Annotated in this window: 49 protein-coding genes (1 of these 49 running past the window's edge); 26 read left to right on the plus strand and 23 right to left on the minus strand. The window is 33.0% G+C overall.

The annotated features are described in order from the left end of the window. Positions 1–54 precede the first annotated feature (54 nt). A complete protein-coding gene (locus tag F0000_RS06350) occupies positions 55–1,296 on the minus strand; it encodes an IS256 family transposase (RefSeq protein ID WP_149623878.1) in 1,242 nt (413 codons plus the stop codon). Between the two features lie 1,273 nt (positions 1,297–2,569). Between F0000_RS06350 and F0000_RS06355 the strand changes: the two genes are divergently transcribed. Further along, positions 2,570–3,205, plus strand: coding sequence for a hypothetical protein (locus F0000_RS06355; RefSeq protein WP_149623879.1), 636 nt, complete (start codon positions 2,570–2,572; stop codon positions 3,203–3,205). An 84-nt stretch (positions 3,206–3,289) separates the two neighbouring features. Here the strand turns inward: F0000_RS06355 and F0000_RS06360 are convergent, their stop codons facing one another. Next, a complete protein-coding gene (locus tag F0000_RS06360) occupies positions 3,290–3,637 on the minus strand; it encodes a DUF6249 domain-containing protein (protein WP_149623880.1) in 348 nt (115 codons plus the stop codon). Positions 3,638–3,766: 129 nt separating this feature from the next. Between F0000_RS06360 and F0000_RS06365 the strand changes: the two genes are divergently transcribed. The 3 genes from F0000_RS06365 (at position 3,767) to F0000_RS06375 (ending at position 5,502) form a co-directional block, all read left to right on the plus strand. Further along, positions 3,767–4,375, plus strand: a complete 609-nt coding sequence (locus tag F0000_RS06365) for an RNA polymerase sigma factor (protein ID WP_255452652.1) — start codon at positions 3,767–3,769, stop codon at positions 4,373–4,375. Next, the gene (locus F0000_RS06370) at positions 4,359–4,748 is read left to right on the plus strand and encodes a hypothetical protein (protein WP_149623881.1); all 390 of its coding nucleotides are present in this window, start codon (positions 4,359–4,361) and stop codon (positions 4,746–4,748) included. Before F0000_RS06365 ends, F0000_RS06370 begins: the two co-directional genes overlap by 17 nt. A 70-nt stretch (positions 4,749–4,818) precedes the next feature. Next, entirely contained in the window at positions 4,819–5,502 is a 684-nt protein-coding gene (locus F0000_RS06375; protein WP_149623964.1) for a peptidoglycan DD-metalloendopeptidase family protein, read from the plus strand. Between the two features lie 10 nt (positions 5,503–5,512). Here F0000_RS06375 and F0000_RS06380 read toward each other — a convergent pair whose 3' ends face one another. The 4 genes from F0000_RS06380 to F0000_RS06395 form a co-directional block, all read right to left on the minus strand. After that, on the minus strand, positions 5,513–6,115 hold the full coding sequence (locus F0000_RS06380; RefSeq protein ID WP_149623882.1) for a DUF4377 domain-containing protein: 603 nt from the start codon (positions 6,113–6,115) through the stop codon (positions 5,513–5,515). A 205-nt stretch (positions 6,116–6,320) separates the two neighbouring features. Then, complete coding sequence (gene secA / locus F0000_RS06385) at positions 6,321–9,677, minus strand: preprotein translocase subunit SecA (RefSeq protein WP_149623883.1); 3,357 nt, start codon at positions 9,675–9,677, stop codon at positions 6,321–6,323. A gap of 233 nt (positions 9,678–9,910) precedes the next feature. Then, complete coding sequence (locus tag F0000_RS06390) at positions 9,911–10,132, minus strand: DUF2795 domain-containing protein (RefSeq protein WP_006989959.1); 222 nt, start codon at positions 10,130–10,132, stop codon at positions 9,911–9,913. A 142-nt stretch (positions 10,133–10,274) separates the two neighbouring features. After that, positions 10,275–10,850, minus strand: a complete 576-nt coding sequence (locus F0000_RS06395; protein WP_149623884.1) for a cob(I)yrinic acid a,c-diamide adenosyltransferase — start codon at positions 10,848–10,850, stop codon at positions 10,275–10,277. Between the two features lie 294 nt (positions 10,851–11,144). Between F0000_RS06395 and F0000_RS06400 the strand changes: the two genes are divergently transcribed. The 5 genes from F0000_RS06400 to F0000_RS06420 all read left to right on the plus strand — a co-directional run bounded on the left by F0000_RS06400 (position 11,145) and on the right by F0000_RS06420 (position 16,409). After that, complete coding sequence (locus F0000_RS06400) at positions 11,145–11,861, plus strand: Ig domain-containing protein (protein ID WP_149623885.1); 717 nt, start codon at positions 11,145–11,147, stop codon at positions 11,859–11,861. A 612-nt stretch (positions 11,862–12,473) separates the two neighbouring features. After that, positions 12,474–13,094, plus strand: coding sequence for a recombination mediator RecR (recR, locus tag F0000_RS06405; RefSeq protein WP_149623886.1), 621 nt, complete (start codon positions 12,474–12,476; stop codon positions 13,092–13,094). A gap of 94 nt (positions 13,095–13,188) precedes the next feature. After that, a complete protein-coding gene (locus tag F0000_RS06410) occupies positions 13,189–14,298 on the plus strand; it encodes a glycosyltransferase family 2 protein (protein ID WP_368668075.1) in 1,110 nt (369 codons plus the stop codon). A 90-nt stretch (positions 14,299–14,388) separates the two neighbouring features. Further along, on the plus strand, positions 14,389–15,741 hold the full coding sequence (locus F0000_RS06415) for a dihydrolipoamide acetyltransferase family protein (protein WP_149623888.1): 1,353 nt from the start codon (positions 14,389–14,391) through the stop codon (positions 15,739–15,741). A gap of 278 nt (positions 15,742–16,019) precedes the next feature. After that, the gene (locus F0000_RS06420; protein WP_149623889.1) at positions 16,020–16,409 is read left to right on the plus strand and encodes a hypothetical protein; all 390 of its coding nucleotides are present in this window, start codon (positions 16,020–16,022) and stop codon (positions 16,407–16,409) included. A gap of 32 nt (positions 16,410–16,441) precedes the next feature. Here F0000_RS06420 and F0000_RS28560 read toward each other — a convergent pair whose 3' ends face one another. The 7 genes from F0000_RS28560 to F0000_RS06455 form a co-directional block, all read right to left on the minus strand. Further along, the gene (locus F0000_RS28560; protein WP_149623890.1) at positions 16,442–16,906 is read right to left on the minus strand and encodes a GtrA family protein; all 465 of its coding nucleotides are present in this window, start codon (positions 16,904–16,906) and stop codon (positions 16,442–16,444) included. Between the two features lie 578 nt (positions 16,907–17,484). Beyond that, positions 17,485–17,823 (minus strand): hypothetical protein, encoded by a 339-nt coding sequence (locus tag F0000_RS06430; protein WP_149623891.1) that lies wholly within the window; start codon positions 17,821–17,823, stop codon positions 17,485–17,487. A gap of 258 nt (positions 17,824–18,081) precedes the next feature. Next, positions 18,082–18,498 carry a hypothetical protein gene (locus F0000_RS06435; RefSeq protein ID WP_149623892.1) on the minus strand — a complete coding sequence of 139 codons (417 nt, stop codon included), beginning with the start codon at positions 18,496–18,498 and terminating at the stop codon, positions 18,082–18,084. A gap of 70 nt (positions 18,499–18,568) precedes the next feature. Further along, the gene (locus tag F0000_RS06440; RefSeq protein WP_149623893.1) at positions 18,569–19,732 is read right to left on the minus strand and encodes a metal ABC transporter permease; all 1,164 of its coding nucleotides are present in this window, start codon (positions 19,730–19,732) and stop codon (positions 18,569–18,571) included. After that, positions 19,725–20,855 (minus strand): metal ABC transporter permease, encoded by a 1,131-nt coding sequence (locus F0000_RS06445; protein ID WP_149623894.1) that lies wholly within the window; start codon positions 20,853–20,855, stop codon positions 19,725–19,727. The genes F0000_RS06440 and F0000_RS06445 overlap by 8 nt, the downstream gene beginning before the upstream one ends. A gap of 42 nt (positions 20,856–20,897) precedes the next feature. Further along, on the minus strand, positions 20,898–21,635 hold the full coding sequence (locus F0000_RS06450) for a metal ABC transporter ATP-binding protein (protein WP_149623895.1): 738 nt from the start codon (positions 21,633–21,635) through the stop codon (positions 20,898–20,900). Beyond that, entirely contained in the window at positions 21,635–22,549 is a 915-nt protein-coding gene (locus tag F0000_RS06455) for a metal ABC transporter solute-binding protein, Zn/Mn family (RefSeq protein WP_149623896.1), read from the minus strand. Before F0000_RS06455 ends, F0000_RS06450 begins: the two co-directional genes overlap by 1 nt. A gap of 397 nt (positions 22,550–22,946) precedes the next feature. Between F0000_RS06455 and F0000_RS06460 the strand changes: the two genes are divergently transcribed. The 5 genes from F0000_RS06460 (at position 22,947) to F0000_RS06480 (ending at position 26,719) form a co-directional block, all read left to right on the plus strand. Further along, positions 22,947–23,633, plus strand: a complete 687-nt coding sequence (locus tag F0000_RS06460) for a metal-dependent transcriptional regulator (RefSeq protein WP_149623897.1) — start codon at positions 22,947–22,949, stop codon at positions 23,631–23,633. A gap of 80 nt (positions 23,634–23,713) precedes the next feature. Further along, positions 23,714–24,493 (plus strand): 3'-5' exonuclease, encoded by a 780-nt coding sequence (locus tag F0000_RS06465; protein WP_149623898.1) that lies wholly within the window; start codon positions 23,714–23,716, stop codon positions 24,491–24,493. Positions 24,494–24,506: 13 nt separating this feature from the next. Further along, positions 24,507–25,118 (plus strand): fumarylacetoacetate hydrolase family protein, encoded by a 612-nt coding sequence (locus tag F0000_RS06470; RefSeq protein WP_149623899.1) that lies wholly within the window; start codon positions 24,507–24,509, stop codon positions 25,116–25,118. Next, a complete protein-coding gene (locus F0000_RS06475; RefSeq protein ID WP_149623900.1) occupies positions 25,119–25,457 on the plus strand; it encodes an Hpt domain-containing protein in 339 nt (112 codons plus the stop codon). Positions 25,458–25,459: 2 nt separating this feature from the next. Then, positions 25,460–26,719 carry a competence/damage-inducible protein A gene (locus tag F0000_RS06480; RefSeq protein ID WP_149623901.1) on the plus strand — a complete coding sequence of 420 codons (1,260 nt, stop codon included), beginning with the start codon at positions 25,460–25,462 and terminating at the stop codon, positions 26,717–26,719. Here the strand turns inward: F0000_RS06480 and F0000_RS06485 are convergent. Next, a complete protein-coding gene (locus F0000_RS06485) occupies positions 26,703–27,110 on the minus strand; it encodes a hypothetical protein (RefSeq protein ID WP_149623902.1) in 408 nt (135 codons plus the stop codon). The two genes, F0000_RS06480 and F0000_RS06485, sit on opposite strands and share 17 nt — an antisense overlap. 869 nt (positions 27,111–27,979) lie before the next feature. On the opposite strand from F0000_RS06485, the gene rpmB reads away from it, so the two are divergent. From rpmB to F0000_RS06510, 5 genes are all read left to right on the plus strand, one after another. Then, complete coding sequence (gene rpmB / locus F0000_RS06490) at positions 27,980–28,219, plus strand: 50S ribosomal protein L28 (protein WP_149623903.1); 240 nt, start codon at positions 27,980–27,982, stop codon at positions 28,217–28,219. 24 nt (positions 28,220–28,243) lie between these two features. Then, a complete protein-coding gene (gene rpmG / locus F0000_RS06495) occupies positions 28,244–28,426 on the plus strand; it encodes a 50S ribosomal protein L33 (protein ID WP_027395522.1) in 183 nt (60 codons plus the stop codon). Positions 28,427–28,433: 7 nt separating this feature from the next. Then, positions 28,434–28,586, plus strand: coding sequence for a DUF4295 domain-containing protein (locus F0000_RS06500; RefSeq protein WP_149623904.1), 153 nt, complete (start codon positions 28,434–28,436; stop codon positions 28,584–28,586). A 130-nt stretch (positions 28,587–28,716) separates the two neighbouring features. After that, the gene (gene ftsY, locus F0000_RS06505; protein ID WP_149623905.1) at positions 28,717–29,670 is read left to right on the plus strand and encodes a signal recognition particle-docking protein FtsY; all 954 of its coding nucleotides are present in this window, start codon (positions 28,717–28,719) and stop codon (positions 29,668–29,670) included. A gap of 458 nt (positions 29,671–30,128) precedes the next feature. Then, positions 30,129–31,796 carry an amidase family protein gene (locus F0000_RS06510; RefSeq protein ID WP_149623906.1) on the plus strand — a complete coding sequence of 556 codons (1,668 nt, stop codon included), beginning with the start codon at positions 30,129–30,131 and terminating at the stop codon, positions 31,794–31,796. An 8-nt stretch (positions 31,797–31,804) separates the two neighbouring features. Here F0000_RS06510 and F0000_RS06515 read toward each other — a convergent pair whose 3' ends face one another. After that, a complete protein-coding gene (locus tag F0000_RS06515; RefSeq protein ID WP_149623907.1) occupies positions 31,805–32,908 on the minus strand; it encodes a serine hydrolase in 1,104 nt (367 codons plus the stop codon). Positions 32,909–33,322: 414 nt separating this feature from the next. Here F0000_RS06515 and rimO point away from each other — a divergent pair, with 414 nt between their 5' ends. Continuing rightward, positions 33,323–34,624: a 30S ribosomal protein S12 methylthiotransferase RimO gene (rimO, locus tag F0000_RS06520; protein WP_149623908.1), complete on the plus strand. Its 1,302-nt coding sequence runs from the start codon at positions 33,323–33,325 to the stop codon at positions 34,622–34,624. A gap of 356 nt (positions 34,625–34,980) precedes the next feature. Here the strand turns inward: rimO and F0000_RS06525 are convergent, their stop codons facing one another. From F0000_RS06525 to F0000_RS06545, 5 genes are all read right to left on the minus strand, one after another. Further along, positions 34,981–35,424 (minus strand): fibronectin type III domain-containing protein, encoded by a 444-nt coding sequence (locus F0000_RS06525; protein WP_149623909.1) that lies wholly within the window; start codon positions 35,422–35,424, stop codon positions 34,981–34,983. 915 nt (positions 35,425–36,339) lie between these two features. Then, positions 36,340–36,786: a tRNA (cytidine(34)-2'-O)-methyltransferase gene (locus F0000_RS06530; protein ID WP_149623910.1), complete on the minus strand. Its 447-nt coding sequence runs from the start codon at positions 36,784–36,786 to the stop codon at positions 36,340–36,342. Positions 36,787–37,232: 446 nt separating this feature from the next. Then, positions 37,233–37,793 (minus strand): isochorismatase family protein, encoded by a 561-nt coding sequence (locus tag F0000_RS06535; RefSeq protein ID WP_149623911.1) that lies wholly within the window; start codon positions 37,791–37,793, stop codon positions 37,233–37,235. A gap of 190 nt (positions 37,794–37,983) precedes the next feature. Then, complete coding sequence (locus F0000_RS06540; protein WP_149623912.1) at positions 37,984–40,155, minus strand: M3 family metallopeptidase; 2,172 nt, start codon at positions 40,153–40,155, stop codon at positions 37,984–37,986. A gap of 212 nt (positions 40,156–40,367) precedes the next feature. Then, entirely contained in the window at positions 40,368–42,848 is a 2,481-nt protein-coding gene (locus F0000_RS06545) for a M14 family metallopeptidase (RefSeq protein WP_149623913.1), read from the minus strand. Positions 42,849–43,315: 467 nt separating this feature from the next. Here F0000_RS06545 and bshC point away from each other — a divergent pair, with 467 nt between their 5' ends. Then, positions 43,316–44,920, plus strand: coding sequence for a bacillithiol biosynthesis cysteine-adding enzyme BshC (gene bshC / locus F0000_RS06550; RefSeq protein ID WP_149623914.1), 1,605 nt, complete (start codon positions 43,316–43,318; stop codon positions 44,918–44,920). Positions 44,921–45,022: 102 nt separating this feature from the next. Here the strand turns inward: bshC and katG are convergent, their stop codons facing one another. From katG to F0000_RS06565, 3 genes are all read right to left on the minus strand, one after another. Further along, on the minus strand, positions 45,023–47,326 hold the full coding sequence (katG, locus tag F0000_RS06555; protein ID WP_149623915.1) for a catalase/peroxidase HPI: 2,304 nt from the start codon (positions 47,324–47,326) through the stop codon (positions 45,023–45,025). 120 nt (positions 47,327–47,446) lie between these two features. Then, positions 47,447–47,959 (minus strand): hypothetical protein, encoded by a 513-nt coding sequence (locus tag F0000_RS06560; protein ID WP_149623916.1) that lies wholly within the window; start codon positions 47,957–47,959, stop codon positions 47,447–47,449. A 1,352-nt stretch (positions 47,960–49,311) separates the two neighbouring features. Further along, on the minus strand, positions 49,312–50,334 hold the full coding sequence (locus tag F0000_RS06565; RefSeq protein WP_149623917.1) for a glutamine synthetase beta-grasp domain-containing protein: 1,023 nt from the start codon (positions 50,332–50,334) through the stop codon (positions 49,312–49,314). Between the two features lie 221 nt (positions 50,335–50,555). On the opposite strand from F0000_RS06565, the gene F0000_RS06570 reads away from it, so the two are divergent. The 5 genes from F0000_RS06570 to F0000_RS06590 all read left to right on the plus strand — a co-directional run. Further along, positions 50,556–52,742 carry a glutamine synthetase III gene (locus F0000_RS06570; RefSeq protein WP_149623918.1) on the plus strand — a complete coding sequence of 729 codons (2,187 nt, stop codon included), beginning with the start codon at positions 50,556–50,558 and terminating at the stop codon, positions 52,740–52,742. Between the two features lie 675 nt (positions 52,743–53,417). Then, complete coding sequence (locus tag F0000_RS06575) at positions 53,418–54,599, plus strand: hypothetical protein (RefSeq protein WP_149623919.1); 1,182 nt, start codon at positions 53,418–53,420, stop codon at positions 54,597–54,599. Between the two features lie 943 nt (positions 54,600–55,542). Then, positions 55,543–56,733: a hypothetical protein gene (locus F0000_RS06580; protein ID WP_149623920.1), complete on the plus strand. Its 1,191-nt coding sequence runs from the start codon at positions 55,543–55,545 to the stop codon at positions 56,731–56,733. 96 nt (positions 56,734–56,829) lie between these two features. Then, positions 56,830–57,345, plus strand: coding sequence for a hypothetical protein (locus F0000_RS06585; protein ID WP_149623921.1), 516 nt, complete (start codon positions 56,830–56,832; stop codon positions 57,343–57,345). Between the two features lie 6 nt (positions 57,346–57,351). Next, positions 57,352–57,671 carry the 5' end (the start) of a CsgE family curli-type amyloid fiber assembly protein gene (locus F0000_RS06590; RefSeq protein WP_149623922.1) on the plus strand. The gene runs 406 nt beyond the window's last position, so the window shows 320 of its 726 coding nt (coding positions 1–320); it begins with the start codon at positions 57,352–57,354; its stop codon lies off the right edge, out of view.

Genomic DNA, 57,671 nt, shown 5'->3' on the forward strand with positions numbered 1-57,671 from the left:
GGAAGTGTAATTATAACCCTGTCTCAGGGTTAAGCCCCAGGAGGGCTCTGGAAGCTAGCTTCCAGAGCCCTCCTGGGGCTTGGTCGCTAAATCGAGTGCTATCCGATCCCCAAATTTAATATATAATTGTTGGATAATCAAGCTCCAATTGTGTAAAGGGGCTGTCCATTTCTTCTGAATATTTTTAGTGGCTAAGTATACTAGCTTTAGCAATGCCATATCATTGGTAAATGCTCCCTTTGTTTTTGTTACTTTGCGTACTTGGCGATGAAAGCCTTCTACCGCATTAGTGGTATAGATCATTTTTCGGATTGGAGCGCTAAATTCAAAATACTGTGAGAGCTCCTCCCAGTTATTTTGCCAACTATCAATCACCACTGGGTATTTACTGCCCCATTTCTCTTCTAAGTTCAAAAGTTCATCCTCTGCTATTTCTTTGTTAACAGCCCGATATACCTTTTTTAAATCCTTTAAAAATTCCTTCTGATCCTTAGAGGCTACATATTTTAGGGAATTACGAATTTGATGGACAATACAAAGCTGAGTGATTGCCTTTGGAAAAACACTTACAATAGCATTGGTGAATCCTTTGAGATTATCTGTACAGGCAATTAAAACATCTTGCAAGCCTCTATTTTGAAGATCCGTAAGTACTTGCAACCAAAAATTAGCACCCTCACTCTCTGAAACATACATTCCTAGTACTTCTTTATATCCTGCCTTATTAATGCCTAAAATATTATAAAGAGCTCTATGCACTACTTTACCATCAACTCGGACTTTATAATGCATAGCGTCTAACCAAACAATGCAGTACATCGACTCTAAAGGACGGCTCTGCCAAGCCTTGATATCAGGGATGATCTTATCGGTAATCTGACTTAGTACCGTATGGGAGATATCAGTATCATATATCTCTTTAATATGAGATGATATGTCCCGTAAACCCATCCCTAGACCGTATAAACCAATGATTTTATCAGATAAGTTGTCTGCTAAAATTGTTTGACGTTTTTTAACCAAGGAGGGCTCAAAACTGCTCTGGCGATCTGTAGGGACTTCTAATTCAAAAGTCCCTTCATTACTCTTTATCGTCTTTCTAGATTTGCCATTACGCTTATTACCTTTTGATCGCTCACTATCGCTTAAATGAGATTCCATCTCCGCTTCTAAGGCTTTTTCTATAAAACTCTTTAGCATAGGTGCGAAAGCGCCATCTTTGCCAAATAAACTCTTGCCAGTCATAAACTGTTCTAGAGCTTTCTTTTCTAATTCTTGCTGTTCTGTCTTTGTCATCTTATCTGAATAATGTATAAATTAAAAATTTAGTATTCAGACAAGGTTATATTTACACTCTCAAATAGAAGTTTAAACCACTTCATGATTATATAGAAAAGCTTTACCTCATTTGGTAAAGCTTTCTTTATTCTAATATAGTGGTTTTGGGTATAAGAAAATACGCTGTCAGATGTTCTAATTCTCTTCGATACTACCTTTCACTACATCTATCGTCTCTCATCTAGTACTGCTACCTGTGCATTAGTATATCTAGATGTAAGTAATGTTATCCACTTTGATAAAGTTTTAGTACAACTTTTCTCTATTCCATCTTATACGATTTATAACTAAAAATTTCGCATATTCATCGTTTCTTTCTCCTTTCTACTTCGTTTAAAAAATAAACCGTAGCTATAGCTATGCTTGATTTTTTTGCCTTGCATAAAGAAAAAATAATTCAATGAATTTATACGAATTTTTTAATCACAAATCGTATTACTATATAGATAATCGAACTCACATTTATTTTTCTTCGAGCTTTTATACTTATGTAAGTATTAGATTACTATGTGTTAAGAATATTCTTATATAGAATGTAAAACCGATGTATTATATAATCTTATATTTATTAACATTTTTTTAGTATTTAATTTTTAGTTTAGAATAAAATATTGATTGAGATAATATGAGTAAGGGTTGTTAATAGTAAAGGCTGTCTGTTTTATTGAGACTTTGAAGGGGTAATTGAAAATGTGGTAATTAGATGCAAGTATTTTATTCTAGACTAAAATGTATTTTACTTGTAATTATTTGTAATTATGAGGTTTATGTGATATCGATTAATGGTGTAAATAACTAATAATGATTACTGAATTGATTGATAGTGTTGTTTTAAAATGTTAGAATAACTGAAAAATGAGTAGTTGAAGAATTGGGTTTATTAGATAATGAAGAACTGATTATATTCTAAATAAAATGTTAATTTTTTTAAATCTGATTCATTAAATATTAATATTTTATTTGTAATTAGTAAAAGTGAGTTTATTGCTTTTTTAGTTGTTTTGACGTATTATTATGCTTTTAATCTATGCAATTTTAATTTTATACAAATAAAATGTTGATTATTAGACAATTATGTTTTTAAATCAACTGAAAACTAGATTTTCGTGTTATTTGTCGAGAATAAAAAACATTTTGTCTAAAAGTTCTGTTTTTTTTTCGGGGAATGATAATTTAACGATATTATTGTGTGGTAATCACGTAATTATATTACGATTTAAAAACCTGGATAATGAAAAATTTAGCATTTGTTTTCGGCTTACTTTTCTTCACAAATCTTAATGCTCGAACAGAAAGTGATAATTTGCAGGTAGTTAAAGATGGTTTGGTAATCGTAATTGTAAATTTTAAGGAAGGTGATAAAATAAAGTTATTTGAGGTAGAAACAGGTGATCATATTTTATCTAAAACAAGAGGTCAGATAGATCTTAGTCAACTACCATCAGGAAAATATTTATTAGAAAATAATTATGGTAGTTCTACTGTAATAGAGAAAACAGAATTTGAGATAGTTGTAGAAGAAGTATTAGGAATGGATTATATGGTTGATGTTGATAGTGAGTCAATGTCGTCTAATCTAACGACTGTTGAAGAAGAATTAGAAAACTATTATTATATATCTGAAAAAGATCCATTGTTTATTACTAGAGATGGAGATCTGATTACGGTAACTGATTTTCAGGAAGGTGATAAAATAAAATTATTCGAATTAAAAAATATAGTGCATATATTATCAAAAACAGTAGGGACTGTTGATTTATCGCAACTACCTGTTGGCAAATATGTACTGGAAAATAATAAAGGACAATCTGTAGTTGTAGAAAAAATTGAAACTGAAGAAGAAGAATATGCAGTAGCTTATAATTAGAAAAATTGAAAATTCATTTATATAGGGTAAATAGAATTTAGGGGAAAGACCTATCATATGTTTGATAGGTCTTTTATTATGTTCTTATTTTTCAAGATTTTTGGTCATTGTAAAACCTGTAAATAACCCTACTCCTGCCATTAAGAAAATAGTGCCAGGGTATGCTATTTCTTCTTCAACTCCTAATGTGTAGTGCAGGATTCCTGCAATAAAAATTCCAATCCCAACTCCCATTAGCAGTAATGATAGATTTAATATTAAAACCTTCCATATAGGAGTGACTCTTTTTTCTTTGCTACTATAAAAAATAGAAGCATCAGCTCCTTTTTCTATTAAAGCCATTCGTTCTCTATTTCTTGATGAAATAAATAAATAAAAGATTCCGAAAATTACTCCAAAAATGGCAGGTAAAATAATTACTTCTGATCCCATGTTTTTTAATTTAAATGATTAATACTGTTCGTTTTTTTTATTATGACGGTATGTGTCTATATCCGGTTACAAAAAATATTGAAAAAAATATTTTTATATTTTTAATATAAAGATGTAACCAGTAATAACATGGTGTCGTCTTATGGTTACATGAACCATCAATCAGATCAATATTATATTGCTCGGGTGTTAGCGGGTGAAACTAATGCTTTTTCTTTTTTGGTAGCTCGCTATCAGAATTTGGTGTATACTGTTGTGTATCGTGTAGTAAGGAATAGAGAAGTAGCAGAAGAGGTGGCTCAGGACACGTTCATTAAGGCTTATAAATCATTAAGCAGCTATAGAGGAGAAGCAAAATTTTCTACCTGGTTGTATACAATAGCGTATCGCAAAAGTTTGGATGCTATCAAGAAAGAGAAACATGTTATGTCTACAACACTTATAGAAGAAATAAGTGAAGGAGAAGTAGGATTAGTCAATGACGCATTAAGTAATTTGCAGGCTAAAGAAAGAAAAAAAATCATATCTGATAGTATTATGCAGCTTCCGGAAGACGAAGCTGTGATTGTAACCTTGTATTATTTTGAAGAGAAAAGTATAAAGGAAATCACAAAAATAGTTGGTTTGACAATGGATAATGTGAAAATTAAATTGTTTCGAAGTAGAAAAAAACTATATTCGATGTTAAAACACCATATTTTACCAGAAATAAATAGTAATAATGGAAGAGCAATTTGAAGATATTAAAAAAATAATTAAAGAATCAGGTGTAGATACTCCATCTGCTGATTTTATGCATAAAGTGATGAAAGAAATAGTAGTTGTTTCTGGTGAAAACTCGCAAGTGTATCAACCTTTAATTTCTAAAAACGCCTGGGTGGTTTTAAGTTTTGGGTTTATAATATTCATAGCTGCACTTACTTTTTTATATGATAGTGATACCTCGATCTTTGATCTATATAGTCTTTCTGTATTCAAGCCGGATAGTATTGATTTTGCTTTTTCAGGGTTTAAGTTTCATCAAACGACCACCTATGGTGTATTGTTTTTGGCATTATTGTTTTTGATTCAGGTTACGGTGATTAAGCGTGGCTTAGATAAAGATGTATAGTTTAAACCACTTCGACAAGTAGGTTTGTAATAGATAAAGTAATTTCAAAAAAAAATAATAGATAATGACAATGCATTCATTTTCTAAGTATATTGAGGGGTTATCTCAAAATTTTGTTCCAGTAATATCTTCAGAATTTTCTAATAAAGAATATATAGCTATTGATCTGTCCAAAAACAGTGCAGTATTAGAAAATATAGATGTGTCTTCTTCTCAGGCTTTTGAGGAGTGTATACATCAGTATTTATTAGTAAATAAGGCAAAAGTTGCTTATGGAGGTTATCATGAAGTACGTGGGATTTATAGCAGAAGTATGCATTTTAATCAGCAGGATCCAATGACTGAGCGCTCTATTCATTTAGGATTGGATATTTGGTGTAATGCAGCAACAGCAGTTATTGCACCATTAAACGGGAAAGTCCATAGTTTTAAGAATAATAATAATTTTGGAGATTACGGACCTACTATTATTCTGGAACATACCATTGGAGGTGTCTCTTTTTATACGTTGTATGGTCATCTAAGTGTAACATCGATTCATGCTATTAAAATAGGTCAGGAATTTGATAGAGGTGCTATTATCGGTAATTTAGGAGATTCTTCGGTGAATGGTGACTATGCGCCACATCTTCATTTTCAGATCATAAAAGATATGCAAGGAAATTTTGGGGATTATCCTGGTGTTTCTAATAAGATGGATATGCCCTATTATATAGAAAATTGCCCTGATCCTAATTTGTTGTTGAAAATATAGTTAAATTATATTATTTAGTTATAAGTTCCTGAAGGATATAGGTGTTCTCTTCACCATGGGTAAAAACACCTGTTACTTCCTCTTGATTTTCAATTTTTGTAACCAATTCGTTGCATAGACTATTGCAATCGATAGAAATCGTAGAATTTATGATATAGAAAGTGCTAGTGTCATTATGTACCCAGTTTACAAAGGTATCAGTATTTTCCTTTTGAGTTAATCTTATATTGAATGTAGTTTCGGGAGAAACTGAGGTTTTGGATATGAATTCTATCACCGTAGCTATTGTACTCGATCCATCAGCGCGAGGGTTTTCTAGATCGGTAACTTTTACTTTGATGTCTTGAATAAGACCTTGCTGAAATTCAAAACCTTCTATGGGATATGGATACGCCTGGAATTCTCTGTCACTGCCAATATCACTCCCTTCTTGTACTGTTATCTCAACTCCCGGATCACCTATCGTAAATGAAGAAGAAATTGTAGTGTTTTGATAATGATTTACTCTAAGATTAGAAATAGAAATTACAGGTCCATCATCACCATCCTTATTGTAATAACAGGATGAAAGTGTGCATAGTACATAGAATAAAAGAAAGGACGTGTTTTTCATAATGAATTCTTTCTATAAAGATCAAAAAAACCTGAAAGGTTGCTTCAGGTTTTTGTTGATTACTAATGTAATTATTTTTTTGCTTTCCTCGATAATCGAGATTTAAATGTTATGGGACTTGTCTCGAAATCAAACTGTTTTTTCTTATAAATGCCTCGCGGTACTTTATTAGATGTCTTCGTTGACTTGCTTCGAGGTAGTTTACTCACCCCACAAGTACCCATTCGCCTTTTTCTATTAATGGGATGGCTTGTTTGTATTTCAGGGTTTTATTCTCTCCGCTCATTACGTGTTTTATGGTTACCTTATCATTACGACCGATTTTTGGTTGCTCACGTACAATGGTTTCTGTTACAGGTTGCTGTTGTTGCTGTGTTTGTCCTGTAGCTCTGTTTTGAGCAGCACGCTCATCCATATTAGGGATCTCTTCTTTAGAGGTTTCCAGGTTTTCTTTTTTGCGTACCTGACGTGCTTCAGAAATATCTTGTGTGTCACCTGTAGGTAATTCTCCTTTAAACAGGAAGGATATTACGTCTTTATTTACCTCCTGGATCATAACTTTAAATAATTCAAAAGCTTCAAATTTATAAATTAATAAAGGATCTTTTTGTTCGTGGACAGCTAGCTGCACACTTTGTTTTAGCTCATCCATCTTACGTAAATGTGTTTTCCAGGCATCATCGATAATGGCTAAAGTGATATTTTTTTCGAAATCCGTAATGAGTTGCTTTCCTTCGGTTTCATATGCTTTCTCGAGGTTGGTGGCAACATTTAAGCTTTTTACACCATCTGTAAAAGGTACTAAGATGCGTTCGTATTTACTTGACGGATCTTCGTAGACTTGTTTGATTACCGGGTATGCCGCTTCTGCATTGCGTCTCATTTTATCCTGATAGTGTTCGTATGCAGCTTTATAAACTTCTCCGGCAATAGTAAGTATATCTTTCTTTTCAAAATCGCTTTCGGTAACCGGACTGCTCATAGAGAAATAACGGATCAGCTCAAATTCAAAGTTTTTAAAATCTACCGAGCCTTTATTTCCTTCGGTAATCACTTCGGCTGTTTCATAAATCATGTTTGCAATATCTACACGCAGACGTTCTCCAAAAAGTGCGTGGTACCTTCTTTTGTATACCACTTCACGCTGTGCATTCATTACATCATCATACTCAAGTAATCGCTTACGAACACCAAAATTGTTTTCTTCTACTTTTTTCTGTGCTCTTTCAATGGATTTAGAAATCATAGAATGTTGGATTACTTCTCCTTCTTTTAGTCCCATTCTGTCCATCATTTTAGCAATACGTTCAGATCCGAATAGACGCATCAGGTTATCTTCTAGCGATACATAAAACTGAGAACTTCCCGGATCTCCCTGACGACCAGCACGACCTCGTAACTGCCTGTCTACACGACGGGAATCGTGACGTTCTGTACCTACAATCGCCAGACCTCCCGCTGCTTTTACGGCATCGGTTAATTTGATATCTGTACCACGACCAGCCATATTGGTTGCGATTGTTACTACTCCGGGATTCCCTGCTTCTGCAACAATATCAGCTTCCTTTTTATGGAGCTTTGCATTCAGTACATTGTGAGGTACTTTTCTTATGGTAAGCATTCTACCGAGTAATTCTGAGATTTCTACAGAAGTTGTACCAATTAGAACGGGTCTTCCTGCATTAGAAAGTTCGGTTACCTGCTCAATAACAGCATTGTATTTTTCACGCTTAGTTTTGTAAACTAAATCTTCTTTATCTTGTCTTGCGATAGGTCTGTTTGTTGGTATTTCGACAACGTCCAGTTTGTAAATTTCCCAAAGCTCTCCTGCTTCTGTAACTGCAGTTCCTGTCATCCCTGATAATTTACCATACATACGGAAATAATTCTGTAATGTTACGGTGGCAAATGTTTGGGTAGCGTCTTCAATCTTGACATTCTCTTTGGCTTCTATGGCCTGATGTAATCCATCACTATAGCGCCTACCATCCATAATACGTCCGGTCTGTTCATCAACAATTTTCACCTTGTTATCCATCACTACGTATTCTACATCTTTCTCGAATAATGAATAAGCTTTTAATAGCTGGCGTAAGGTGTGTATGCGTTCGCTTTTTACACTATATTCTCTAAATAGTTCTTCTTTCTTTTCGGCTTCTTCTTCTTTGGATAAACCTAGTTTTTCAATTTTGGCGATTTCCATTCCTATTTGCGGTAGTACAAAGAAATCAGGATCGTCTTTACCAGAAAGGTAATCTACACCTTTGTCAGTAAGATCAATTTGGTTATTTTTTTCTTCAATTACATAATAGAGATCTGCATCAATCTTATGCATCTCACGATTATTATCCTGCATATAGAAGTTCTCTGTCTTCTGAAGTAACATTTTTACTCCTTCTTCACTTAAAAACTTAATCAGGGCCTTGTTTTTAGGAATCCCTCGGTATACTTGTAGTAATTTAAACCCACCATCTTTGGTATTTCCTTCTTTAATAAGTTTTTTGGCTTCTGCAAATACTGTGGTAAGATATTTTTGTTGTACCGAAACGATATCTGAAATCTTTGGTTTTAATTCATCAAATTCATGGATGTCTCCTTTAGGAATAGGACCAGAGATAATTAAGGGTGTTCTGGCATCATCAATTAATACAGAATCTACTTCATCAATAATAGCATAGTTGTGCGGACGTTGAACTAAATCCTCAGGTGCGTGAGACATATTATCACGTAGATAGTCGAAACCGAATTCATTATTAGTTCCATAGGTGATATCTGCATTATAAGCGGCTCTACGTTCAGAAGAGTTAGGTCTGTGATTGTCTATACAGTCTACTGTTAATCCGTGGAACTGAAAAATAGGTGCCATCCACTCACTATCACGACGAGCCAAGTAATCATTTACGGTAACCAGATGTACTCCATTTCCCGAAAGAGCATTTAGATATACGGGAAGTGTGGCAACTAATGTTTTACCTTCTCCTGTTTGCATTTCTGCTACTTTTCCTTCGTGTAGTGCAATACCTCCTACTAATTGTACATCATAATGTACCATATCCCACGTAACTTCTTTGCCGGCTGCATCCCAGCTGGTTGACCATATGGCTTGATCTCCATCCAGAGTTATATGATCTTTGGTACCAGAAAGTTCCCTGTCATAGGAAGAAGCAATAACTCGTATGGTGGTATTCTCTGTAAATCGTTTTGCGGTTTCTTTGATAACAGCAAACGCCTCTGGTAAGATGTCGTTCAATGTCTTTTCTGTAGCATCATACGCATCTTTTTTAAGTTTATCAATCTCGGTATAGATATCTTCCTTTCTGTCAATATCTTCAATAGTATCAGCTTCTTCTTTTAATTGGTTAATTTTAGTATTGATCTCAGCACGTGCTTCATTAACAATGTTTTTAAATTCGATTGTTTTAGCACGCAGTTCATCATTAGAAAGTATTGAAATACTTTTTTCGGCTTTTTTGATCAATTCAACTTTTGGTTGAATTTCTTTTATATCTTTTTTGGATTTATCTCCAACGAATACTTTTAGTACAGAATCTAAAATTCCCATAATCTATGGCTGTGTGTTTTTAATGAGATTTTAATTTCAAAAAAATAAAATTAAAAAATCCCTTAGAAGCATTTTCAAATACTCGTTTCAATCTTTTGATATTCACTGTAATCTCAATGCCTCATTGATACTATTATACAATACTTCTTAGCTTTTTGGAAGCATAAAAAAGTGGCGTAATTTACGCAAAAAAAAAGCCTCTTGCGAGACTTTTAATACTATTTATTTATTTTTTAATATTCATCCTCATTCCAAAGATAATCTTCATCAGTAGGATAATCGGGCCAAATTTCTTCTATAGAATCATACGAGTCTCCTTCATCTTCAATAGATTGTAAATTTTCTACAACTTCTAATGGCGCTCCTGTACGAATTGCATAGTCAATTAACTCATCTTTGGTTGCCGGCCAAGGTGCATCACTTAAATAAGATGCTAATTCTAAAGTCCAATACATATGCTTACTGGTTTAATTTTTTTTTGCAAAAATAATTTTTTAGTTTAAAAAGTCAAGTAAAAAATTAATTATTTAAACAATAATTATAAGAACGTGATTTTTAAGGGTTTCCTAATTATTAATTTTAAGCAATTTAGAAATGTTATGAATTTTTCTCAGGAATCCATTTTATTTCATCAGCTTGCAAATCTGTAGACAACTTTCGTGCCAGTACAAATAGATAGTCAGATAGTCGGTTTAAGTACTGTAAGGTGGTCTCTTCAAAAGGAGATGCGTCATATAACGAAGTCGCTAATCGCTCAGCTCTCCTACAGACGCAACGGGCAATATGACAGAATGACACAGTTTGATGCCCTCCAGGTAATACGAAATGTGTCATAGGTGGTAAAGATTCATTCATGCGATCTATTTCATTTTCTAAGAATACAATGTCCTGATCAGAAATAGTAGGAATATTTAGGCGTTTCTGCCCGCTTTTAAGGATTGCTTTCTCAGGATCTGTTGCTAATACTGCTCCTACGGTAAATAATTTGTCTTGTATCTTGATCAATACTCTTTTGCTTAATTCATCAATTTGTTGATCTCTGATTAAACCAATATATGAGTTTAGTTCATCGACAGTTCCATAACTATCAATTCGTATATGGTGTTTAGGAACTCGGGTGCCTCCAAATAATGCAGTAGTTCCTTTGTCTCCCGTTTTTGTATATATTTTCATCTTTAGTACTTGTGATTAAATAACTTATTTACTCTTAACTACGGATAAAGAAAGTTATTATTACTTTCAATACTACAAACATTCTCATAAAGATCCAATACTTGTAAGAATTATAACTGTCGGGTTTTGTTAGTATGTGCTATTTTTTTTAAACGGTTTAAGCATTTTATTAACCTGATAATGAGTTTTTTTATTCTTCACTTAATGTGTATATTTAACAGGGAGTATTCCCTAGTAAAATAACAGCCTACTTCAAAAATAATGTTTTTAACTTATTAAAACTTAAACTAGATTATGAAACAAATAAAGAGAATAACTGTATTGTCAACTGTATTGTCAATTTTATGTTTATTAAGTATATCCTGTAGTCAGGAAGATATACTAGAAGAAAAATTAAATGAATCCTCTTTTTATTTAAAGAATGTGGATGGATCTTTGATAGATAAAATAGAGCCTGAGCTAATATCACCTATTTATGAAGATTTAAAATCTAACGGTAAAATCAATGAAGCAGTATCTTTTTTGAAGAATTATAATGATAAAGGAAAGTATATAGGGGATGTTTCTGATGTAGATATAGTGAAGGCTTCAAATCCTAGCTTTTATTACGGGGTTCATTTACAAAATACCGGATGGATTTATGGCAATGATAGTTCTGTAGATGTAACACCAAGTTACTATACTTTTGGAACTACCGGAGAGCATAGAAGATTAGAAGCTTTTTACTTAATTCTGAACAATACTAATATTTGTTATGAATCTCATTTGCAAAATATTGGATGGAATCAAGGAGTGTCTTGTAATGGTTCTATTACCGGGACGACTGGAGAAAGTAGAAGAATGGAAGCTATTAAGATATCACTGGATTCTGGAGTAGGTTTTGTGTTGTATCAGGCTCATTTAGCGGGAACAGGCTGGGAATCAGGTTGGGCATATAATGGGGACGTTTCTGGTACTATAGGCCAAAGTAGAAGGTTAGAAGCTTTCAGACTAAGATTTTTATTATACTAAAAAATAGATTAAAATTTTGGAGTAGGCTGCTATATTAAATTGATTTTGAGAATTGAATTGTGTTAATTTTTTTAAACATAACTACTGCCTTACTGAAAAAATATTACCTTATTACAGCACAAAAGCTGATTTTTTTGGCTAAAACTAGTATTCGTGAAGAGTTCATGAGTAAGATGAAAAATTATTCTTTCTTTTTATTTAAGTAGTTTTTTCTAAAATCTCTGTTTTTTCGATGATATAATTTTTTTTTATTCCTTCCAGAATTCCACAAGACTATTATGAATAAAATAGCAATTCCTATAATAAGCAATAACAGTTGTATTTCTTCAGAAAGTGAATCAAACATGCTTCTTTTTTTTATAGTAAAAGTAGTAAAATAGTTTGTGAGTAAATTGATTTTAAGTTATAAGAGTAGCAAAGGATGTATGCGATGAGGTGTTAAGAGTATTGCTAATAATGGTTTAATCTAAATAGAGTTTGCAATTGGATTGTGTTTTAAAACGGAAAAAAAGCGATACTTTTTAAAATTAAAAATTAGCATAAAGCCCATGAATTCAAAAACTCACTCACTTCCATAATAATCCACACAAAAACTATTACATTTGTAGCGCTATGGAATTTTCTTCAAAGTTACTGGAAAATGCGGTATATCAAATGTCTCAGCTACCTGGAATAGGTAAAAGGACAGCATTGCGTTTGGTGTTACACCTATTGAGACAACCTGAAACACAAACCCAGTATTTGGTAAAAGCATTAGGAGCTTTGAGAGAAGATATTAAGTTTTGTAAACAATGCCATAGTATAAGCGATGTAATTTTGTGTGATATATGTCAGAATCCTAATAGAATGCAAGATGTAATATGCGTGGTAGAAGATATAAGAGATGTGATGGCAATAGAGAGTACTAATCAATATAGAGGTTTGTATCACGTACTTGGAGGTAAGATTAGCCCTATGGATGGTATTGGCCCTAAAGATCTTTATATTGATACCTTAGTAGAAAGAGTGAAATCAGGTTTGGTTAAAGAGCTTATTTTTGCGTTAAGCGCTACTATGGAAGGAGATACAACTAATTTTTATATTTATAAGCAACTAGATAAAATAGAAATAAAAACATCTACTATTGCCAGAGGGATAGGAGTAAATGATGAGCTAGAATATGCAGATGAGATTACATTAGGGAGAAGTATTATTAATCGAATTCCGTTTGAAAATGCATTAAAGAGTTCTTAATATTGTAAAGTGTATTGTGTGCTTGTCCGAAATTAATTATGAGTTAAATTATATTATCTAAAAAAAACCTTTTCTTCTGAAACTATCTGTTATTATCCTCAATTATAATGTTCGTTATTTTCTGGAATTATGTGTTCTTAGCGTACAAAAAGCAATCACAAACCTGGATGCTGAGATTATCGTGGTTGATAATGCTTCTTCAGATGATAGTTGTATGATGATGAGAGATCGTTTTCCTGAAATAATGTTAATTGCAAATTCTGATAATGTTGGTTTTGCCAAAGCGAATAATCAAGGTGTTGCTATGGCAAAAGGAGAAAGTATATGTATTCTTAATCCAGATACTGTAGTGTCCGAGGATACTTTTATGAAAATCCTTACTACTTCAGAAAAACTTCCTAATTTTGGTATAGCAGGACCAAGATTAATTAGTGGGGTAGGTTTTTTTCATCCAGAAAGTAAACGTAATATACCTTCTCCATTGACATCTTTTAGCAGGCTTTTTAAAATACGTTTGGGAAAGGTAAGGAATTATTATGCAGATCACATAAAAGCAACAACGATAGGAGATGTAGATATACTTGTGGGTGCTTTTATGCTGATCAGGAAAAAAGATTATGAATCCGTTGGTGGTTTTGATGAAGATTATTTTATGTATGGAGAAGATATAGATCTCTCTTATAAAATTAAGAAAAAAGGATTACAGAACTATTATATAGGGAATGTTCCTGTGATTCATTATAAAGGAGAGAGCACAGATCGCAATGCAGAGTATATAAAACGCTTTTATGGTGCAATGCGATTGTTTTATCGTAAACATTTTAGAAGTAATTGGGTGTTGGATAAAATAGTATACTTAGGGATTGGAGTTACCTCAATCATACAGTCTTTTAAAAAACATCATAGAGAAAAACGATCGGTATTAGCATATTATTTAGTTTCTGACAATCATCAGCTGGCAAAGTTATTGAGTGGTAGATTACAAAAAGAAGTGAAGCTAATATCTTTAGAATCAGCAAAGAAGTTTGGATTTGAATATTACGAGCTTATCTTTGATAATGATCATATGACATTTGGAGAAATTATTGAAGCAATGCAGCTGTTGAGAAAACCTACAATGACTTTCAAAATTAAGCCTCAGGGCTGTAATTATATTTTAGGGAGTGATTTTAGTGACGGAAAAGGAGAGGTAATCGTTTTTTAAATAAATTTTAATAAACAAAAATTAACTAAAGAGGATTGATTTTGTTAATTTCGCAAAATAGACAACATATAAACACCTTTGATTAATAATATGGCAAAATTTGAGCTTAAACTTCCGAAGATGGGTGAGAGTGTTGCAGAGGCAACCATAACTACGTGGATAAAAGAAGTTGGAGAAACTATCGAAATGGACGATGCAGTATTAGAAATTGCAACGGATAAGGTAGATAGTGAAGTTCCTTCTGAGGTAGAAGGTGTATTGATAGAAAAACTTTTTGAGGTAGATGATGTTGTAAAAGTTGGTGAAACTATTGCTATTATAGAAACAGTGGGAGAAGGTGTAGTGTCCTCTGAGCCAGAAGAATCAAAAGAAAAAGTTGCAGAGTCAACTCCAGCAGCAGTTGAAACCATAGAAACGCAAATAGCAGCAGTTACCGAAACTACAGCATCTGCTATGAATGATTACTCTGGAGGGACTAAGTTTTATTCGCCATTAGTAAAAAATATTGCAGCAGCAGAGGGTGTTTCTATTACAGAATTAGAAAGGATATCTGGAACTGGCAAAGATGGTAGAGTTACTAAAAATGATATACTGCAATTTGTAGAAGAACGTACAAACGGTGGTACTACAAGGAGTTCTATTAGTTCTGAATTAAAAAAGGAGGAAACAGTACCTGTTAATGTGGTTCCTACTCAAAAAATAGAAACTCCAAAAGCAATTCCTGTTGCCTCAGGAGAAGACGAGATAATAGAAATGACCAGAATGGGCAAACTTATATCTCATCATATGGTAGCTTCTGTACAAACATCCGCTCACGTGCAATCATTTATTGAAGCTGATGTAACCAATATATGGAACTGGAGAAAAAAGGTAAAGGGAGATTTTATGAAGAAAGAAGGAGAGAATCTTACTTTTACTCCTATTTTTATGGAAGCAGTCGCAAAAGCAATTAGAGATTTTCCGATGATAAATATTTCTGTAGCAGGAGATACCATTATTAAAAAGAAAAATATCAATTTGGGTATGGCAGCGGCGCTTGCTGATGGCAATCTAATTGTGCCTGTAATCAAGAATGCGGATCAGTTAAACCTGGTAGGTATGACTAAGGCAGTAAATGATTTGGCTAATCGAGCAAGAAATAATGCTCTAAAACCAGATGATGTACAAGATGGAACGTATACAGTAACTAATGTGGGTACTTTTGGGAGTATTATGGGAACACCAATAATCAATCAACCTCAGGTAGCTATTTTGGCATTGGGTGCAATTCGTAAAGTTCCGGCTGTTATAGAAACTCCTGATGGAGATTTTATTGGGATACGATATAAAATGTTTTTGTCGCACTCTTACGACCATAGAGTGGTAAATGGAGCGTTAGGAGGGCAGTTTGTACAACGTGTAAAAGAATATCTGGAAGAATTTGATGTGCGTAGAGAATTTTGAAACATTAGGATTCAAGTAACAGACGAGTTCGATATATAAAATAGCCATTTTTAGACTAAAAATATATAGTGTAAATCACGATGTAAACGATCGTGTTTTTTTTTGTTTCAATAAATTAATTATTGTGCTATACAATAAATTCTTAGTTACGTAGGTTTAAAATATTAATAAACCGTATACTTCGTGCCATCTTTATGGCAGATCAAGGTAGTAATAAAATTTTGAAAGTACTCTTAAAAATACTCACACTGATACTCCTCTTCTCTGCTTGTTCAAACTTGAAGAAAAACTTAGTTGTGGTCAAAAATGATTATGAAATTGACCTGACTAGTCTAGAGTATGTGAGAGAAAATCTAAATGGATTTTGGATTCCTGAAAATAATCCAAACGGAAAGGAAATCTTATGGTTATATTTTAGAGAAAACAAAAATTTGACAGATTGGGATACACTACCTTTTACTGAAGAAATAAGAAGAACCGAAATATTACCATATAAACCTTGCGCCACGGTTGCTACTCTAATCAAGGTGAATAATGAAACTCAGCTACAATTTGTTTCACGTAGTGGTCAGGATACAGTAAAAATTGACCAACTAACCAAAACAAAATTTAAGATTGATGGAGTTACTTATTTAAGGCATAAGGGATATGATTTTCTAAGACAATAAAGCTGTAGTTGCTGAGGGAACACTCATAAAAACTATGGCTTTTCTATTTTAAAACTAAACTTATTTTGGAGTGTATAGCTATAAATGATTGTGATGAAAATTGTTATTAGTCTCGATGGAGTAGGATAAAAGTTCAAAAAATCAACTAGCAATTTCATGAGTAGGTAATTTAGTAGTATTGCGCCTGATCCAATAATTAAATATCGCATGAATTGTACTTTTGTAGCTACGCTAGACGCTCTAAAAGTAATATACTTATTAAGGATAAAACCAGATGTAAAGGTGATCGGAAACACAAAGAATAGAGAAGCGATATGAGGACTCATCACTATGAAATATAAATCTACATTTTGTTTATCAAAAATGAAATGAAAGAAAATAAAGTATAAGACAGTATCAAAAACCAAGTTGCTTCCACCGCAAAAAGCATAGCGATAAGTTTTTAGTGATATAAACCTTCGAAAAATAAAATAGAAGACATCTATATATTTTAGCATAGTTCTCTTTATCTCGATCTAATTGGAAGATACGCGTATTAAGAAACGTAGATAAATAACTGTTGTTACAGAATTATTGATTTTTATGCCAATTCTGTTTTTAAAATACTAGAATTAGAATAAGTAATCTTACTAGAAAATGTTACTGAGAATTGGGGTGAATATTATTTTAATGCCTATGAAAGCTTACAGTAGAGGCCTTCGTTAGTTAAGAACTAGAGTTTCTATTATAATCCGAAGCGCGTGAGTTTTAGTGAAATTCTGATAAGAATTTTGTATAGAAAGCAAGCCTTTTGAGTTTAAAAGTATTCTCAATACACTTTTTCTTCGTCAAAGAATTGACGGTTTTTAATCTTCTATACTTAAATAGTCGAACTTTAGGTTAACATCATAATAGTTTGATTAGTAATGTTCCTGTGAGAGCAAAAAGGCTTCATTTGATTGTGCGGTGTGGCAGTGCTTAAAAAAACAAGAGTTAGAGTGATGAAAAAGGAATATCGATAGAAAAGTTTTATTTAGTTTGTAAAAGAAACCAAAAACAGAGGAAAAAATTATAAGAAATAAATGATGTAATATCATTAAGGCAATAACCCAAGACTTTGTTTGCTAGAACCTTCTTTTATTTCATTGTTAAGAGTAGCTAATCGTGTAGTTTTCTTTTTATTGGGAATAAATCCATTTTTCTCCATCAACTCCTTATAAAAATCAGCTTTAGTTTTTCTGGAACTCATATTACTTCCTGCTTTTATTTTAATGTCAAAATTATTTTTACTAATAAGTGCTCTGTAAAAATCAATTTTAGTGGTGTGATTTTGATTTTCAATTTTTGACTTATTATTACTTGTAGTAAAAGTATCTTGTGCGACTATACTAGAGAAAGAAAGTAAAACTACGATTGTAAGAAATAAAGTTTTCATAATTTTGGGGCTTAATGAAATGATTATCTTGAATTTAGTCCAAAATTACTATGAAAAAATAGTCTTAAAAAATGTTTTGAATACTTTTAGATAAAGTGGTTTTTTATTACGGTGAAATACGCAATTTTTACGGTTTAACCCTAATTTTCAAAGATTTAATTGGGTGTTTTTTTTAATTTTTAAGGGATTTTTTAATATTTTTTAAGGCTTAAACTTTTGATTTAATGTTATTTGGGTGTGTATTGATATTGGTGATATTCAAATTTTATGGCTAGAGTCCTTTCTTTTCTGTGCATCTGATTTAATCGAAGATGTTGGAGTTTGTTTTTTTCGATCTAGATCTATCGTTTTTAATTCATCATTAACGATAAGATCATATGTATAAGAAGATACCGCATCTGTTAATGGGATTAGAACAATCATTTGTACTTTGCTATTGGCAGGTATATTTTTTATAATAGGTCTATGGGCACTTCTGCGATATCCCAAAGGGTTTATTTTTAGAAAAACACTTTTGTCAATATCAGAATCATTTTGTATATAAATAATGGTTCTTTTTTTTTGTTGATCTTCAATTAATCGAACCTCTTTTTTTTGAGTAAAACTAAAACTAAAAGAAAAAATCAATATAAGTTTAAGTAAATCAAGGGAATAAGTCTTAAAAATTAGATCCATATCCTTTTTATCCTAAAGATACAGTTTGTCGGGTAATATAAAAATAAGAATAGTTTGAATTTTCAACATTTTAACCACGAAAGAGAAAAAATCGATCTTTCATATGTTCAATTTCGGAGTTTTTATTAGTTACGATATAGTTAATAGCTTCTGTAGTAAAGTGTTTTCCTTTTTCTGTTAAGGATACCACATTGTTCTCAATACTAATCATATTATTTTTTAATGCCAAATCCAAAACAGATTTGGCTTTCACCTTTTGCCAGTTAATATGTTCATTAAGGTGTTGTACGTGTCGTTCTGTTTCGTCATCAGTATGGTTTCCCAGGTGTAACAGAAAAGTAAGTAGTGAAACTTCTATACGCTGCTGTCTCCGGCGGTATATGACAGAAAGAAAGCCCTTATTAGGTGCAAATAAATAAACAAAAAGAAAAATAATTCCTAATACCGAGGTCATCGATCCAGAGATAGATGCGTCTAATCCATGTGCAACCCAATATCCAGATATAGCCGATATTACACCAAAGATACAGGCTAATAAAAGCATTTTTTTTAGGTCATTTGTTAGTAAATAAGCAGTTGCTGCCGGAGCAATCATAAAAGCAATTACCAAAATCGCACCTACAGCATCAAATGCTCCTACAGTGGTAATAGAAGCTACAGTCATTAAACCATAATGCATTATTACGGGTGATAAGCCTAGTGCAGCTGCGAGACCTACATCAAAAGTGCTTACTTTTAATTCTTTAAAAAATGCCAAAAGCAATCCTAATGTCATCAGTAGTATAGCACCTATTATCCATAGTGATTTTGGCCCCAAATCAGTACCAGTTATAATAAATCTATCAAAAGGAGCAAAGGCAAGTTCGCCTAAGAGTACAGCATCAATATCCAGATGTACATCATTTGCATGCTGAGCAATCATAATGACACCAATGCTGAATAGCGCAGGAAACACAAGCCCAATAGCAGTATCTTCTTTAACCAGTCCGGTTTTCTGAATAAACTCTACTAATACTACGGTAAGTACTCCGCTTAATGCTGCAAGAAGAATTAATAATGGAGAAGATAAATCATGAGTAATAAAAAAACCAATGACGATCCCTGGTAATATAGAATGGCTAATAGCATCCGTAATAAGTGCCATTTTTCTAAGCACTAAAAATGTTCCGGGAATGGCACAGGTAATGGCAACCAAGCTCGCAATTAATTGTATTTCAATTTGTGCACTACTCATACTCTTTATCTGTTAATTGGTCATACAAATTAGCAGCAGTTTTATATCCTGTAGCAGTTATTGACCACATATTCCCTTGGATTTTTATATAATCTTTATCCTCTAATGTTTGTAAAGAACGCTTCGTAAATCCCTGAAAATTATTTAATATTTTGATAGCATGTGGATGCGAAATGTCTTCATGATCTCGAGCAATATTATACATAAAAGATAGTGTTTTATGTAGTTGAAGATCATTTCGGTTTTTTCTGAATCGGATTTCTCTAAATAACAGTCCGCGACCCGGAGAAAATATAAAAGAAACTAATACAAATACCGCAGCAACCAATACAATGACTGGTCCCGTAGAAAGATTATTATGATTAGCGCTGATTGCTGTGCCAAAAACACCAGAAAAAGCGCCAAAGATTGCAGCAAGAATAACCATGACTGCCAGATTGTTGGTCCATTGTCTTGCCGCCGCCGCCGGAGCAAGTAACATAGCGCTCATCAGCACCACACCAACTGTTTGAAGTCCTAAAACGATAGCAATAACAATAAAGGTCGTGATAAGGATGTCAAGAAATTTAGTGTTAAACCCTAAAGTCTTTGCATAATCTGCATCAAATAGTGATAGCTTAAGTTCTTTCCAAAATAGTAATAATACAATAAGACAAATACCAGTGACCAGAGACATCATCCATACATCACTTTCTAAAAGTGTAGCTGCTTGTCCAAAAAGATAATTCTCTAATCCCGCTTGATTAGCATTTGGCATTTTCTGGATATAGGTTAATAAAAGCATTCCAAAACCAAAAAATAACGATAAAATTAGCCCCAGAGCAGTGTCAGATTTAAGGTGTGTTGTCCTGATAATTCCTCTAATCCAAAAACTACCAATTAAACCACTAATTAGAGCCCCTAAGAGAAAAGCATTGCTATTTTTAGTTCCTGTAATTAAGAATGCAATCGCTATACCAGGTAATGCTGCGTGTGATATGGCATCCCCTAACAAACTTTGCTTTCTAAGAACAGCAAAACTACCCAGCATACCACAAATTGCTCCTAATACTGCAGTTCCTAATGTAATAGTGCGCAGTGTATAGTCTGTAAAAATAAGTTTTATATATTCTTGAATATCCATATGTTTTACTTGATAATCGAGATTTAAATGCTCCGAGGTAGTTTACTGTTGTACACTTACTTTGTAATTAATACCATAAGTTTTGGTCAGGTTGTCATCATTAAAAATATCTTTAACAGGTCCAGTTGCAATTTTTTTTACATTCAAGAAAGTTACCCAATCAAAATATTCAGGTACAGTTTGTAAATCATGATGAACGACAACAACTGTTTTTCCGGCTTTTCTCAATTCCTTGAGGATATTAATAATTGCTTTTTCTGTAGTGGCATCAACTCCTTGAAAAGGCTCATCCATGAAATATATAGAAGCATTTTGTACTAAGGCTCTTGCTAAAAAAATACGTTGTTGCTGCCCTCCGGAAAGTTGACTGATTTGCCTGCTTTTGAAAGCTAGCATGCCTACTTTTTCTAAAGCTTCGAGCGCTGCTTTTTTTTGTTTTTGACCTGGTCGCCTGATCCAGCCCAGACTTCCATAAGTACCCATCATCACGACATCCAATGCTGTAGTAGGAAAATCCCAATCTACGCTTCCTTTTTGCGGAACATAAGCAACAAGAGATCGTTGTTTTTTATATGGTTTCCCGTATATAGAAATACTTCCGGCTATTGGTTTAATAATATCCAGAATCGATTTTATCAAGGTAGATTTTCCAGCACCATTGGGCCCCACGATTGCCATTAGAACTCCTTCTGGAATAGCAAGATCAATATCCCATAAAACAGGTTTGTAATTATAGGCAACAGTGAGATCGTCTACTTGGATTGCAATTTTTTGTTCCATTATTTTAATGCATTTACAATAGTGTTTACATTATATTCAAACATTCCAATATAAGTACCTTCTATAGTTCCAGGATTACCCAAGGCATCAGAATATAGCGTTCCACCAATGGTAACTTCTTGATTTTTAGATTTTACGGCAGCTTGTAAAGCTTCGATAGTACGTTTGGGGACAGATGTTTCTACAAAAATTGCTTTTATCTGTTTTTCGATAATAAAAGAAGCTAGTTTCTGTACGTCCTGAACGCCTGCCTCTGTAGCTGTCGATAGCCCCTGTAGCCCTACTACATTAAAATCGTATTCTTTTCCAAAATAGCTGAACGCATCGTGAGCTGTAACCAATACTCTTTTTTTTCTAGGTAATGTTTTAATAATCGCTCTTAACCTGGTTTCCAGCAAATCGATTTCTTCTAGATAAGCTTTTCCGTTTGCCTCAAAGGCATCGGCATTCTTGGGATCTAATTTTTTTAGCTTTTCTATAGTAAAGGTAGCTACTTTTTTCCAGTTGCTTGTACTAAACCAAATATGCGGGTCATAGTTAGAGGCAAAATAGTCAGACCCTATAAGCGCGTTTTTGTCAAGCACTTCCCCGATAGCAATGGTTTTTATATGCTGAGAACTCATTTTTTTGAATACTTCGACTAACTTCCCCTCAAGATGAAGTCCATTATATAATATTACATCAGCATTTACAATTTTATTGACATCACCTTCACTGGCTTTGTATAAATGTGGATCCACGCCAGAACCCATTAGTCCTTCTACATTTATTAGATCTCCACCTATATTCTTGACTAGATCGGTAATCATAGTTGTCGTTGTTACAACATTTAATTTCTGATTAGGATCTTTGGTTTCTTGTTTGCACGAAAATGTGGATATAGAAACTATAAGTATAAATAATACTTTTTTCATCTGTTTTATATTTATCGTTTTTAGAAGTAAGATGAAACCTTCGATGGTTAAAATAATTAGTCATCTGTATATTCAAATCTTTTTCTAATTATGGCTGTTTCTTGCTATCTTCTTATTTATTTTCTTTTGATGCATATGTTTACTTTACGAATTTTTAAAATCTGACACACTCTTTTTTTGTTGCTTTCTGTGATGTCCAAAAAGCTATAATGTTTATTTGGAGGAATTTACTCAACTTGATTTGTGTATTACTACGGTGCTAACTGAATTAATTTTTTTAGAGAAAACACAAAGCTGTGAACTAAATATTTTAAAAAGTGAGTACGATGATTCTATACATTTGCATTAGGTTTAGTATTTTTGTTTCATTAATGTAGCAAAACTAAAAAAGTTAGTTATGACTAACAAATCTAATTCAAATAATTTAACAAAAAGTGAGGAAGATTACTTAAAAGCTATTTTTCAGTTGCTTATAGGGGATAATTCTCGAAAGGTTGGCAATAATCAATTAGCAGAATATCTAAAAGTATCTCCGGCATCGACTAATAACATGATTAAAAAACTAAAGGCCAAACAATATGTCTTTAGTGAAAAATATGGCAAGTTAGAGTTGACAGAAGAAGGGAAATCAATCGCAGTACGCTTGATCAGAAAGCATAGGCTATGGGAAACGTTTTTATGCAATTATCTTAATTTTACTTGGGATGAAGTACATGAGGTGGCTGAGCAGCTTGAGCATATTAAATCGAATAAGCTGATAGATGAGCTGGATAGTTTTATGGACTTTCCTACAAAAGATCCACACGGAGAAATGATTCCCAATGCAAATGGGGAATATTCATTATTGCCAAAAATAACATTGTCTTCTCTTGATGAAGGTGATGTTTGTCAATTAATTTCTGTAAATGATGGGTCCGTTACTTTTCTGAAATATGTTTCAGAAATTGGTTTAGCATTGAGCAGTGAGATTAAAGTTTTAGAAATCAGGGATTTTGATAAATCTATTAAAATTGGTTTTAATACTTCTGTAGAAACCGTTACCAGAAAATTTGCAGATAATGTATTTGTGAAAATTGTTTCATAGGTTAATAAATGTTAAAATTATGATATTACGTTGTTAGATTACAAACAATACCTAGTATCTTTGACCTTCACAATCAATTTATGGAACTTAATTTGAAAAGACCGATTTGTTTCTTCGATCTTGAAACTACTGGTATTAATATTTCTAAAGATCGAATCGTAGAAATATCTGTCCTAAAAGTATTTCCCAATGGCAATAAAGAAAGTAAAACTTGGTTAGTAAACCCTGAAATGCCAATTCCTCCAGAAACGACAGAAGTTCATGGAATAACGAATGAGAAAGTCGAAAATGAACCTACTTTTAATCAGTTAGCAAGTAAGGTTAATGAGATGATTAAAGGGTGTGATCTGGCAGGATTCAATTCTAATAGATTTGATATTCCGTTACTGGCAGAAGAGTTGTTAAGAGCAGGTTTGGATTTTGATATGAAAAATACAGTTGCTGTTGATGTACAGACTATTTTTCATAAAATGGAAAAGAGAACCTTGTCAGCGGCATATAAGTTTTATTGTGACCTGGATCTCGAAGATGCACACTCTGCCGAGGCAGATACCAATGCAACATATGAGGTGTTAAAAGCGCAATTAGATAGATATCCGGAGCTAGAAAATGATACTAAGTTTTTGGCTGAATTCAGTTCTAGAAAACAATTTGCAGATTTTGCAGGTTTTATAGCTTTTAATAAAGAAGGTAAAGAAATATTCTCTTTCGGAAAGCATAAAGGTAAATTGGTAGAAAAGGTGATGGAAGAAGAACCAGGATATTTTGGTTGGTTACAGAATGCAGATTTTCCTCTGTATACTAAAAAAGTATTAACGGCTATCAGGTTACGTAAATTAAATAACAGCCTTAAATTGTAATTTACTATATTTTATGAAACTTATTTGTATTGGTCGTAATTATACAGAACATATTGCAGAATTAGAAAACGAAAAACCAGAAGAACCTGTCGTTTTTATAAAACCGGACACTTCAATTCTTTTAAAAAAACAACCTTTTTTTATTCCAGATTTTTCTAATGATATTCATCATGAAATTGAAATATTGGTTAAAATTAAAAAGGTAGGAAAGCATATTGATCAAAAATTTGCGCATAAGTATTATGACGAAATTGGATTAGGAATTGACTTTACTGCTCGAGATTTACAAAGTAAATTAAAAGCAAAAGGATTGCCTTGGGAAAAAGCAAAGTCTTTTGATGGATCAGCTGTAATAGGTGATTGGATAGGTAAAGAACACTTTGCAGCTGTTAATGATATTGATTTTTGTCTAGAAAAAAATGGAGCGATTGTGCAAAAGGGAAATACCAAACTCATGTTGTGGAAGATCGATGAATTGATAGAATATGTGTCAAAATATTTTACTTTAAAGATTGGAGATGTTATCTTTACAGGAACACCGGCTGGAGTAGGTCCTGTAAAAACAGACGATATACTTACTGGTTTTATAGATAAACAACAACTTTTTTCAATAAGAATTAAATAAATGAGCAAAGGGTATAGCTTAGATAGTGTAAATGAATTATCAGGTGGAGACAATGAGTTTATCACCTTATTGGTGCAAACATTTTTAGAAGAAATACCACCTGATCTCGATGGTATGGTGAAGGCTGTAAGTGATGGAGATCCTCAGACAGTATATCAATTTGCCCATAAAATGAAACCAAACCTTCAGCTTTTTGATATTGATTTGCTAACACAGATTAAGCAAGTAGAATCTTGGTCTAAGTCTGGGAACGATAAAGAGCATATTATGCCGACTCTCGATCATATTGTAGTTACAGTCAATGAGGCGATTAAGGATTTGAAAGCTGATTTTCAATAAGTATGCTCGCAGAGATAATAACGATAGGAGATGAAATTCTTATTGGTCAGATTGTAGATTCTAATTCTGCGTTCATAGCTAAGGAGCTTAATAATATAGGTATAGATGTTTATCAGATAACATCTGTTCAGGATGATAAACAACATATCCTTAATGCGCTTGAAGAAGCTAGGATAAGGGTAGATTTAGTATTAATCACGGGCGGATTAGGACCTACAAAAGATGATATAACAAAACACACAATATGCGAATATTTTAATGATTCTTTAGTAGAGAATCAACAAGTGTTACTGCATATAGAAGCACTCTTTGAAAAATATTTAAAAACTCCCATTTCAGATATTAATAGAATGCAGGCTTTAGTGCCTGCAAATGCAGTTGTGCTGATTAATAATTTTGGGACTGCACCTGGAATGTGGTTAGAAAAAGAGGAAACAGTTTTTATTTCTATGCCCGGAGTACCTTTTGAGATGAAAAACTTAATGAAAGATGAAGTATTGCCGAAACTTCAAAAAAGATTCGACAGGCCATTTATTCTTCATAAAACTATATTGACTTATGGTATGGGGGAAAGTATGATTGCAAAAAAAATTGAAAGCTGGGAAGATTCCTTACCGACTTTTATAAAACTTGCATATTTACCCAATCTGGGTAGCGTGAGATTGCGTCTTTCTGCTCGGGGAAAAGATGAGAATCTTTTGAAGAATACGATTAAGGAAAAAATTATTGAATTAAATAGACTAATAGGTGATATTATCGTAGGATATGAAGAGGATGAATCCATAGAAGTCTTAATTGCTAAATTGTTGACTTCCAGAAATCAATCTTTGGCAGTTGCAGAAAGTTGTACTGGTGGAAAGATTGCGCAATCTTTAACTGCGCATTCTGGCGCTTCCTCTTATTTTATGGGAGGAGCAGTTACTTATGCAACACAATCTAAGATTGATATACTAAAGGTTGATCCGGATATAATAAAAAAATTCTCAGTTACAAGTAATGAGGTAGCAGAAGCAATGGCAATAGGGGTAAAGAATAAATTTAATGCTGATTATGGTGTTGCTACTACAGGAAATGCCGGACCTTCAAAAGGAGATGGAGATGTAGAGATAGGGACTGTTTTTATTGCGATTGCTACTCCAGATCGTGTTTTTTCAGAAAGATTTGTATTCAGTAATCTTAGAGAGCGAACGATTGGTAAGGCAGTTAATAAATCTTTTGAACTTTTGTTAAATGAATTAAGGGTGCCTATTGGGGTAGTGTAGTGACTTCTTTTGACCAGTCTGTTGCATCTTGTAAGTTGTTAAAATAGAAAAAAGGTCTCTGCGCAAAATGTTTTTCGATATGAATCGACATTTCGTAAGCCTTATTGTATGTTACAACAGCATAGCCTCTAAAGTTTTCCATAGATATCAGTGGGCAATTTAAATAATCTATAGGGGTGATAGCGTGAGAATTGATTCTGTCAGAAATATAGGTAAAAGGTCGCCCATCTCCATAATGCTCTAGTACAATTGGAATTAGATCACTAAGCTTCTCTAGATTGATAACCTCTCCTTCATTTATTTCTGCAACAAAGTAATTCTCATAAAAATAGTAGGTACCTAGATTTAAGTCATATTTCTGGATAAAATGATTTGTTACTTTAGTTCTCATAATTATGGGGTTTTAATATATGCTTACAATATGTCGTAAAAATGACCTAATTATTTCTTTTTAAGTATTGTTTTTCAGTTTGTTATGTGGTGTTGGATGCCAAGGAATCCTTAGCTGTACTATAAAAAAGGTACTTGCTTAACAAGATAACTTCAAAAATAATTTTTAACGTTATTAATTTTTAACTTTGGTTTTTAAGAGTAGAATGTATATTTGAAGGAAATATTTATTTCTGATTTGTTATATCAAGGCTTTGTAAAACAGGCTTATGACCTCTAATAAAAATTAAATAAATAGTTTAGTCCTAAAAATTAGGACAATATATGAAATCTTTGATAACATGAAAGAGTTTCAGTAGGGAGAATTTCAAAAAAAATACATAAAACTATCCAATGTATGGATGATTGATTTTACAAGGGTAGTAATGCGACGGTTATTTTATATAAAAAAAATGCATTCACTTTGCCTTAAAACTCATATGAACTATTGTTTAATATCAAAAAAATAACAACTAAAAAAAGCGGATCTTACTGATCCGCTAATTTACTACTTAATTACCCCATATCAAGTAGTTAGTTACAGTTATGAAAACTAACTGGTGTAAAAGTAATAGCTATGCCTTAATTCTTAAATAGGTATAAACCCCTGTTTTTTGTTTTTGGCGATATTGTACGATAATTGGTTTTGTTCACTAGTGTGCCTATTCAAAGAATATAACAAAGTGTGTATTAAGTTTTGTGGAGTATTAAATAATAGCTTTTGTAAAATATAAAAAACATAAAAAAACATATAAATATTACTTGGTAGTTAGGTAAAAAAATCGTTAATTTGCACCCTGTTTTGAAATAATACCAAAATTTAGAAAAGAGATGTCAAGAGTTTGTGAGCTTACAGGTAAAAAAGCAATGGTAGGGAATAATGTTTCTCACGCGATGAATAAAACAAAACGTAAATTCAATGCGAATTTAATTAAAAAACGTTTTTATATTCCGGAAGAAGATCGTTGGGTAACACTAAAGGTTTCTACTTCTGCTTTAAAAAATATAAATAAGAATGGTATTGCTGCTGTTTTAAAAGAAGCAAGAGCTAAAGGTTTCTTAACTAAATAAATAAGCTTTTAAAAAGATACTATAATGGCAAAAAAAGGTAATAGAGTTCAAGTAATATTAGAATGTACTGAGCATAAAGCTTCCGGTAAACCAGGTACTTCTAGATATATTACAACTAAGAATAAAAAGAATACTCCTGATAGAATGGAAATAAAGAAATTTAATCCTATTCTTAAGAAAATGACCGTTCACAAAGAAATAAAATAAGTAAACAATGGCAAAGAAATCAGTAGCATCGTTACAGACAGGATCAAAGAGATTAACAAAAGCCATCAAAATGGTAAAATCTCCTAAGACAGGAGCGTATACTTTTGTAGAGTCAATTATGCAACCAGAGGCAGTAAATGACTTTTTTAAACAAAAGTAATTCGTAAAAAAGAATATTATTTTTTAAAAAGAAGCCATTTCAATTTTATTGGAATGGCTCTTTCTTTTTATATTTATATGATTTTATGGAATTTTCCACATATTAATTTTTAGTATACTGAATTCAATACATGGGCTTATTTAAAAAAATATTCTCTTCAGAGAAAAAAGAAACATTAGATAAAGGGTTAGAAAAATCTAAAACTAGTTTTTTTTCTAAATTAAGTAAAGCGGTTGCTGGTAAATCTAAGGTAGATGATGATGTTTTAGATAATCTGGAAGAGGTATTGGTGACGAGTGATGTTGGGGTGAAAACCACAATTAAAATAATTGAAAGAATAGAAAATCGAGTGTCTAGAGATAAATATATGGGCACGGATGAATTAAATCGGATCTTAAGAGAGGAAATCGCCGGTCTGCTTTCTGAAACAAATTCAGGTGAAGCTACGGATTTTGATATTCCTACCAATAAAAAACCATATGTTTTAATGGTAGTAGGTGTAAACGGTGTTGGCAAAACTACAACTATAGGTAAATTAGCGTATCAGTTTAATAAGAAAGGACTAAAAGTAGTATTAGGTGCTGCTGATACATTCAGAGCAGCTGCAATTGATCAATTACAGGTTTGGGCTGATCGTGTAGATGTACCTATTGTTAAGCAAGAAATGGGTAGTGACCCAGCTTCAGTTGCTTTTGATTCGTTGCAATCCGGAGTGAATCAGGATGCAGATGTTATTATCATAGATACGGCAGGAAGGTTGCATAATAAAGTGAACTTAATGAATGAGTTAACCAAAGTGAAGAGGGTTATGCAAAAAGTAGTTGGAGATGCGCCACACGATGTTCTATTAGTGTTAGATGGTTCTACCGGTCAGAATGCCTTTGAACAGGCAAAACAATTTACTGCAGCGACAGAAGTAACTTCATTAGCAGTTACAAAATTAGATGGTACTGCCAAAGGTGGTGTGGTGATAGGAATAAGCGACCAATTTCAGATACCAGTAAAGTATATAGGAATAGGAGAAGGGATAGAAGATCTTCAGGTATTTAATAAATATGAGTTTGTAGATTCTTTTTTTAAGTAGAGAGATCCCAATGTATTAAATTGGTCTATTTTTTGCCGAAATTCCCTTGTTGTATGTATGGTTGTAGCTGGGTGTACTATGCGCGCCATTGTTGTACTTTTATTTTTTGGTAGTAATTCATTTTTAAATTGATTATATAATAATAGACAGTGTATGTCTCTCTTCTTTTCATTATGCCTTATTTTAAGTCAGGTGACTTACTTTGAAATCGATGTTGCTATAAATAAAAGTAAACTTTCTAACATTTTTCGAGAGTTGACAGTTTTTTAATTCATCGTTACTTCCTTTTATAGTGTTTAAGTACAAGTACACACTATTTTTAGTTTTAATGGGTAATTTTTAGATCGGATGATACACGTATATTTTGTTACAAAATAGTTAAAAAGTTGTCTTGTGATTATGATGGCGGCTTTTTTTTATACTTTCATTTCATAAAATACCCTTGTAACCATTGTTCTATGAGAAAATTACTATTTTTTTTCACTCTACTTTTAGTGTTTATTTCCTGTAAAAAGGAAAAAGAAGAACTACAAAAAAAATCACAACCAGGCGTAGTTTGGCAACCTTATGATGAAACTGCAGACCTGACATCTACAAAAGAGTTAGTGCAGGAAAGAATGCATTTGAAACTAATCAATTCTAAGGTTTTAGATAAGAACGATATCTGGCAACCTCTAGAATCGGAATTAGAGTATTTCTCTGAAGAAGATTATAACAGGTTAAAGGTGTTTATTATTGAGAAAAATATACCATCTATTCAGCAGAGCATAAAAGATGGTAAGCTCACATATGAAGAGTTGACCAAATTTTATATCTACAGGATCAGAAAATATGAAAGTGATAATACTCTATCCTTAAATTCTGTAATATCCTTAAATCCAAAAGTTGTAGTACAAGCAAGAGAGCTGGATAAGATGGATAAAAAAACTATTGATATACATACTGTTTTCGGGATGCCTATTTTACTTAAAGATAATATAGGTTTTGCAGATATGGCTACTACTGCTGGTGCTATTGCATTACAAAACAATAAAACAGCTAATGCTTTTATTACCAAAAAGCTTCTGGAAAAGAATGTCTTGGTTTTAGGAAAAGCAAATCTTAGTGAGTGGGCGTATTTTCTTTGCACTGGTTGTCCGGTTGGTTATAGTGCAATCGGAGGACAGACCCTTAATCCATATGGCAGAATGGTTTTTGAGACTGGTGGCTCTAGCTCAGGAAGTGGTGTTGCAGTTGCGGCTAATTTTTGTGTAGCAGCGGTTGGAACAGAAACTAGTGGATCTATTTTGTCTCCATCAAGTCAAAACTCTGTTGTTGGATTAAAGCCTACAATTGGTTTAGTAAGCAGATCAGGGATTGTGCCCATTTCCAGTACTTTGGATACACCAGGACCTATGACCAGAAGTGTTATTGATACAGCAATTCTGTTGAATGCGATGACAGGTAAGGATCTTCAGGATTCTGCTTCTGTTTTAACAAATGTCGATTTTATGTCTCCTATCAAAGATGTAAGTTTAGAGAAGAAACGTTTTGGTGTGATTAAAGCATTTTTGGAAGATTCTGTTTATATGAATGCTATTAATAAAATCAGGTTAGCAGGAGGAGAAATTATAGAGATTGAGCCTGAACAAACTCCGCTGCCCGATTTTTTAAGTATTTTGAATGTCGATATGAAAAATGATCTTCCTCAATATGTGAATTCCTATGCAAGTGCTGCCGTTCGTATTAAAACTATTGAAGACGTTATTGCTTTTAATTTACAAGATTCCGTAATCAGAATTCCGTACGGTCAAGGAATATTTGAGGGTATTGTTAAAGATAGCACAACAGTAGGTGGTTTAGAAAAAATCAAAGAGAATCTAAAGAATGTCGCCAGAAATTATTTTAATACTCATATTGATGCGCATAATCTGGATGCAGTTTTATCTATCAATAATTATCATGCAGGCTATGCTGCTGTAGCAAAGTATCCTGCATTAACGGTACCGATGGGCTATGATACGAATGGAGAACCCAAAGGGCTTACTTTTATAGCAAAACCTTTTTTAGAAGATAAATTATTACAACTGGGACTCGGGTATGAGTTAGTGTCTCAAGAGCGTAAAATGCCTGTTAAGTATGATTAATTAATTAATTAATTAATTAATGCATTGATTTTAATCCATAAATCATTATCAAAACCCGAAGGACCCAGCAAAGTCTGACCGGTGTCATCTCCCATTCTCACAATAACAAGGTCTTGACTGGGAATTATATAAAGTTTTTGATCATTTTTTCCTAAGCCAGCGAAAAGATCTTCTGGCGCATCAGGCATTAATTCTCCGGTAAATTCATTTTCGAAAGCAGGTGTTCTAAAACTCGATTTGCCGTTTAACCACCATAAGTATCCATAGGATTTATTCAAGCTTTGAGATGTAGTGGTCATTTCGATAAAGTAATTTTGATCAGATAGGATTTTTGTATTGCTCCAGATTCCTCTATTGAGGTTTAGAAGTCCAAAACGAGCCATGCTTCTAGCTGTACTATAATATATAGTAGCATATCCGAGACTTATCCAGGTTCCATTCATACCAATTTTGTTTTTTAGTTTAGAATCAAAATAGCTGTTATAATCAGTATTTGTTGCTCTGCTTACAATAGTAGTTAGTAATGTGTATGCTGCATTGTGGTAGTACCAGAAGTTACCAGGTTCATTAAGATAGGTTAAGCAATCGAAATCAGTACAGTTTTGATTAGAAACATTGTAGTCTAGACCTGTAGTCATCGTTAAATGATCTCTTACAGTAATAGTTTGTTCCTGATCAGTAGTGATGTTGGCCCATTGTGCTCCCAGGTATGTTGAAGAGGATGCGTTAATATCCAGTAAGCCTTCCTGTTGTGCCAGTCCTATAGTGAATGCTGTCAGTGTTTTACCAGCAGAGTACCACGGATTATTATCAGATGGCAAAGCTCCATTAAAATATTTTTCAACTATAATTCTGCCATTTTTTAGTATAATAAAAGCCTTAGTGTTTTTTTCTTTCAGAAAACTATAAAGAGGTTCTTCTGCGCTTTTGTTCCAGCCTATATCTGTGATTGATGCTGTTTCCCATTCATCAGTATTAATAGGGGGAAAATATAGTTCGTTTAGATCCGAATTAAGTTCTTCGGTAGCACGTTGATCGATATCAATATCATCAGAGCAAGAAAATGATAAACTTAATAAGGGTAATAAGAATGTAGTTCGTATATTTTTCATAGTTTGGGGAGTATAAGTATTTTGACTATACAATATACAAAAGGTTTAAAACATACATTTTTTTATATAGTACTCAAGATGAGTTTATATAGCATTACATGATTATCCTCTGAATTTACTCGATAATCAAGATTTAAATGCTTAGAGATGTGCTTCGAAATCGAAATGTTTTTTTTCCTAACAAATGTCTGGTATCCTTGCCTTGAGTTAGTTTACTGGAATGAAAAGTCCTTTTTCCCTTGGTTTCAGAGTAACAACAAACCATAGCCCTATTGTGCTTGGTTTTTCTTCTTCATTAAAATAAGAAAAATAATTTTCTTTTACGGGACATTCAAGCAACGCATGGTATTATTGGTAATTATAGGTTAAACTTTAGTTATTCATTGTATCTTTGCAAACCTTTATCCAAAAGCTATGAGAACAAAGACTTTAAAAAATAATAAGATCAATGTTGTTACATTAGGTTGTAGTAAGAATGTATATGATAGTGAAGTTCTTATGGGGCAATTAAAAGCGAACAATAAAGAAGTAGTTCACGAAGAAGAAGGAAATGTTGTCGTTATTAATACTTGTGGTTTTATTGCGAATGCAAAAGAAGAATCTATTAATACGATTTTAGAGTATGTCCAGAAAAAAGAAGAAGGTGTTGTGGATAAGGTATTTGTTACGGGTTGTCTATCCGAAAGGTATAAACCTGATTTGCAAAAAGAGATTCCGGATGTAGATCAATATTTTGGAACTACCGAGCTTCCGGGGTTATTAAAAGCATTGGGAGCTGATTATAAGCACGAGCTTATAGGGGAAAGATTAACGACGACTCCAAAAAATTATGCATATCTTAAGATCGCTGAAGGGTGTGATCGTCCATGTTCATTTTGTGCAATTCCTATTATGAGAGGTAAGCATAAATCAACTCCTATAGAAGCATTGATTATTGAAGCAGAAAAGCTAGCGGCAGATGGAGTTAAAGAATTGGTGTTGATAGCTCAAGATTTAACATATTATGGATTAGATCTTTATAAAGAAAGAAGGTTAGCAGATTTGCTTCGCGAATTGGTCAAGGTGGATGGGATAGAATGGATACGATTGCATTATGCTTTTCCCACGGGTTTTCCAATGGAAGTATTAGAGGTAATGCGAAAAGAGTCTAAAATCTGTAATTATATAGATATACCTCTACAGCACATTGCAGATCCAATTTTAAAATCGATGCGTCGTGGTACTACCAAAGCTAAAACTACTAAACTACTCAGAGAGTTTAGAGCTGCAGTACCAGAAATGGCAATTCGCACAACATTGATCGTTGGTTATCCAGGAGAGACTCAAGAGGATTTTGAAACTTTGAGGGATTGGGTAAAAGAAATGCGTTTTGAGCGCCTTGGTTGTTTTACATATTCTCACGAAGAAAATACACATGCTTACAATCTGGAAGATGACGTTCCTGAAGAAGTAAAAATGGAGCGTGCTAACGAAGTTATGGAGATACAATCACAAATTTCATGGGAATTGAACCAACAAAAAATCGGACAAGAATTTAAGGTGGTTATTGATCGTAAAGAAGGAGCTTATTTTGTTGGTAGAACAGAGTTTGATTCTCCTGATGTAGATAATGAGGTGCTGATCGATGCTTCTAAGTTTTATCTTAAAACTGGAGAGTTTGCGATGGTGAGAATATATGAAGCAGGAGATTTTGATTTATATGGAGAAGTTATTTGATTATAGTTTCTTATCTATTACTTCTCGCTGTAAATCTTGATATATAAAATTCATCTTTATTTTTAACCTAAAATGAGATGAAATTTGCACAGATGAGATATTTTTTGATTGGCATAGTTCTGGCTACGCCTAAAAAAATAACGAAATATGAGTCAATCATATCCATTTTTTGGGAAATAGAAAGAGTCAAGATGATTTCTATTAGTGAATAGATCGTTTTTTATCTGAAATTCTAATAATTAAAATATCATTGTTCTGGTGAACAACAAAAAAGAGAAGATTCATAGAACCCTCTCTTTTTAGATATTAACTTTCTAAATTTGGCTAATTTTATCCTTAAAATATTTTTTAGAAAACTAGTTTCGTTGTAATGTTTTAATCTCTTTTACTACGCTCCAATCGCTATAAGTATTAAGACCGCATTTGGTTCTAACAGCTACTGTATAAACAGTGGATCTTTTTAAATTATTGATTGTGATAGCGCTCTGTTGAGCATTTAACGTATTTGTAGTTTGATTGTTTTCATCTAAAGCATTCGATTTTTCAGTGTATCTTACTTCCCAAGAATAATTAGTTGTTTGAGATATTTCAGAAGACCATGCAAAAATAACTGACTTATCAGTAATTTTGGAAACTGATAGTGCAAATGGAATAACGCAGTTATCAACCTCTTCTTCGGTTGGGTTATTAGTGTCGGTAACAGTGCCTCCACTAGTAAGATCATTTGTGTTAAATTCTTCTGTTTCACATGAAATTAGTAAAGAAACGATAATTAGTAGAAATGAGATTTTCTTGATCATTGTAATATAGTTTAATTGTTTTAATTCTTGTTTTAAATCGCCGGCAAAAGTATTCAAAAAAATGAGACAAAGTCTTAAAGTTTTTATAAGAATTTATTGGGGAATTTATCTCTTTATAAAAAGATGGATGCGATATATTTAAGTATTAGGCCCAAATAGGTTAATATTTGATAACAAGATTGATGAAATGATCAGAAATGATGTGCTTTTTAATCCTTTTTGTTGAATATATAGCAAGTGTGTTTTTGTTAAAAAAAATAAAATAATTATTCATTTTGTAATGTTAAACCCTTTAAAATGCATTATTTTATTTTTAATTTAATAAAAACGATTATTTATTACGAATATGTTATTGTTGAGTGAGGTGTCTAGGAAATGCTTTAGAGAATTGAGATCTATATTGATAAAACCATAACTTCGTTATAGGATTAGTGACTTTTTATTAGATGATTGTATATTTTGTAAAACTTTTTTCGTGTTATAAATCGCCTAAATAAAAAGAGAATTTTTTATCTAATAAGAAAAGAAAAGTGAGGTATTGCTAACATCAGTTTTATTTTATTTTGAGAGTTTGCTAAACCGTTTTTTGTTGGTAAAATTAAGATACAGGATTCTCAGGATGATTTAGAATAGAAATGATCGAATACTTTGTACCGTCAATTAAGGGTTTCATGTCTTCGAAGCAGTTTTTAAGCTGAGTTTCGATTATTATTGTAGGATATTAAAACCAATAACAGTAGTGCTTTGACAAAGGAAAAGTGTATTGAGAATAGTTCTTTAAGCCCAAAACGTTTGTTTTGGATACAAAATTCTTATCAGAATTTGACTAAAGCTGACGTGCACGGGATTAATCGAAATTCAGGTTTTTAGTATTTGTATTCAAAGGCTGCATGAAAATTATACCAAAAATGAGGATTAAGGTCTTAATCCTTCGTATACAACGATGCTAACTGCATTCGCAAGATTAAGACTTCTGATATGGTTATTAAACATTGGAATTTTATATGTTTTATCTGGATGAGCTTCCAGAATATTTGCAGATAGACCTGTAGATTCCTTCCCGAATATGAGAAACATGTCGTCTTGATAATCAATTGACCAATGACTCGATGTTGCCTGACTAGAGAAGAATACCATTTTTTTACCTTCATGTTTCAAAAAGAATTCGTCAATATTTTCATAAATATGAAGAGAAATATGTTGCCAATAATCTAAGCCAGCTCTCTTTACTCGTTTATCATTTAATTCAAAACCAAATGGTTTAACCAAATGCAAATTAGAACCTGATGCCAGACTTAATCGACCAATATTACCCGTGTTATTAGGAATTTCTGGTTCTACAAGAACAATGTTATATGCCATTAAATAGTATAATATTTAAAGAAGTTAGGTCTTCCTATTTTTTAAACCTGAAAAATAGTGAATTAATTGAGAATAGTTTCTTTGGATTAAGTTACTTTTTATAGGAGATAGTTTTATTTGATTAGCTTATTAATAAAGTATTCATTGATTTGACAAAGTATAGTCCATAAATGTATTTATACATTCTTTACGGAACTTAAAACAGGTAATCCTAAAAACAATAAGTTTTGTCGTATTTTCCTTACGCTATTGAGTTGTTTCTAAAAATTGACGACAGATCTTTATCAAGAATCTAGAAATCAATCAGAGGTTCAGTTCGCTAAACAAGGTTATAGCATCGATAATTTTCTCAGGTTTCAGGCTAATCATATTTCTTTTTTTAAAGAGTATTATTTCTGCTTTAAAAATACTCGAATAAAAAAGGTAAACTTGAGTAAATAATAGTATTAGCTATCACATAAAATACGATCTTTGGCAGTGTTGGCGTCAAGCACTTTGATAGTTCCTTTGGTAGGAATCATATGCTGCCAGACCCAGTTATAATGTTCAATCACTTGTACTGCCTTTAGATGAGGTCTATCAGCTGTCGTATGCCCATCTTTTATAATAGTAATCTTATAATCCTTGGCTAAAGCTGATTGAATTGTAGATTCTACGCAAAAGTCAGTTGCACAACCAGTAATATAGATGTCGCTAATGTCTAATTTAGTTAATATAGACTGAAGAGCAGAGTTGTAAAATACATCATTAGCATACTTATCAACGAAAATATCTTCTGGTTTTACCTCTATAGCATCCAATAATTCCCATTCTGTGGTATTAGGAATGAATTCATTAGTTGAAGTACCATCATGCTGAATAAAAATTACAGGAAAACCCAGCGTTCTAAATTTTTCAGAGAGTATGTTGATTTTTTTAATAATTCCTTCTGTATCAAATCTGGGAGTTGTTGATGTGAAAGAACCTTTTTGCATATCAATAACTAAAAAGGCTTTGTTAGGATTCATTGTAAAAACAGTTTCAGGTGCGTTTTATTTTATAAATATATTATTAAAATCATGTATAAAAATAGATTAATTGTGGAGTTAAAAAAAATAGAATGTTCACGAATAATAATACTTCCGGCATAAATTTATTGACAATCATACTATCAAAATAACTAAGTTTTAGCAGTATGATTGTCAATAACTATATTACTTACTGTTTAGTAACAGGGAATCCGCGATCTTTCATTAAAGCCTCTATTTTGGCATCACGACCTCTAAATTTACGATATGCTTCAGCTGGATCCATGGCATTTCTGGGAGCAAATAAATATTTAACAAGTCTATTCGCTACTTCTTTATCGTAAAATCCATCAGGAGCTTCTGCGAATGATTCTGCAGCATCAGAGGTTAGTACATCTGCCCACATATATCCATAATATGCCGTGGCATACCCTTCTCCAGAAAATACGTGACCAAAATGCGGTGTACGGTGGCGCATGACTAATTCTTTTGGCATATTTAATTCGGCTAGTGTTTCTTTCTCAAAAGAAGCTATATCTATATTTGATGGGTCTGCTAAATGAAGTTTCATATCCATTAAGGCCGAAGCAAGGTATTCTGTGGTTGCAAACCCTTGATTAAAGGTAGCAGCTTTTTTTATTTTGGCAACTAATTCTTTTGGGATAGGTTCTCCTGTTTTATAATGAACCAGATATTTATTAATTACGTTGTCTGTAGATAACCATCTTTCTAATAATTGAGATTGAAATTCTGTATAATCACGAACACCTCCATTTAGTATAGGATATCGAACTTCTGAAGAAAAGAAATGAAGCGCGTGTCCAAATTCATGGAAAAAAGTAGTAGCATCATCCCAGGATACGAGCACTGCTTCTCCAGGAGCTGGTTTCACAAAATTAGAATTATTAGAACCCAGAACTGTTTTCTTACCATCAAATGTGGTGTGGCTTCTATAGGTTGTTGCCCAGGCGCCAGAACGTTTCCCTTCTCTGGAAAATGGGTCAAGATACCATAATCCAATATGATCTCCAGATGTTTTATCATTTACCTCCCAAACCTTTACATCTTCATGAAAAACAGGTACCTTTCCCTTTGCAATAGGAGTAAACTTGAAATTAAATAATTCTCCTGCAACATAAAACATAGCTTCAGTTAGTTTATCTAGTTGCAGGTATTGTTTTACTTCATCAGAATCCAAATCGTATTTTTTCTTTCGTACTTTTTCTGCATAATATCTGTAATCCCAAGGCTCGATAGTAATTTTATCCCTATTACTATTAGCAACTGCTTGCATATCGTTGACTTCTTCTTTGACACGTGCAATGGCAGCAGGCCAAACGGCATTCATAAGCTTCATTGCATTTTCTGGGTTTTTTGCCATTCTGTTTTGTAATCGCCAATCAGCATAATTATCATATCCTAATAATGCGACACGCTCTTTTCTTAGTTTAAGTATGTTGACAATGTTCTCATTATTATCTTTGTCATCCCCATTATCTCCTCTGGAATAGTAATTTTTCCAGACTTTTTTTCGTAGTTCCCTTTCGGTAGAGTAGGTAAGAAAAGGATCCATAGAAGATCTGGTATTTGTAATGGCATATTTACCATCTTGTCCTCTATCAGTTGCAGCTTTTGCGTATGCCTTGATTAAAGGTTCTGATAACCCTGCTAATTGATCTTTATTGAGATATGTCACATATCCTTCTTCGTCTGCCAAAATGTTATTAGAGAAATTAGTATAAATAGCAGATAATTCTTTATTGATGGCAGCGTATCGTTTCTTTTTTTCTGAATCTAGCTCAGCTCCGTTCATCGCGAATTGTTCATATGTCAACTGTACTAAACGCTGCTGATCTGCTTCCAGAGGCTTGCTTAATGAATTTTTATAGACTGTTTTTATTCTTTTAAATAATATTTCGTTTTGAGATATTTTAGAACGAAATTCTGACAAAATAGGTGCCATTTCTTTTTGAATTTCTCTAAACTCAGGAGACGATATATTACTGCTTAGAATTCCGTAATATGTAAAAACACGATTTAATGCAGCACCTGATTTTTCTAATGGAAGCATAGTATTCTCAAATGTAGGAGTATCAGTATTGGCAGTAATAGCATCAATATCTTTTAGATTTAATTCCATTCCTTTTTCTAATGCAGGTTTTATATCCGATACTTTCATTTTATCAAAAGCTGGAGTTCCCCCATAAGGACCTGTCCATTCTGATAACAAGATATTTGATGCTTCCTGTATAGATTCTGTAGTCTCCACAATTTCTTTCTTTTTATCGCAACCGGTTATCATAATGACCAGCGCATAGACAATAATAGTTTTATTTTTTTTACGGAAGTGGTGCGTATACATTGTGTATAGTGTTTAATATTAATTCTTTTATTAATGAGTATTTATTATTTTTTAATGTATCAACAACTAAAATTAAAAATAGTACTCATTAAGAGTGTTGTTTGTTAATGTGTTTGTTGTTAGTTGATTATGTAAAAATATAGTAAGGTTTTAAAGAAATACACTATTTAACTTAGTATTATAATAAAGGACATATTATTTGACACGCTTGTTTATAACCTGAATTTATTATTGTTCGTAAAAAAAATGGCGTTTACAAAGAACAATTTTCCGTTTTCCCAGAAAGACCTGAATAAAGGGTTGTCTATGAGGTATATAGCGCTTCCGTTGCCGATTCGAGTTTCGCCAAAAACTAATGAATTTTTTAATGCTTTTAAAGCATCGTTTCCTGAAAATCCAGCTACATTTGTAGGTTCTTGAATATAAGCTACATTATATCCATTTTGTAAAAGTTTATAAGAATTACTCCCTAGTTTTAGACTAAAATAAGTATCATTATATCCAAATGCCATCGGGTGAGATGTATCTATTTTTGTTTTAAAAATACTACCCGTTATAAAATCTTTAACACGTTCTCGTTCTCTTTTTTCATAGGGAATAAGGTTGCCAATAGAATCTTTTTTCTTACTCTTTGGTTTGTTAATTTTTAGATTAAAACTTTCTTTATTAACAAAGGGTTTAACGCCGTCTGCAATAGCAATTATTTTTCCACCTTTACTAATCCACTTTTTTAATTTATTCAAAGTGTTTTTGTCAAAATAGCCGTTGTAACCTCCATTAGGTAAAATCAATACATCATAAGTACTTATGTCTATATTCTTAAAATAATCTGTGTCTACAGAGGTGATTGGGTAATGAAGTTGCTGCTCAAAAAAATGCCAAATTTCTCCATAACTCAAGGAAGAGGTATGTTTACCTTTCAATACAGCTATTTTTTGCTTGTTAATTAGTTTGATATCTGGTGAACCAAAATCAACTCCTTTAGCAGCAAAACTAGATGAAGCTACATATAATCTTCTAGTATGTTTATTAGCGATATTGATAAGTGTTTTATCATAATTTTTGTTTTTAATATTGTCACTTTTAGTAATAATCAAACTACCTTTTTTGAATTTATTACCATCATTAGAAAAGTCTTTTTCGGTGAATCTGACTCTAATATTGTTTTTTAATAAATCAGTAAGGAAGGCAGCATCGTCCATGCTATTCCATTTCGTAATATATCCGGCACCCGATGCATTTGCTATATTGTTTATAGGGTTGTTTTTTTTATTGTCAGAAGCAGAGATTAATGAGGTAGAAGCAATAGTTTCTAATCCATATGCATGTGGTATGCTCCAGGCTGTTATGTCATAAGTGAGCGGGTCACTTAATTTAGCATCCGGTTCAAAAAGAACTTTTACCATCTTACCTTTGGGTTGGTCTGTACTTACTACCAATGCATTAGTTGCATTCATACTCCCTTGTTTGTTTTCTCTAAAATTGAAACCTGTTACTTTTCCAGCATTTGTAAAACCATATTTTATCTCGTGGGTATCTAACAAATCTGTGAGCTTTTTGATTTTATCAGCCTCTCCATTAAGTATATAGCTTTTATATTTCAAACTAGAATTATTAAAGAATTTTTTGAATTCAGTATTCAGCTTTAGTGCATTTTTTGATGAAATTTCCAGCGTTGACAAGCCTGTGGTCGTATGGTGTAACGCACGATCTTTTAGGGTTAATGTAAAGCCTTCATCTGTCAGAATTCCTAAACCGGCGCGGCCATGACCTGCTTGTTCATAAGTCATCCCAATTGCTCCCATAAAAGTAGGGTAGGTATCTCCATAACTAGGGTACAACAGATCAAAACGTTCCCTTGTAAAAAATAACCATCCCTGCTGATCAAAATATTTGGCATGGTTCTTACCGATTTGTGTTTGAAAATCTTTTTGCCATGGAGTAATAATTTCATGAAAAGGTTCTGCTGCAGGAGCAAAATAATAAGGTTCGTTAATTCCCTGCTCGTGAAAATCGACGTGGATATGTGGCATCCATTTATTATAAACTACCAGTCGACTAGATGATTCTGTCTGTGTAGCCCAGGCCCAATCCCTATTTAGGTCAAATAAGTAATGGTTTGGTCTTCCTCCCGGCCAGGGCTCCTTATGTTCTGTTGCATTTTGATCCGTATTATATGGAGTTGCCTTAGTTTGAGTATACCAATTTACATATCGATCTCTACCGTCAGGGTTTACACAAGGATCTATAATGACTACAGTATTCTGCAACCAATCCTTCTTTTTGGTAATTAATTCGTAAACAGTTTGCATTGCGGCTTCGGTACTAGAAGCTTCATTACCGTGTACATTATAACTTAACCAAACAATGGCAATAGTAGGAGTACTAGTACCTTCAATGATTCCGGCATTTTTAAGATGGTCTAATCTAATATTTTCTATGTTTTTTTGATTTTCTGCACTTGTTACAATAGCATAGGTTAATGGCCTGTGTTCGTTCGTTTTACCATACGTTTGAAAAGTAACCAAATCAGAAGCGGCTGCAATGTGGTTAAAATAGTTAATTACATCGGCGTGGCGAGTAAATTGACTTCCTATTTCATACCCCAGAAATGCAGATGGAGATTGAAGAGTATTTTGTGCAAAAGTTGTAATAGTAGTCGCAACAAATAATGTGAATAGAGTTTTTTTCATTGATGAAATTTTAATGAAGGTAAAATACCGCCTTAAGTTAAAGATATAAATTAGATTAACTAAAATTTAGTATTTGTATAGGAATAAACTAAGAGCTTGTTTAAAAACCTTACTTCTTGAAAACAAATATTTTAAGAACCGTGAGCTTACTTCAAATAATTAAAATATCTCGATATTCTCATCATTTGAAGTGTCCTCAGAACCTCAAACTATTGATTTTCAATTTGTATTCTTTTTAAACATACTCTAAGTCTGAACAAGCCCGCGAAGCATTTGTTGGGAAAAATATTTCGATTTTGCAGAAAGCCTCTGAGCACTTAAATCTCGATTACCGGGTAAAGCGAACATTAGATACTTTATTTTTCCAAGACGCTATAGAGTAAAAGGTTTTCATTATTAAAAAAAATATAAAAAGAAGGAGAACAACACAATCTAATGTATATTTAGCATTCAAAAAAATAGTATTTATGCCTACTAACTGTATTCCGTTTAGAGATACAAATTATTTTTCAGCTTTTATTTGTGATTATTTAGAACAAAAACCTGAATTAACAGCGTTTTACGATCGTTTTCCGAAGATAGAGAATTTTAAAAATCAGCTGGACGATAAACAAGAATCCTTTCCGTTGGCTCATCGAGAAGTGTTACAAAATGTTTTAGAAATACAGTATAAAAATATTAATACTTCTGAGCTCACACAAACAAATATTTCGTTATTAGGCAATAAGACGACATTTACAATAACCACAGGACATCAACTCAATCTATTTACCGGACCTTTATATTTTTTATATAAGATTATTTCTGCTATTAATACGGTAAAAATATTAAAGGAGAAGTATCCGTCTTATGATTTTGTACCTGTCTACTGGATGGCGACAGAAGATCACGATTTTGAAGAGATTAATTATTTTAACCTTTTTGGAAAAAAAATACAATGGAATCGCGCTGATGGTGGTGCAGTTGGGATTTTTGATACGGATGGTTTGGATAAGGTTTTTGAAATTTTTTCTTCAGAAATTGGTTTGGGAAAAAATGCCGATCGATTAAGGTTACTGTTTAAGGAAGCGTATCTAAAACATACAAACCTTGCTGAAGCTACGCGATACCTGGCCAATGAGCTATTCAGTTCATATGGTTTGGTAATTATAGATGCAGATAATAAAGAGTTGAAAAAACTTTTTGTTCCTTATATGGAAAGAGAATTATTAGAAAAAATTTCATACCAACATGTACTTCCTGCTTCAGGAAAATTACATGAGAAAGGATATAAAGTACAGGTAAACCCCAGAGAAATTAATTTGTTTTATCTATCAAAAGGATCTAGAGAGAGGATCATAGAAAAGAATGATAGTTATGCTGTAAATAATACAGAAATTATATGGAGTAAGAATGATATCTTACAAGAACTTTCTGAATTTCCGGAACGGTTTAGTCCCAATGTAATGATGCGGCCATTGTATCAGGAAGTAATTTTACCTAATCTGTGTTATATTGGAGGAGGAGGAGAATTAGCCTACTGGTTGGAGTTAAAAGATTATTTTGAAGCTGTAGAGATTCCATTCCCTATACTACTGTTACGTAATTCTGTGGTGATTAAGAGTGATAAACAAGCTGAGAAGCTTAAAAAATTAAAGATCACTGATAGAGAGTTATTTCTTAAACAATATGAATTGATTAATCATAGGGTTCGAAAAATTTCTAATATAGATATCAATTTTGATGAACAACGAAAACACCTGATTGATCAATTTAAAAGGATGTATGAGTTGGCAGAGCAAACAGAGGTCACTTTTATAAATGCTGTAAAAGCACAAGAGGTAAAGCAGCTTAAGGGATTAGATGTTTTAGAAAAGCGGTTGCTAAAGGCGCAAAAAAGAAAGTTAGGTGATCACGTAAAGCGGATAACGATTTTGCAGAATGAAATATTCCCTAATCAGAGTTTGCAAGAGCGCACCACAAATTTTTCTGAAATGTATCTTGAATATGGAGAAAGGCTGATACCAGAACTTATGAAGAATCTAAATCCTTTATTGGGAGAGTTTATTGTACTAACGCCAGAGAATACATAGAGAAAAAATTAATTATTCTATTGAGTAGTTTTATTCAAAAAAATAACCCTATACAGTGATCAAAACTGCATAGGGTTATTTTTGTTTACTGTAAAAGATATATTATTTTATGTCAAAACGATCAAGCATCATCACTTTATCCCAAGCGGCAACAAAGTCTTTTACAAATTTTTCTTTCATATCATTGCTCGCATATACTTCTGCCAGTGCTCTCAACTCAGAATTTGATCCAAAAATAAGATCTGCTCGTGTAGCTGTCCACTTAAGTTCATTGGTAGCACGATCTTTACCTTCAAATTTTTCTTGCGTATCAGAAGTCGCTTTCCATTTGGTGCTCATATCCAGAAGATTTACAAAAAAATCATTGGTTAATGCTCCGGGACGATCTGTAAGAGTGCCAAGGGTAGAGTTATTATAATTAGTGTTCATAACCCGCATACCTCCGACAAGAACTGTCATTTCTGGAATAGTTAAGGTAAGTAGTTGAGCCTTATCTACCAGTAATTCTTCTGTGGTTAAAGTATATTTAGTTTTTAGATAATTTCTGAATCCATCTGCCATAGGTTCCAGAACTGCCATAGACTTTACATCTGTTTGTTCTTGTGAAGCATCCATTCTTCCTGGTGTAAAAGGAACTCTAATAGGATAACCAGCTTTTTTTGCAGCTTCCTCAACTCCTGCAGATCCTCCTAATACAATAAGGTCTGCCATAGATATTTTTTTACCTTTTGATTCAAAGTCTTTTTGAATTTTTTCTAATGCTGTTAATACCTTATTCAATTGATTAGGATTATTAACTTCCCAGCTTCTTTGAGGTTCTAGTCGTATACGTGCCCCATTAGCGCCACCTCTTCTATCAGAGTCTCGATAAGTCGATGCTGATGCCCAAGCTGTAGCGACTAATTCACTGATGGTTAGATTAGATTTAAGGATACTTGATTTTAAATTATCAATATCCTTTTCGGTTACTAATTTGTGATCAACCGCAGGGATTGGATCTTGCCAGAGAAATTGTTCTTTGGGAACTTCGGGACCGATGTAAGTAGTGCTAGGTCCCATATCTCTATGTGTTAATTTAAACCAGGCGCGTGCAAAAGCATCATTAAATTCCCCTGCATTTTTATAATATCTTTCTGATATTTTTTTGTATATAGGATCTGAAATTAAGGCAATATCAGACACAAGCATTGTCGGTTTGTGTTTTTTGGATTTATCAAATGCATCAGGAAACATTGTATGTGGTTCACCTTTAGCAACAAACTGATGTGCTCCTCCTGGGCTTTTTGTTAATTCCCATTCGTTTTCAAATAAGCTTACAAAAAAACCATGACTCCAGGCTGTGGGAGTAGAAGTCCAGATTACTTCTAATCCAGAACCAATAGCATCTTTACCTTTTCCGGATTTATAATCACTTGTCCAGCCTAATCCTTGTTCTTCAATACTCGCACCTTCAGGTGATTTTCCTACATGCGTACCTTCTGCCTGACCATGTGTTTTTCCCAGTGTGTGCCCTCCAGCAATTAGTGCAACGGTTTCTTCATCATTCATCCCCATTCGACCAAATGTTTCACGTATGTCTCTTGCAGAAAGTAATGGATCAGGGTTTCCGTTTGGTCCTTCGGGATTTACATAAATCAATCCCATTTGTGTAGCTGCCAATGGTTTTTCTAATTCGCGATCTCCTGTATAACGTTCATCTCCCAACATTTCGGTTTCTTTACCCCAATATACATTGTCGGCAGGTTCCCATACATCTTCTCTGCCTCCGGCAAAACCAATAGTTCTGAAACCCATTGATTCAAAAGCAACGTTCCCTGTTAATATCATAAGATCCGCCCAGGAAATTTTACTTCCATATTTTTGCTTAATTGGCCAAAGCAATCTTCTTGCTTTATCTAAATTAATGTTATCAGCCCAACTGTTAATTGGAGCAAAACGTTGTTGTCCTTCTCGTGAACCTCCGCGACCATCACCAGTTCTATACGTACCAGCGCTATGCCAGGCCATACGTATGAATAGTCCTCCATAGTGACCGTAATCAGCTGGCCACCATTCTTGGGAGTCAGTCATTAACTTAGCTAGGTCTTTTTTTAATGATTGGTAATCCAGGTTTTTAAATTCTTTAGTGTAATCAAAATCTTTACCCATAGGGTTAGATTTTGATGCATGTTGCCTGAGTACATTTAAATCAAGTTTGTTGGGCCACCAATCCCTATTTGTTTTAGCGTCATTACTGACATTAAGACCACCGGATGGTCCTTCTGGAGTGAAGCCAAATGGGCATTTTTCTTTTTTTACTGGTTGTGCAGCTACTTCTTTAGCTGATTGTCCTATTACTTCATTTTTTTGACACCCTGTGAAAAAAAAAGCAACGAAGGTCAACGGTATTAAGAGTGATTTTTTCATCGTGTATTTTTTTTAAAATTAATAAACATTTTAAGATGGATTAGGAGAAGAATATTGTTATTAGAAATATTGATATAAGGTCATTCTATATTAGGGAGACGGACAGTGATAATTAACTTGTTAGAAACCTATCCCAAAGTGTAATGCCGCTGTAAAAGATATATCTTGATCATTTCCTACTCTTATCGGTAATACTAATTCTGCAAAAACATTAGTTTTTCCTAAAAGGAATCCTCTATTCAGAAGTGGTGTAATTCCGTATCTTCTACTATTGGTCTCATAAGCAATTCGATTTCCAAATGTGAGTTTGTTACCTATGCCCCAAAGTAATCCAGGGTGTATCAATAGTTCGCTTACAGCGCTAATATTATCTCCTTCAGAATTTTTGATGGAACTGATGAAAGGAACAAGTTCTACATCAAAAGCAAACTTTTCATTTTTTCGTACAGTAACACCAATAGGAAATCCAATAGCATATGGATCAAATCCATTGAAGGTACCTCCATCCTGGAAAGTGATGATAGGTTGGACAATGCCAAAATGGCCACCAATCGTATTTTGTGCTTTTGCATTGTAATTACTTAAGGCTGCGAATATGATACTCGCAATAAAAAAGGTTTTTTTTAGAGTCATGATATTGGTATAATATGTTAGTAAAAAATTATAATTGTTTATATGCTTGACGAGATAGCATAATGGGTTTAGAGTGTATTCGTATTTATAATAAAATAGAGGTGAATTTTCAGATATTGTCTGAAAATATTAGCTTATTAAATTAAGTGATAACAGAATGATTTCTATAAATAAAAAAATAGTTTAAAGTATCCTGTACTTATTAATAAAGAATGATTTGAAATATTATTAGCTTTTTGAAACTTAAATTAAGTATATGAATTATTTGCAAAAGCATTCCATAGAAGATGAAAATATACGGGGTATTAACTATTTTGAATAGGGTCAATCAAAACAAAAATAAGTGTAAATATTATTTTGTTGGTAACTAGAAAGTTTAATTAGATTTTTCATGTAATAAATTTATTTAAGTTGGTAAGTCAAATTTAACACTACAAATATTGATAATATGTTAGCTGTCTAACATATTATCAATATTTGTAGTCATATGATTACTTTTCTTTGGAATAAAATTATTTAGATTAAATCTCTATTTTTGAGTTAGTTGTGTTTTTTTTTGTTCTCGTGTATAGTAATACAATGTGTTCTTTGAATTTCGTGGAATAAAAAGTCCTTTTATCTTAGTTTCAGAATGCAAATAAACCGCACTGCTATGCCCGATTTTTATTCTTCACTAAAATAAAAAAGCCATAATTTTATTTTACTGTAAATTTAAACAGGATGGTATAGCAGATTTTTTTGGATCATTGAATAGATATGATGTCAAGACCGGTAAATGAGGGTAAGGTAACTGTTAGGGAATTTTTTAAAAGTCCATTCGGAAATTAAAAACATTATGGCTAATAGCACTGTGCGAAATGTGATGAAAATATGTGTTAAACAAATTGTTCTAAACAACAGACAGAACCTATTATACGATTTACGGGTGAGAATTTCGTAAAAATAATGGCAAGGATTTTTCGCTAGATTGATGAATCAAATTAAAGAATAGCCATAGCTATTGTTTCATTTTATGAAGAAAATATGGTAGAAAAAGAATGTCATTAGATGCGAAATTTTTATTCGTAAATCGTATTATTTGAGTGTTTTTAAAGCAAAGTGGTAAACTTAGTACAGGGAATTCTATTGAGTTTTATGATGTTTCCCCTGTATGTGAAGGGGGTAGATTTAAAAAAAATAAAGAATATTAGGAAGTGGTTTTAAGCGATAATCGAGATTTGAATGCTCCGAGGCTTACCTCGAAAATCAAAATATTTATTGAAATAAAAAGCCTTTAGAATATGATTAATTCTAAAGGCTTTTCTTACGTTTAACTAAACTTGGTCCAGTGTTTATTATATGTTGCCAGATATTTATGCTAACATAGCAGAGACATCTGCAGTTTTAACAGTTTTTACAATTCTGGCAGCAATTTTATATGGATCTCCATTTGAAGCTGGACGACGATCTTCTAACCATCCTTTCCATCCTTTTTCAACTGTAATAATAGGGATTCTTATGGATGCGCCTCTATCGGATATTCCAAAAGAAAATTCGTCTATCGATTGTGTTTCGTGCTCACCAGTTAATCGTTGGTCATTAAACTCACCATAAACAGCAATATGCTCCTTTGTTACAGGTCTAAAAGCTTCACAAATTGTTTCGTAAACTTCCTTAGATCCGCAAGTTCTTAATATTTCATTAGAGAAGTTAGCATGCATACCAGAACCATTCCAGTCACCTTTGATTGGTTTTGGATGGTATTCAATATAGTAGCCATACTTTTCAGTAAGACGATCTAATAAGTAGCGTGCTATCCATATTTCGTCTCCAGCTTTTTTAGCTCCTTTAGAAAATAATTGAAACTCCCACTGTCCACTTGCAACTTCCTGATTTATTCCTTCAAAGTTTAAACCTGCATCAATACATAGATCTGCGTGTTCTTCTACAAAATCTCTACCATGCGTATTTCTTCCTCCTACAGAACAGTAGTACATTCCTTGAGGTCCAGGATATCCTCCAACAGGAAAGCCTAAAGGTAGTTGAGTGTTTCTATCCATAATAAAGTATTCTTGTTCGAAACCAAACCAGAAATCACCATCATCATCAATCGTAGCTCTTGCATTAGACTCGTGCGGAGTTCCATCAGCATTTAGAACTTCAGTCATTACTAGATATCCATTTCTTCTTGCAGGATCAGGATAAATAGCTACAGGCTTTAGTAAACAGTCAGAAGAACCACCTTCTGCTTGTTTTGTAGAACTTCCGTCAAAAGACCAAGTTGGGCAATCTTCAAGATTCCCACTAAAATTATCTTCAACTTTTGTTTTACTTCTTAGATTAGCAGTTGGTTTATAACCATCTAACCAAATGTATTCTAATTTAGATTTACTCATAATTAATACTTTAATAAATTGAACTCTTAAATATCCAAAAATAATTTTATTTTGCGACAACTAAAAAAAAATAGGGGGGTAAAAGGGGTTTTATTGTAAATTTTTACGAACTACCTAGATTTTAGTAGGGTATTTTTGTTTTTTTTTAATTTTTAAAGAGCATAATTCTATTATTAACAACAAAAACTTACTCTATATTTGTATTAAATTTAGTTCAAATTATGTCAACATTAAGATTTCAGGCTTTGAAAGAAACATTAAATCGTACTAGTATATTAGTTGCAGAAACTGAACGTAGATCATTACTGTTTGGTAAAAATGTTTTTAACCAGGCTACGATGCTTCAATACCTAACAAAAGATGCCTTTGATAGTGTTGTGGACGCTATTGAAAACGGATCGAAGATTGATAGAAGGATTGCAGATCAAATCGCATCTTCAATGAAGGATTGGGCATTGTCCAAAGGGGTTACTCATTACACACATTGGTTTCAGCCACTTACTGGAGCTACGGCAGAAAAACACGATGCTTTTTTTGAAACTATAGGCAATGATCGGGCTATGGAAAAATTTGGAGGCGATCAATTGGTACAACAAGAACCTGATGCTTCTTCTTTTCCTCACGGAGGAATTCGCAATACTTTTGAAGCCAGAGGATATACGGCCTGGGATCCTACCTCCCCAGCCTTTATTTATGGGACAACTTTATGCATTCCTACCGTTTTTGTTGCCTATACGGGAGAGGCTTTGGATTATAAAACTCCGCTTCTGAGGGCTTTACAAGCAGTAGATAGTGCAGCGACTGCAGTTGCCAAATATTTTGATAAAAATGTTAAAAAAGTAAACGCATCACTGGGGTGGGAGCAAGAATATTTTTTGATTGATAGAGCATTGGTCAACTCCAGACCTGATTTGTTAATGACAGGCAGAACATTATTAGGGCATTCATCGGCAAAAGGACAACAATTAGATGATCACTATTTTGGTAGTATTCCTAATAGGGCTTTGTCTTTTATGAGAGATTTAGAAAATGAATGTATGCTTCTTGGTATACCCGTAAAAACACGTCATAATGAAGTCGCTCCTAATCAATTCGAATTGGCGCCGATTTATGAGGAAACAAACCTGGCAGTAGATCATAATTCTCTATTGATGGATGTAATGGAAAAGGTAGCGATGAGACACAACCTGAAAGTTTTGTTGCATGAAAAACCTTTTGCAGGTGTAAATGGATCAGGAAAACATAATAACTGGTCATTAAGTACCAATACCAACGTTAATTTGTTAAGTCCTGGAAAAACACCTATGAGTAATCTTCAGTTTTTAACTTTTTTTATAAATACAATTAGAGCAATTAACGAATATGAAGAATTGATGAGGGCAGGTGTTGCTTCTGCTAGTAATGATCATCGTCTTGGAGCGAATGAAGCACCTCCTGCGATTATGTCTGTTTTTATTGGTCAGCAATTAACAGCTGTCCTCAAAGAATTAGAAGGAGTCACTGATGGAAAACTTTCTCCGCAGGAGAAGACAGATCTTAAACTTAATGTGGTAGGTAAAATACCAGAGATTCTATTAGATAATACGGATCGCAACAGAACTTCTCCTTTTGCATTTACAGGAAATAAATTTGAGTTTAGAGCAGTTGGATCCAAAGCTAATTGTGCAAACCCAATGACAATTCTAAATACTATAGTAGCAAAGCAACTCAAAGAATTTAAGAAAGAAGTAGATGAACTGATTGATACTAAAAATCTTAAAAAAGATGAAGCTGTTTTTAATGTTTTAAGAGAATATATAAAAAAATCCAGAAATATTCTTTTTGAAGGAAATGGATATGGTTTGGAATGGGAGAAAGAATCAAAAAAAAGAGGACTCAGTAATAATAAGACCACGCCAGAAGCATTAAAAGCAAAAGTGTCTAAAAAAACTCTTGATTTGTTTGATGAGATGGGAGTAATGAATAAAATAGAAGCTGAGGCTCGTTATGAGATTGAGATAGAGGAATATGTGATGAGGATTCAGATAGAAGGACGAGTATTAGGTGATATTGCAAGAAATCACGTAATTCCTACCGCTATTAAGTATCAAAATATGTTGATTCAGAATGTATCTGGTTTAAAAGAACTTTATGGAAAAGATTTTGAGAAATATGCCAAAGAACAAATGGAAATTATTGAAGAAATTTCTTTACATATAGGTAAGATAAATACAAAGGTTAATAAAATGGCTACAGAACGCAAGAAAGCTAATAAATTGGAAGATTTAGAGAAGAAAGCTTCAGATTACTGTATGAAAGTAAAACCATTATTTGATGAAATACGTTATAGCTGTGATGAATTAGAGTTATTAGTCGATGATGAACTATGGCCTTTGACTAAGTATAGAGAGCTTTTGTTCACTAAGTGAAGTTAGAAACCATTTATTTTTTGGTAAAAGTAATAAGTAAAATCAACTCTATTAAGAAGTTTTTAATTTCCAGTGTTTTGCTAAAAGAGCAGATACTGTGAGATTAAATCAGGATAGGACCTCGAGTCTTCGTAATAAAAAATTAATGTTTAACATACCGGTGTCTTATTGAGATGACAAACATTCTTTAGGTTTAACCTGAAATCCAGTTATTTTTTTTAAATAAATGTTTTAGATATCGTAGACTGTTTCTTTTCATTAAAGCTGTGACACGCTTTTTCAATTTGAATTAATCTGATAAAATCACGTTTTTTTATCTAATATTTTCAAAATAAAAGTTAACTGTATCCATACGTTCAATCTTTTGTTTTCTTATGAGTAAATTCGAGTTAAAGTTGTGTCATTAATTAGGGTGAAATGTATTTGACCTGTTATTTATGTAGGAATGCTTGTTTTTTTTGTAAAAAAACCAACTTATACAATTCTTAGACGAAATCACGATAAACTGAATCAAATTATTTTTTAATTCAGACGAGAAAGAAAATTCATAGATAGCGCAGCGTTATCGATGCTTTTTATTTTGAAGTGTGAAACAAAAAGAGATAATTTTAGTAGGTGATTTCATTTGAGAATTGAATACTTAGAATTTTAATCCAATTTTAAATATACACTAAGATGAAAAAAATCACATTAAGTCTTCTAACTTTTTTAGGAACAGTTACATTGGTTGCACAATCTAATACTTCTACTTCTGATCAGTCAGGAGAGAATAATACTGCTCAATTTACTCAGGTTGGTAATGATAATAGGATAGAATCTCAACAGGTTGGAGTAAATAATTTAATCCTTAATATTCAAGGTAGTGAAACTGATGTTTCCAGAACAGGAACGATCATTCAGTCGCAACAAGGTAACGATAATCAAATTACTATTCAGCAAGTACAAGATCAGAATGTAGTTGCATTGACTACGCAGATAGGTGATGCCAATTTTCTTTTAATTACTCAGAATATTGAAAGCTTAGGCGGTGAAAATTTTGTTTCTTCTATGCAAACAGGTAATCGTAATATTGGAACTATTTCGCAAGAAGGATTAGGAAACACCATTGAAGGTCGCTCTAATGGTATATTAGTGTTGCAAACCGGAGATGATAATGAAGGAATTGTTAATCAAAGAGGGGTGGATCATAGTGTTGGACTTTTTCATTCAGGGACTTTTAATAGCTCTATAGTTTCTCAGTTTGGGATAGACAATGGTTCGGGTATTACTTTAAGCGGAGGTTCAAATATAAGCGCTCTGGAGCAATATGGAACCCTTAATAGTGCCGGTCAGGATGTGGTCGGTTTTGATAATCAGCTTACAGCTATACAAGGAGCAGACTCTGTAGCGTCTGATGATGCAAGAATACGTCAAACCATATTTGGAGACGAAAATCAAGCATTTGCACAACAAGGGGATAATTTTGATGATTTTATTGGGCAGACGCAAACAGGAAGTAATAATGTAGCCAGTGCCACACAAAACCTTCGTTCTTCTGGAGAGTCGAATCAAGTTTTTCAAGTACAACAAGGTGATGGTAATACTGTAACAGCTGCTCAGGAGGATGGTAGTCAAAATCTAATAGGGCAAGGACAGCTAGGAGATGAAAATGTTGCTATATCTCTTCAAGAAGGAACACTGAATTTTAGTGATATAGAACAAAGAGGGAATGTAAATTTTGCCAGTGATACACAATTGGGGATAAATAATCGCACACGAGTAACCCAAAGAGGTAATCAGCACCGAAGTGCGATAACTCAACAGGGAAATAATAACATCACTATCGTGTCACAATTAGATAATATTCCTAATAATTAGATTCGTTGTAAAAGAACGATCAATGAGTAAGGAGGCGTGTTTATCTGTATCTAATCTAAAAAGGTTTTGTCAAAATAAACACGCTTCAAAACTATATCCGTTTTAATGTTTTGTTTACGATTAGTCTTAGAGTATGTTTAAAAACCCTTCTGCCTGCTGGTCATTACTTTGACAACCTTGACTTTACTTCAAATAAGCAACATATCTCGATATGTCGTCGATTTGAAGTGTCATCAGAACACCAAACTACAGACAATCAGTTTGCATTGTTTTTAAACATGCTCTTAGAGTATGTTTAAAAACCTTACTTCTTGAAAACAAATATTTTAAGAACCGTAAGCTTACTTCAAATAATTAAAATATCTCGATGTTCTCATCATTTGAAGTGTCCTCAGAACCTCAAACTATTGATTTTCAATTTGTATTCTTTTTAAACATACTCTTAAATATTATGAAAGGTGCACTCTTAATTTTTTAACATGTCTTTTGTTAATTATAGAAGTTATAACAGGTAGTAAATAATAGAATAGAAGATAGAGTTCCGAAAAAAGCAATCTTTGAAGTGATGGTTTTCGCGAAATACACACTACTAAGGGTTGTACAGGGGTAAGATTTTTCTCTCCTTTTAGAAAAAATGTTTATTTTTAACAAAAAATTAATATCTGTTAAAACCGTTAAAAAGTAACAGAAAATCACACTTTTTACGGTTTTTCCACAATGTATTTTGTCGAATTCTTATAAAATCTGCAAAATTCGCATTAATATTTTCATAAATTTGAAACCGTTAAGAATAACGTACCCAAGCAAACACCTAAGTAGTCCCCAAGAAAATTTTTTTTGAAGCCAAAAAGAAATGTTTTAATATTTTCTTTTTAACATGTCCTATCCCCGAGATTGTTTTTTTAATTTGAATTATTAATCAGTTTTAATATATATTCTACGTATGAAAAAAGTAATTTTTAGTCTAGCAACTTTATTAAGCACTACAGTGATAGTTGCACAGTCGAACACCAGTAGTATTGATCAATCGGGAGATACGAATTCTGCTAGTATCACGCAGGTAGGTTTATCAAATTCTAATACGACGATGCAATTAGGATCAGGGAATAATGCAGAAACTATCCAAGGTAGTGAGTCATTCGTTTCTCGAAACGGAATCGTTACACAAATGCAAACAGGTGACAAGAATAGTGCATTTGCTCAGCATGAAGAAGATAATAATGAGGTGTACCAAGTACAAACTGGAAATGCTAATACAGCATCATCTACTCAGAATTTAGTTCATTTTGGAGGAGAAAATTTATCAGAACAACTTCAGGAAGGAAATGGAAATTCTTCAATGATCTCTCAAGAAGGTAATTTTGCTAGTTTTGGGGAGTCTAACTATGCTGGTCAGGGTCAGTCTGGTGATGAAAACAAGGCAGAAACTACTCAAGGAGGAGTAGAAAACTTTAGTTTGATACTTCAGTCAGGTGCTTTTAACAGTGCTACCATGGCACAGGTAGGAGATTTAAACTCAGGTGATCAAAGACAAGTTGGTGAGGCGAATGCTGCTTCAGCAGAGCAATGGGGAGAAAGTAACTTATTAATACAAGCTCAGTCTGGAGGTGGTAATGTCGCTACATCTCTTCAAGGTAGTTCTTCTTTTGATTCTAGAGGAGGTATTGTTGATCAACTTCAGGATGGTGAGGAAAATGTAGCTTTTGCTCAGCACGAAGAAGATAACAATTTAGTTGTGCAGACTCAGGTAGGAGATGAGAATTCTGCATCAGCATCTCAGAATTTGAGATTTTTTGGAGGAGGAAACTCTACAACCCAATTACAGGTAGGTAATGGAAATATTGCTACAGCTACTCAAGAAGGTGATACTGGTGTTTTTGGAGAAGGAAATATCGTTTCTCAGTCTCAATCAGGAGATGAAAACAATGCTATCAGTGAGCAAAGTGGAGAATTGAATTTAAGTAGTATTATTCAGACGGGTAACCTGAACATGGCCCGGGATACTCAGATAGGATCAGGAAACTCTACTTTGGTTAATCAAACAGGTACATTACATAGCAGTATCATACTACAGAATGGGACAAATAATGCTGCAATTGTGACTCAGAGTGGTGGTACTACCGGGGAACTTTAAGATATTATTTTAATATAATATTTCAGTATATTTTTATAAAGAGTTATATTAACCATCTGTTAATATAACTCTTTTACTACTTTTAAAACCATATCGATGAAAAAAAACATAACAACGTGCATCTTAGGGTTCTGCTTGCTTATTTTGGGAGCTGCACACGCTCAAAACACTCAAAATCCAGATGAGGTCTTAGTTGAGAATCAAGAAAGATTTGTTGTATTAGATCAATTAGATAATGATGCTTCTCCAACAGTTACTGAAAGTTTTATAGCAACTACTAATTCTGTATTTATACAGCAGGTGGGCGCAAATAATTCTGTGTTTTCTAATATTAATGCGCAATCTTCTGATATTCAATTGATACAGAGAGGAGAAGGTAATTTGATTGATATTAATGAAACTTCTGGAGAAATAGAGAAGTTTATTTCTCAAACAGGTTCTAATAATATTGTTACAGATTTTTCTTTTAACCCTACTATTTCTACAAGTTTAGAGATTATTCAAGAAGGAAATGACCACTATTTTGAGCGTTTTGGGAGTAACGAATTATCTAATAACCTAAAGTTTAAAATGACGGGAGAAGCTCGTACCATTATTGTTAGAAGTTTTTAATAGTTTATGAATTATAAACTGATCGCGGTATTTGTTTTATTTTTTCAGTTTTCTAATGGTCAGTTTACAAATAAAGAAGTTGTTGCCAAAATTAAAACTGAGCGGATAGATAATGTCGTTTCTGTTATTGCAGAAGCGACAAATACTACAGAGGTGCATAAAAGCTTAAGATATACACTTTCGGTTTTTAGAACAAGTAAGGATAATAATCTACAAAAAAACAATCAAGAAGGCAGATTTACATTAGAAGCCAATGAACAGAAAAAATTAGCTACCACTTCGATAAGATTTGCCGAAACGGATAAGATCATAATTCTCTTATTGGT

Source organism: Aquimarina sp. RZ0 (genome assembly GCF_008370685.1).
In the GTDB taxonomy this organism is placed as follows: Bacteria; Bacteroidota; Bacteroidia; order Flavobacteriales; family Flavobacteriaceae; genus Aquimarina.

What these genes read in the sequence shown, in the direction of transcription:
- F0000_RS06390 (WP_006989959.1), bottom strand. Translation starts at nt 10,132, where the DNA reads ATGTATTGGACTTTAGAATTAGCATCTTATTTAAGTGATGCACCTTGG.
- F0000_RS06530 (WP_149623910.1), bottom strand. Translation starts at nt 36,786, where the DNA reads ATGGCATATAACATTGTTCTTGTAGAACCAGAAATTCCTAATAACACG.
- F0000_RS06395 (WP_149623884.1), bottom strand. Translation starts at nt 10,850, where the DNA reads ATGAAAATATATACAAAAACGGGAGACAAAGGAACTACTGCATTATTT.
- F0000_RS06430 (WP_149623891.1), bottom strand. Translation starts at nt 17,823, where the DNA reads ATGAAAACTTTATTTCTTACAATCGTAGTTTTACTTTCTTTCTCTAGT.
- F0000_RS06510 (WP_149623906.1), top strand. Translation starts at nt 30,129, where the DNA reads ATGAGAAAATTACTATTTTTTTTCACTCTACTTTTAGTGTTTATTTCC.
- F0000_RS06355 (WP_149623879.1), top strand. Translation starts at nt 2,570, where the DNA reads ATGAAAAATTTAGCATTTGTTTTCGGCTTACTTTTCTTCACAAATCTT.
- F0000_RS06575 (WP_149623919.1), top strand. Translation starts at nt 53,418, where the DNA reads ATGAAAAAAATCACATTAAGTCTTCTAACTTTTTTAGGAACAGTTACA.
- F0000_RS06440 (WP_149623893.1), bottom strand. Translation starts at nt 19,732, where the DNA reads ATGAGTAGTGCACAAATTGAAATACAATTAATTGCGAGCTTGGTTGCC.
- katG (WP_149623915.1), bottom strand. Translation starts at nt 47,326, where the DNA reads ATGAAAAAATCACTCTTAATACCGTTGACCTTCGTTGCTTTTTTTTTC.
- F0000_RS06565 (WP_149623917.1), bottom strand. Translation starts at nt 50,334, where the DNA reads ATGAGTAAATCTAAATTAGAATACATTTGGTTAGATGGTTATAAACCA.
- F0000_RS06350 (WP_149623878.1), bottom strand. Translation starts at nt 1,296, where the DNA reads ATGACAAAGACAGAACAGCAAGAATTAGAAAAGAAAGCTCTAGAACAG.
- F0000_RS06580 (WP_149623920.1), top strand. Translation starts at nt 55,543, where the DNA reads ATGAAAAAAGTAATTTTTAGTCTAGCAACTTTATTAAGCACTACAGTG.
- F0000_RS06465 (WP_149623898.1), top strand. Translation starts at nt 23,714, where the DNA reads ATGGAACTTAATTTGAAAAGACCGATTTGTTTCTTCGATCTTGAAACT.
- F0000_RS06560 (WP_149623916.1), bottom strand. Translation starts at nt 47,959, where the DNA reads ATGACTCTAAAAAAAACCTTTTTTATTGCGAGTATCATATTCGCAGCC.
- F0000_RS28560 (WP_149623890.1), bottom strand. Translation starts at nt 16,906, where the DNA reads ATGCTAAAATATATAGATGTCTTCTATTTTATTTTTCGAAGGTTTATA.
- F0000_RS06485 (WP_149623902.1), bottom strand. Translation starts at nt 27,110, where the DNA reads ATGAGAACTAAAGTAACAAATCATTTTATCCAGAAATATGACTTAAAT.
- rpmG (WP_027395522.1), top strand. Translation starts at nt 28,244, where the DNA reads ATGGCAAAAAAAGGTAATAGAGTTCAAGTAATATTAGAATGTACTGAG.
- F0000_RS06470 (WP_149623899.1), top strand. Translation starts at nt 24,507, where the DNA reads ATGAAACTTATTTGTATTGGTCGTAATTATACAGAACATATTGCAGAA.
- F0000_RS06365 (WP_255452652.1), top strand. Translation starts at nt 3,767, where the DNA reads ATGGTGTCGTCTTATGGTTACATGAACCATCAATCAGATCAATATTAT.
- F0000_RS06525 (WP_149623909.1), bottom strand. Translation starts at nt 35,424, where the DNA reads ATGATCAAGAAAATCTCATTTCTACTAATTATCGTTTCTTTACTAATT.
- F0000_RS06545 (WP_149623913.1), bottom strand. Translation starts at nt 42,848, where the DNA reads ATGAAAAAAACTCTATTCACATTATTTGTTGCGACTACTATTACAACT.
- F0000_RS06535 (WP_149623911.1), bottom strand. Translation starts at nt 37,793, where the DNA reads ATGAATCCTAACAAAGCCTTTTTAGTTATTGATATGCAAAAAGGTTCT.
- F0000_RS06435 (WP_149623892.1), bottom strand. Translation starts at nt 18,498, where the DNA reads ATGGATCTAATTTTTAAGACTTATTCCCTTGATTTACTTAAACTTATA.
- F0000_RS06450 (WP_149623895.1), bottom strand. Translation starts at nt 21,635, where the DNA reads ATGGAACAAAAAATTGCAATCCAAGTAGACGATCTCACTGTTGCCTAT.
- secA (WP_149623883.1), bottom strand. Translation starts at nt 9,677, where the DNA reads ATGGGAATTTTAGATTCTGTACTAAAAGTATTCGTTGGAGATAAATCC.
- F0000_RS06500 (WP_149623904.1), top strand. Translation starts at nt 28,434, where the DNA reads ATGGCAAAGAAATCAGTAGCATCGTTACAGACAGGATCAAAGAGATTA.
- F0000_RS06585 (WP_149623921.1), top strand. Translation starts at nt 56,830, where the DNA reads ATGAAAAAAAACATAACAACGTGCATCTTAGGGTTCTGCTTGCTTATT.
- recR (WP_149623886.1), top strand. Translation starts at nt 12,474, where the DNA reads ATGGAATTTTCTTCAAAGTTACTGGAAAATGCGGTATATCAAATGTCT.
- F0000_RS06375 (WP_149623964.1), top strand. Translation starts at nt 4,819, where the DNA reads ATGCATTCATTTTCTAAGTATATTGAGGGGTTATCTCAAAATTTTGTT.
- F0000_RS06455 (WP_149623896.1), bottom strand. Translation starts at nt 22,549, where the DNA reads ATGAAAAAAGTATTATTTATACTTATAGTTTCTATATCCACATTTTCG.
- F0000_RS06540 (WP_149623912.1), bottom strand. Translation starts at nt 40,155, where the DNA reads ATGTATACGCACCACTTCCGTAAAAAAAATAAAACTATTATTGTCTAT.
- F0000_RS06480 (WP_149623901.1), top strand. Translation starts at nt 25,460, where the DNA reads ATGCTCGCAGAGATAATAACGATAGGAGATGAAATTCTTATTGGTCAG.
- F0000_RS06445 (WP_149623894.1), bottom strand. Translation starts at nt 20,855, where the DNA reads ATGGATATTCAAGAATATATAAAACTTATTTTTACAGACTATACACTG.
- ftsY (WP_149623905.1), top strand. Translation starts at nt 28,717, where the DNA reads ATGGGCTTATTTAAAAAAATATTCTCTTCAGAGAAAAAAGAAACATTA.
- rpmB (WP_149623903.1), top strand. Translation starts at nt 27,980, where the DNA reads ATGTCAAGAGTTTGTGAGCTTACAGGTAAAAAAGCAATGGTAGGGAAT.
- F0000_RS06460 (WP_149623897.1), top strand. Translation starts at nt 22,947, where the DNA reads ATGACTAACAAATCTAATTCAAATAATTTAACAAAAAGTGAGGAAGAT.
- bshC (WP_149623914.1), top strand. Translation starts at nt 43,316, where the DNA reads ATGCCTACTAACTGTATTCCGTTTAGAGATACAAATTATTTTTCAGCT.
- F0000_RS06475 (WP_149623900.1), top strand. Translation starts at nt 25,119, where the DNA reads ATGAGCAAAGGGTATAGCTTAGATAGTGTAAATGAATTATCAGGTGGA.
- F0000_RS06570 (WP_149623918.1), top strand. Translation starts at nt 50,556, where the DNA reads ATGTCAACATTAAGATTTCAGGCTTTGAAAGAAACATTAAATCGTACT.
- F0000_RS06415 (WP_149623888.1), top strand. Translation starts at nt 14,389, where the DNA reads ATGGCAAAATTTGAGCTTAAACTTCCGAAGATGGGTGAGAGTGTTGCA.
- F0000_RS06380 (WP_149623882.1), bottom strand. Translation starts at nt 6,115, where the DNA reads ATGAAAAACACGTCCTTTCTTTTATTCTATGTACTATGCACACTTTCA.
- rimO (WP_149623908.1), top strand. Translation starts at nt 33,323, where the DNA reads ATGAGAACAAAGACTTTAAAAAATAATAAGATCAATGTTGTTACATTA.
- F0000_RS06400 (WP_149623885.1), top strand. Translation starts at nt 11,145, where the DNA reads ATGAAACAAATAAAGAGAATAACTGTATTGTCAACTGTATTGTCAATT.
- F0000_RS06360 (WP_149623880.1), bottom strand. Translation starts at nt 3,637, where the DNA reads ATGGGATCAGAAGTAATTATTTTACCTGCCATTTTTGGAGTAATTTTC.
- F0000_RS06370 (WP_149623881.1), top strand. Translation starts at nt 4,359, where the DNA reads ATGGAAGAGCAATTTGAAGATATTAAAAAAATAATTAAAGAATCAGGT.
- F0000_RS06515 (WP_149623907.1), bottom strand. Translation starts at nt 32,908, where the DNA reads ATGAAAAATATACGAACTACATTCTTATTACCCTTATTAAGTTTATCA.